The organism is Caenispirillum salinarum AK4 (genome assembly GCF_000315795.1).
Classification (GTDB): domain Bacteria; phylum Pseudomonadota; class Alphaproteobacteria; order Rhodospirillales; family Rhodospirillaceae; genus Caenispirillum; species Caenispirillum salinarum.
This window is the reverse complement of sequence record NZ_ANHY01000003.1, coordinates 112,669-169,811: the sequence shown is the minus strand read 5'-3', so window position 1 is coordinate 169,811 and position 57,143 is coordinate 112,669. Positions and strand designations below refer to the sequence as shown.

Genomic DNA, 57,143 nt, shown 5'->3' with positions numbered 1-57,143 from the left:
CTCCAACCCCGAACTCGCCACCTTCATCGACACGCTGAAGAAGACCGGCGGCACCGCCCACCTCATGGGCCTCCTCAGCCCCGGCGGCGTGCACAGCCACCAGGACCACATGGTCGCGCTCGCCAAGGCCTGTTCCGAGGCCGGCGTGCCGGTACGGGTCCACGCCTTCATGGACGGCCGCGACACCCCGCCGCAATCGGGCAAGGACTTCCTGGCGAAGTTCCTCAAGGACATCGAGGGCCTGAACAACGTGGCCGTCGCCACCGTCGCCGGGCGCTACTTCGCCATGGACCGCGACAACCGCTGGGACCGTGTGCAGAAGGCCTATGACGCCATCGTCGACGGCACCGGCGCCTCGCACCCCGACGCGCTGGACCTGGTGGGCTCCTCCTACGCCGACGGCAAGACCGACGAGTTCATCGTGCCGGCCATCGTCGGCGACTATGCCGGGGCGAAGGACGGCGACGGCGTGCTGTTCGCCAACTTCCGTGCCGACCGCGCCCGCGAGATCACCCAGGCGCTCTTGGACAAAGACTTCGACGGCTGGGCGCGCAGCCGCGTTGTCGACTTCGCCGCCGCCGCCGGCATGACGGAATACTCCAAGGCCCACACCAAGTGGCTGACGGCCCTGTTCCCGCCCGAGACCCTGACGGGCATCCTGGGCCAGGTGATCGCCGACGCCGGCCTCAAGCAGCTGCGCATTGCCGAGACGGAAAAATACGCCCATGTCACCTTCTTCCTGAACGGCGGCGAGGAAACGGTCTACCCCGGCGAGGAACGCATCCTGGTCCCCAGCCCCAAGGTCGCCACGTACGACCTGCAGCCGGAAATGAGCGCGCCCGAGGTCACCGACAAGCTGGTCGAGGCCATCGAGGGCGGCACCTTCGACCTGATCGTGGTGAACTTCGCCAACGGCGACATGGTCGGCCACACCGGCATGCTGGACGCCGCCATCAAGGCCGCGGAAACCGTCGACATCTCCCTCGGCCGCCTGGAAGAGGCGCTGAAGAAGGCCGGCGGCACCATGATCGTCACCGCCGACCACGGCAACGCCGAGATGATGCGTGACCCCGAGACCGGCGCGCCTCACACCGCCCACACCGTCGGCAAGGTGGACGCCGTTCTGGTCAACGCGCCTGAGGGTGTGGACAGCCTGTCCGACGGCCGCCTGGCCGACCTGGCGCCGACCGTCCTGGCGCTCATGGGCCGGCCGCAGCCCGCCGAGATGACCGGCCACTCCCTCATCGGCCGCCCCGGCAAGGCCGCCGCCGCCGAGTAACCCGCCGCGCCCGGCCGCCCGGCGCGGCCGGCCGCCGTTCCTGTTCCTGTGGGAGGGCCCGTGCCCCTGCTCCCGCGCCTCACCCGCCCGGCGCTCGGCGCCACTCTCGCCGTCCTGATGCTGTTCGGGGGCGGCGGCGGGTGGCATGTGCCGGCGGCGCGGGCGGCGCAGGACGGGCCGCTCCTGCCGCCGCCGCCGGACACCGACGAGACCCGCACCCAGGAAGAACTGGAACAGATCCGCCGCAAGCTCGAGGAAAGCCGGGCACAGGAACAAACCCTCTCCCGCAGGGCGCAGAGCCTGAATGCCGAGGTGCGGTCGCTGCGCGACCGCCTGGTCGCCGCCGCCGCCAAGGTGCAGGACTACGAGGAAAGCCTGTCCTACCTGGAAACCCGGCTGCGCGACCTCCAGCGCGAGGAGACGGGCCTGCGTGAAGGCCTGGCGGAGCGGCGCGAGCAGATGGCCAAGGTGCTGACCGCCCTGCAACGGCTGTCGTGGCGCCCCAAGGAAACGCTGCTCATGCAGCCGGCACCGCCGGAGGACACCGTGCGCTCGGCCCTGCTGCTGCGGTCGGCCGTGCCGGCCCTGGCCGGCGAGGCCGAAGCCCTGCGCGCCGACCTGGTGGCGCTTGAGGAGGTGGAGACGGCCATCGCCGCCCAGCGCGACGAGATCGCCAGCCTGGGTTCGGAGTTCGAGGCCGAGCACGTCCGCCTTCAGGCCCTGGTGGCGGAAAAGGCCCGGCTCATGGAGAACACCTCGCAACGCTCCGAAAAGGCCGCCCGCCAGGCCCGCGACCTGGCGGAAGAGGCCGAGAGCATGAAGGAGTTCCTGGCGACGCTGGCCGAGGAACGCCGCAAGCGCGAGGCGGAACTGGCGCGCCAGCGGGACCTGGCCCTGGCCCGCCAACTGGCCGCCCTGGCCGGCCCCAAGCCGGCGACGCCCGACGAACGCCGCGTCGCCATGCCCGCCGCCAAGCCGCAGCCGCCGCAGACGACGCGCACCGCCGCGGCCAGCGGCGGCGTGGTGCCGCCTCCGCCGCGCCCGGCCGCGCCCGAGCAGACCGCATCACGCCCGGCGGCCGCCGAGATCAAGCCGGTGGCCCTGCGGCCGCTGGAAAGCATGCGCGGCGCCATGCCCCTGCCGGCGCGCGGGCGCATCATCACCAGCTTCGGCGACGAACTGACGCCGGGCAATTCCTCGCGCGGGATGGTGGTGGAAACCCGCGCCGGCGCCACCGTGGTGGCTCCTGCCGACGGCGTGGTGGCGTTTTCCGGCCCCTTCCGCGGCTACGGGCATCTCTTGATCCTTGAACACGCCGACGGCTATCATACATTGCTCTCAGGGATGGCGCGCATCGACGCGCAGGTGGGGCAGCGCCTGCTGGCGGGAGAGCCCGTCGGTTTGATGGACCGGGCTGAAACCCCGTCTCTTTATGTAGAACTCCGCCGCGACGGCCAGCCGATCAACCCCATGCCCTGGCTCACGGCGAACAAAGGCAAAATCAGCGGATGAAGCGTAAACTAGCGATTGCGGCGACCGCCCTGGCCTTCCTCTCGGTCGGCGTGCCCACGCCGCAGGCCGCGGAAACGCCGGACAACACCGAGGAAACCTATCGCCTGCTGGACCTGTTCGGCGACGTGTTCGAGCGCGTGCGCCGCGACTATGTGGAAGAGGTCGGCGACCAGGAACTGATCGAGGCGGCCATCAACGGCATGCTGACGGACCTGGACCCCCACTCCAGCTACCTGAACGCCGACAACTTCAAGGACATGCAGGTCCAGACGCGCGGCGAGTTCGGCGGCCTGGGCATCGAGGTCACCATGGAGAACGGCCTGATCAAGGTCGTTTCGCCCATCGACGACACGCCGGCCTTCCGCGCCGGCCTGCAGCCCGGCGACCTGATCACCCACATCGGCGAGGAAGAGGTCATCGGCCTGTCGCTGCAGGACGCCGTCGACAAGATGCGCGGCCCCGTCGACACCGACCTGACCCTGACAATTCGCCGCGACGACCAGGAGCCGTTCGAGGTCACCCTGACGCGCGCCATCATCGAGATCCGCTCGGTCCGGTCGCGCCGCGAGGGCGACATCGGCTACCTGCGCGTGACCTCGTTCAGCAACAAGACCTACGACACGCTGGAAGAGGCCATCGACGAGCTGAAGGAGGAAATCGGCCCCGAAAACGTCAAGGGCTGGGTCCTCGACCTGCGCAACAACCCGGGCGGCCTGCTCGACCAGGCGGTGGCGGTCTCCGACGCCTTCCTGGAAAGCGGCGAGATCGTCTCCACCCGCGCCCGCGATGCCGACGAAACGCAGCGGTTCAACGCCCGCGAGGGCGACCTGACCGATGGCAAGCCCATCGTGGTGCTCATCAACGACGGGTCCGCCTCGGCGTCCGAGATCGTCGCCGGCGCGCTGCAGGACCACCGCCGCGCCATCGTGCTGGGCACCAAGAGCTTCGGCAAGGGCTCGGTGCAGACCATCGTCCCGCTGCCGGGCCACGGCGCCATGCGGCTGACCACGGCGCGCTACTACACGCCGTCGGGCCGCTCCATCCAGGCGCTGGGGATCGAGCCGGACATTCGCGTCAAGCAGGCGGTGATCGAGGAAATCGACCGCGCCTTCCCGCGCCGCAGCGAAGCCAGCCTGCGCGGCGCGCTGGACCTGCCGCAGGACGCGGAGGACGAACCCGCGCCCGAACATGGCGCCCAGGGCGAGACCGATGCCGAGGACCAGGCCGCCGACGCTGATGGCGAGGGCGAGGACCGTCCCGAGGACTACCAGCTCACCCGGGCGCTGGACCTGCTGCGCGGTCTGGCGCTGTACGACGGGCGCCAGGGCTGACTTCGCCCTGCTAACAGGCTAAGATGCGAGACCGGCGCGGGGCTTGACGGCCGCCGCGCCGGTCGAGCGAAAGGACCCTGCCCATGGCTCTCAACCTCAAGAGCCTCTTCAGCCGCAAGAAAAAGACTGACGCCGAGGACGGTGAGGAACCGTTCTTCACCGGCGCCACGCTTGGGCCGGGGCTGGATGACGGTCTGGCCCACGACGATGCCGGTGCGCCCGACGGCGACGCCGGCGACGGTGCGGCCGACCAGCCGCGCGATTTTGCCGACATTCTGGAAGACGAAGACTGGGGCGACGGCCTGGAGGATGACGACGACGTCCTCGGGCACGGCGCCCGCAAGCGCAAGCGCCTGGCCATGCTGGCCGGTGTCGGCGTGGTCGCGGCACTGGTCGCCGGCGGCGCGGCGTGGTGGATGCTCACGGGCGACGAGGCCGCCGAGGGTCCGCGCATGGCCGAGGCCGGAACGCCGGCCCCGGAGCCGACCGCGCCCATCGGCTCGGGCAGCAAGGTCAGCCTTCCCATGCCCGCCGCTCCGGGCCTGGATGACGTGCGCGAGAGCGGCGCCCAGGACGGCGCCCAGAGCGCCGACGCCGGCGCGACGACCGACACGGGCGCGGTGCTTGACCCGACCGCCGCCACCGACAAATCCATCGCCCGCCGTCCCTGGCTCGCCGAGGATGGCGGGTCCGCCCCCGCGCGCGAGGCCGACGAGGGCGCGCCTCAGGGGCAGACCGCAGAGGCCCCGGCAGAGGGCGGCGATGCCGATGCGGCCGACGCCACCGCCGAAACCGCCGCCGCCGGCGATCAGCCCGCGGAGAACCAGGGCGAGGCTGCTTCCGCCGCAGAAGACACCGCTCCCGCCGCCGAGGCTCCCGGCGAGACGCAGACGGCGGCCGCCCCCGCCACGGCGCAGCCGCCGGCGCCGGCCGAGATCGACGAACCGCGCATCCCCGACACGCGCGACGCCCGTCCCACGCCGTCCTACGACGAACTGCCCGCCGTGCCCGAGGACGAGATGGAGCCCCTGCGCGACGCTCCCGTCGCCGCGCTGACGCGCGAAACGCCGGCCGGCCCCATGCCCATTCCCGCACCGGACGGCCGCAAGGCGTGGAGCACCTACGCCAAGCCGTTCGAAGCGCCGCCGGGCACGCCGCGCGTCGCCATCGTGGTCACCGATTTGGGCATGCGCCCGGCCGCCACCACGGCCGCCATCGACAAGCTTCCGCCGGGCGTGACCCTCGCCTTCAGCCCCTACGGCTTCGAGCTGCCGGAAAGCATGTCGCAGGCGCGCGAGGCCGGGCACGAGGTGATGCTGACCCTGCCCATGGAGGGCCGCGGCTTTCCGGCCAACGATCCGGGACCGCTGGGGCTCAACACCCTGCTGCCCGTCAACGACAACCTGATCCGCCTGAACACGCTGCTGACCAAGGGCATCGGCTACACCGGCCTGATCGGCCGCGACGGCGCCGCGCTGACCGCCAACACGGAGATCATGGCGCCGGTGCTGGAAGCCATTGGCCGCGCCGGGCTTCTGTACGTGCAGCCGGCTTCGGGCGTGCAGCTGGCCAGCGCCTCCGGCCCGGCCGGCGTCGCCCCGCCGACGGCGCGGGTGGACCTCAAGCTGGACGAGCGCCTGTTCCGCGGCGCCATCGACGCCCGCCTCAAGGCCCTGGAAACGATTGCCCGCGAGCGCGGCAGCGCCGTCGCGGTGATCGAGCCGACGCCGCTGGGCTACACCGCCGTGCGCGAGTGGTTGCAGACCCTGCCGCAAAAGGGGCTGGCGCTGGCGCCGGTCTCTGCCGTCGTCCGGCCCTGAGCCGCCCGCCTCCGCCCTCCTCCACCTCCTCTGCTCCGCAAACCGGAAAGGCCGCCATGACTGCTACCGCCGCCGACAAGGACACCCTGCCCTACCGCAAATGCGCCGGCGTCATGCTGATGAACGACCGGGGCGAGGTGTTCGTCGGCCGCCGCAAGGACACGCCGGACGCCTGGCAGATGCCCCAGGGGGGCATCGACAAGGGCGAGGACGCGCGGACGGCGGCGCTGCGCGAAATGCACGAGGAGATCGGCACCGACAAGGGCGAGATCGTGGCGGAAACCGACGGCTGGCTGCGCTACGACCTGCCCGACCACCTGATCGGCAAGGTCTGGAAGGGCAAGTACCGGGGGCAGGAGCAGAAGTGGTTCCTGGTGCGCTTCACGGGCACCGACGCCGACATCGACATCGCCACCGATCATCCTGAATTCGACGCCTGGAAATGGGCGCCGGTCGATGACCTGCCCGCGATGATCGTCGCGTTCAAGCGCCCCATCTACGAACAACTGGTGGCGGAACTGGGCCCGCTGGTGCGCCGGGACTGAGGCCTTTGCGCAACAGGTCGCGGCATTTTCGGGAATATCATACTTTTGGCATAGGCCCGGCCGATTGACGGAACGCCCGCGCGCCGTATCATCCTTTCGTGTGATGGCCGTCACGACGGGGATCGGGCGTGCGGCCGTCGCGTGATCGACGGGCGCCGCGGTCGTGCGGCGCCAGCGGCCGGACCCCGTGCGGGGACGGAGGAACGGTCCGGCCCGACCGGTGAAGACGGCAGGACGCGCGCAGCGCGCGCCCGCGCCGCGGCACCGGCCTGCCAGAGAGACCGCATGACCAGTACCCGACACGCTTCCCTTTCGCGCCACCACCGCGTCGGCCTGTTCGTCCTGGCCGGCACCGTCGCCGCCCTCTACGGCGCTGTCGCCGTGGCCGTGCTGGCGCCGGAGACGCCCGGACGCCCCGCCGGCGGCGTGCTGTCGACCGGGCTTTCGAGCCCCGTTCCGGCACTCCGCTACGACGTGGTCAGCACCAGGCCCGGCGGCAGCGCCTCCCATGGCAGCGAAACCCGGATCATCCGCCCCGCCGTCATGAGCCGCCTGCTGTTCGGCGCCCCCTCGACCCGCGACGCCATTGCCGGTCTGCCCGAGGCACCGCACGTGGAGGCGCCCTCGGTGGCGGAAGCCCGGGCGCTTTACGACGATCTGGGCTATCGCCTGGCCCACGTGGCCGACGGGCGCATGGGCGTGCCGCGCGTCTATCTGGCCGCCGTGCCCGAGGACCTGGCGAGCCTGCGCGATGTGGACGCGCGCAAGAGCGTCTTTCTGCGGACCGTTCTGCCGCTGGTGCTGCGGGTGAACGAGGAGATCGCGGCCGACCGCGCCCGCGTGGAGCGCATCGAGGCCCACCGCCGCGCCGGCGGCGGCATCGGCCCCGAGGACGAGGCCTGGCTCGCCGACCGCGCTGCCTGGTACAAGCTGGAGACGGTGGACATCCCCGCCCTGCTCGCGCGCATGGACGTCCTGCCGCCGTCTCTGGCACTGGCCCAGGCGGCGGAGGAAAGCGGCTGGGGCACCTCGCGCTTCGCCCGCGAGGGTAACGCGCTGTTCGGCCAGTGGACCACCGATCCCGGCGTGAAGGGCCTCGTGCCGCTCGCCCGCGCCGACGACGCCACCCACCGCGTCCGCGCCTTCGACCGTCTGCTGGACGCGGTGCGCGCCTATGCCCGGAACCTGAACACCCATCCCGCCTATGCCGAACTGCGCGCCGCCCGCCGCGCCGCCCGCGCCGCCGGCGAGCCCGTCGACGGCGAGGCGCTGGCGGCGACGCTGCACAGCTATTCCGAACGGGGGCAGGACTATGTGGACACGCTGCTTCTGATCATGCGCGCGAACAAGCTGGCGACGCTGGACCGCGTGCGGCTGGGCACGCAGGTCGCCCGCGGCTCCTGAGGCCGCGGCCGCGGCCGAGGCACTTTCCCGGAACGCCGTTAACCGCCTTTGTCGGCTGAAAAATTGCCGGGAAATTTTCGTGCGATGAGGTGTTGCATAAGGGACGGGGTCTTTATATAGTGCCGGCCTTCCAGGCGGGGAGAACGCAGTGTTCTTTCCAGCCCCTCAAGTGCGGAGGGATGGCCGAGCGGTCGAAGGCGCACGCCTGGAAAGTGTGTATACCCTAACCGGGTATCGAGGGTTCGAATCCCTCTCCCTCCGCCACTCTCCCCCTTCCCATAGTCCCGCGACGCCTCCGACAGACGGGGGGTGGCCGGCCGAGGGACCCGAAAGCGGTGCCGTGCGTTGACAGAACGCCGTCCGGCCGTCGAAGCTTGCCGCGCTGCAGTCCCTTTCCCTGCACTGTGATCCGCCCGTTGCACACGCCCCGCTCCATTCTGCTCGCGCTGTCGACCACGGTGACCCTGGCAACGCTGTTCGCCTGGGCCGTGTTCGCCATCGCCGACTACGACAGCACCCTGGCCTCCAGCCTGCGCGAGAACGCCATCATCGCCGACCTGCTGCAGGAACACGCCCACCGCACCATCGAGGCCAGCGACCTGGTGCTGCGGCAACTGGAGGCCGCGGTGGAAGGCGGCGGCGGTCTTGCGTTGGGCGACTCGCCCGAGGCGGTGCACGAGCGTCTGGTCGCCATGGCCGACCTGCTGCCGCAGGTGGGCTCGCTGTGGATCATTGGACCGGACGGTGCGGTCATCAATTCCTCTGTCGCGCCGGGCCCCATGGGCGGCCGCTACGACGACCGGCGCTACTTCCAGGTGCAGCGCGAGGCGCCGGGCGCCGGCACCTTCATCGGTGAGCTTCTGGAAGGCCGGCAGACGGGGCTCGACTTCTTCGCCATCTCGCGCCGCATCGACGACCTGGGCGGCGGCTTCGGCGGCATCGTCGTGGCCGCCATCCATACAAGCTACTTCCAGCAGTTCTATGCCGGGGTCGCCATGCCGCCGGGTTCCACCCTCGCCATCCTGCGCGATGACGGGGCGCTTCTGGTCCGCGAGCCGCTCGCGGCGGGCAGTTACGGTGCCCGCTTCCCGGCTGTGATGCGCGGGCTGACGCCGCAAAGCCCGCGCGTCGTCTCGCGTGTCGCCTCGCCGGTGGACGGTCGGGACCGCCTTGTTGCGCGGCGGCTGGTGAAGGACTACCCGCTGGTTGCGCTGGTTTCGCGAAAGGTGGAGGCGGTCCTGGCGCCCTTCTGGCAGCGCCAGGTGCGGACCGGCGCCGTGGTGGCGGTGCTGATCCTGACCGTCGCTGCGCTGACGGCGCTCGGGCTGCGGGCCCTGGAGGGCGAGCGCCGGCTGAAGGAGGCCCTTGCCGCCGCCAACATCAGCCTGGAAGACCGCGTGCGCCAGCGCACCGCCGAACTCGAGCAGGCCCTGGCCGACAAGAACCTGCTGCTCAGCGAGGTCTACCACCGGGTCAAGAACAACCTGCAGATGATCGAATCCTTGCTGGCACTGCAGTCCCGCACCCTGACCGACGACCGCGCGCGCGACGCCTTCCGCACCGCGCGGCGCCGGATCAACGCGCTGGGTCTGGTGCACCAGCAATTGCTGGGTGCCGGCGACCTGGCGACCGTGCGGCTCGACGCCTTTCTGAACGAGTTGTGCGCCAACCTGGCGGCGGGTGCCGGAGCGGAGCGGCGGGGCCTGAAGGTCGTGGTCGACGTGGCGCCGCTGCCGGCCGACCTGGACCGCGCCATCCCCCTCGGACTGCTGGTGAACGAGTTGTTGTCCAATGCGTTGCTTCATGGCTACCGCGATGGATCACCGGGTACCATCACCGTCCGTGGCGAGCACCTGACGGATACGGAGGCCGTTCGCCTGGTGGTGCGCGACGACGGCGACGGCACCTCCTCGCCGGACGCCGCGGCGGCAGAGGAGGATGTTCCGCGCAGCGGCATGCGGATCGTTCGGGCGCTGGCGGCCCAACTGGGCGGGGAGCTGACGGTCCGAAGCGAACCGCAAGGAACGGAGGTGACCGTGATCATACCATGGCCGGAGGCGGAGCATGGCTGACCGCCCGTACCGCGTCTTCATCGTGGACGATGACTTCCTGATCGTGGAATACCTGCGCGACGCGGTGGAAGACCTGGGCCTGACGGTGGCCGGCACGGCGGCCACGGCCGACGATGCCACCCGCCTGACCCTGGAGACCCGGCCCGATATCGTTTTGATGGACGTTCGCCTGCGCGGAAACGGAGACGGCGTGGACGCCGCACGCAGCATCCACGCGGAGTTGGACGTCCCGATCATCTTCATCACCGGCAGCAATGAGCCTCAGACCCTGGAGCGCATCAACCAGGACTGTCCGAGGGCGGTCCTGATCAAGCCCATCACGCCCGACCAGCTCCACACCGTATTGCGTGATACGCTGGATTAGGGTCATGACATCGCTTCGGCGAACGGAAAAAGGGGAGGCACCCGTCAGGGCGCCTCCCCTTTTTCTCTTTACGACCGCCGGCCTCAGGCGCGCAGGGCGCCGCCCGTGGCTTTTTCGACCGCCTTGACAACCGCGCCCTGGACCTTCTCCAGGTCCTCGTCGGTCAGCGTGCGCTCAGTCGGTTGCAGCGTCACCGACAGGGCGATGGACTTCCTGCCCTCGCCCACGGTCTCGCCCTCGTAGACGTCGAAGACGCGGACGTCGGTGATGAGCTTGCGGTCCGCACCCTTCGCCGCGCGCACCAGCTTTTCCGCCGGCACGTCCGCGTCCACCACGAAGGCGAAGTCGCGCTCCAGCGGCTGATAGGGCGACGGGCGCAGCAGCGGGCGGGTGCGCCCGGACTGCTTGGCCTTGGCCTTGGGCTGCGGGATCGCCTCAAGGAACACCTCGAAGCCCACCATCTGGCCCTTCACGTCCAGGCCTTTGAGCACGCGCGGGTGCAACTCGCCGAAGTTGGCCAGCACGTTGGGGCCCAGGCGCAGCACGCCCGAGCGGCCGGGATGGTACCAGCCCGGCGCGTCGGTGGTGACCTGAAGGTTGTCCACCGGGCAGCCCGCCGCCGCCAGGGCGGCGATGGCGTCGGCCTTGGCGTCGAAGGCGTCCCAGGCGCGCGGCGGCGCCTGCCAGTGGCGCGGGCCGGTCTTGCCGGCGCGGACACCGGCGGCCACCGTGCGCTGGCCCTCGGCGGTCTCGTCCTGGTAGTCGCCGCCGACCTCGAACAGGCAGACGTCGGGGAAGCCGCGCGCCGCGTTCTTGCCCGCCGCCTGGATCAGGTTCGGCAGGATGGACGGGCGCATGGCGTCCAGGTCGCTGGAGATGGGGTTGGACAGCACCAGCGCCTCGTTGGCGAAGCCGAACAGGGCCGCGTGCTCCTTGGCCATGAATGACCAGGTGACCGTCTCCATCATGCCCCTTGTGGCCAGCGTGCGGCGGGCGGCGTCGCGCTGGATCTGGCGCGGCGTCAGCACCACCGGCGGCATGGGCGCGCGCGGCAGCGGCACGGCGGGGATGTTGTCGTAGCCGTGGATGCGCACGACCTCCTCCACCACGTCGTGCTCTTCGGCCACGTCAAGGCGCCACGACGGCGGCACGACCGCCAGAACGCCGTCTTCCGTGCGCTCCACCTGGAAGGACAGGGCCTCCAGAATCTCCACGATGCGGTCGACCGGCAGGTCCACGCCGCCCAGCTCCGTCACGCGGGACGGGCGAAGCGTGATGGCGCCGGTGCCCGACGGTGGCGCCCCGGCGGACACCAGTTCGGACGGCTCGCCGCCGCAGAACTCCAGAATCAGCTTCGTCGCCAGTTCCGCGCCCCAGACGGCGGAGGCCGGGTCCACGCCGCGCTCGAAGCGGTAGCGGGCGTCGCTGTCGATGGCGAGGCGTCGGCCCGTGGTGGCGATGATGGTGGGGTCGAACAGGGCGGATTCGATGAAGACGTCCGTCGTCTCCTCGGTCGCGCCGGTGTCCTCGCCGCCCATGATGCCGCCCAGGCCGAGCGCCCTGGCGTCATCGGCGATGACGACCATCTGCTCGTCCAGCTCGTAGGTCTTCTCGTTCAGGGCCTCCAGCGTCTCGCCGGCCTTGCCCCAGCGCGCCTGGACGTTGCCCTGAAGCCTCGCGGCATCGAAGACGTGCAGCGGGCGGCCGCGATCCACCGTGACGTAGTTGGTGATGTCCACCAGCGCCGAGATCGGGCGCAGGCCGACGGCCTCCAGCCGCTTCTTCAGCCACTCGGGGCTTTCGCCGTTCTTCACGCCGCGCACATAGCGGCCGACGAACATGTGGCAGCCCTCCGGCCGGTCGCCGAAGTTGAGCGACACGGTGACGGGGCTCGGGTAGGTGCCGTTGACGGCCTCCTGCCCCAGGGGCTTGAGCGTCCCCAGGCCGGCGGCGGCCAGGTCGCGGGCGACGCCGCGCACGCCCAGGCAGTCCATGCGGTTGGGCGTGATGGCGATCTCGATCACCGGGTCGGCGTCCATCACATCCGTCAGCGGCGCGCCGACGGGGGCGTCCTCCGGCAGTTCGATGATGCCGGAGTGATCGTCGCCCAGGCCCAGCTCGCGCGAGGAGCACATCATGCCGTTGCTCTCGACGCCCCTGATCTTGCCGGGCTTGAGCACATCGCCGGTGGCCGGAATGACCGCGCCCGGCAGCGCCAGCGCGACCTTCAGGCCCTGGCGCGCGTTAGGCGCGCCGCAGACGATCTGCAGCGTTTCGCTGCCCGTGTCGACCTTGCACAGCTTCAGGCGGTCGGCATCGGGGTGCTGCCCGGCCTCGACCACATGGCCGACGATGAAGGGCGCCAGGTCCTTGGCGGGATCGTGGACCTCCTCCACCTCCAGGCCGATGGCGGTCAGCGTCTCGGAAATGGCGTCCAGGCTGGCGGTGGTGTCCAGGTGGTCCTTCAGCCAGGAAAGGGTGAACTTCATCGGGTCAGGCCTCCGGTCACGCTGGGCACGTCAAGCGCGGCGAAGCCGTAATGGCGCAGCCAGCGCAGATCGCTCTCGAAGAAGGTGCGAAGGTCGGGGATGCCGTACTTCAGCATGGCGATGCGCTCGATCCCCATGCCGAAGGCGAAGCCCTGGTACTCCGTCGGGTCGATGCCGCAGGCCTTCAGCACGTTCGGGTGCACCATGCCGCAGCCGAGAATCTCCAGCCAGTCGTCGCCTTCGCCGATGCGCAGCTCGCCGCCCTTGCGGGAACAGCCGATGTCCATCTCCGCGCTCGGTTCCGTGAAGGGGAAGAAGCTGGGACGGAAGCGGGTCGGCAGTTCGTCCAGTTCGAAATAGGTCTTCACGAACTCGATCAGGCAGCCCTTCAGGTGGCCCATGTGGGTCGCCTTGTCGATGACCAGCCCCTCCACCTGGTGGAACATGGGCGTGTGGGTCATGTCGTAGTCGCAGCGGTACGTCCGGCCGGGCGCGATGATGCGGATGGGCGGCTTCTGGCTGGTCATGGTGTGCACCTGCACCGTGGAGGTGTGGGTGCGCAGCATCAGCCGGTCGCCATCTTCCCGCTCGGGGAAGAAGAAGGTGTCGTGCATCTGGCGCGCCGGATGGTCCGGCGGGAAGTTGAGCGCCGTGAAGTTGTGGAAGTCGTCGTCGATGTCCGGCCCTTCCGCCACCTCGAAGCCCATCTGTCCGAAGATCGCCGTCAGTTCCGCGATGGTCTGGCTGATGGGGTGCAGGGTGCCGGTGGTTTCCGGGCGCGGGGGCAGGGAGACGTCGATGCGCTCGCGCTCCAGGCGCACGGTCAGTTCGGCGTCTTCCAGGGCGGCGCGCTTGGTCTCGATGGCGGCGGCCACGTCGTCCTTCAGCGCGTTCAGCGCCTGGCCAGTCTCGCGGCGTTCGTCCGGGCTCATCTTGCCCAGGCCCTTCATCATGTCGGTGATGCGGCCCTTCTTGCCCAGCGCCGAGACGCGCACGCTTTCCAGTGCCTCGCGGTCGGCCGCGCCGTCGACGGCGGCCAGCAACTCGGCCCGCAAGTCCTCCACGTTGCTCATGATGTATCCTTCGGTTCCGGTTGTGCCGGAGGCGCGAGGCGCGCCGCCCGGCCGCTGCTGCCCTTGCATACGACATGAAAAAGGGGCTGCCAAGAGCGGCAGCCCCTTTCTCGCATCATCCACGCCGTACTCCGGCGCTGGTGCGCTGCACCCCCAAGCCCGCGGAGTCGTGAGACGTGCGCTTGCGCACACTGCGGGCCGCCGCTCCTGCGGCGTGAGCCAAGCGCGCGGTCAGCGCGCGCCCGGCGCCTGAGGGCGTCGTGTTGATCGGCACGATCAACACGACAGATCAATCAGCCCAGGGCTTCCTCGGCCTGCTTGACCAGCGACGCAAAGGCGTCCGGCTCGCGCACGGCGAGGTCGGCGAGCACCTTGCGGTCCAGTTCGATGCCGGCCTTGCTCAGGCCGTTCATGAACTTGCTGTAGGTCAGGCCGTGGGCGCGCGCGCCGGCGTTGATGCGCTGAATCCACAGGCTGCGGAAGTCGCGCTTCTTGTTGCGGCGGTCGCGGTAGGCGTACTGAAGGCCCTTTTCGACCTTCTCGATGGCGACGCGGAAATTGGTGCTGTTGCGGCCGCGGTAACCCTTGGCGAGCTTCAGAACCTTCTTGTGACGGGCGTGCGACGTGACGCCGCGCTTGACACGGGACATGGTCTATACCTCCGACCGGCGTTACGCGTAGGGCAGGAACTTCTTGACGATTTCGGCATCGGCCTTGCACAGGATCATCGTGCCACGGGCCTGACGCTTCATCTTCGTCGGCTTGTTGCGCAGCATGTGGCGCTTGTAGGCCACGTTGGCGCGCACCTTGCCGGTGCCGGTCGTGCGGAAGCGCTTCTTGGCAGCGCTCTTGCTCTTCAGCTTGGGCATTTCGGTCCTCTGAGCTAGGGGTCCAGAACGCGGAGCGGGTGGGCATGCCCTCGGCCCTGTCTCCCGGCGTCGGCCCTGGGGCCTCGCGCGCGGGGGAGCCTCGCCTCGCCGCTCCTTTAACGAAGGGCGTGGTTATAGGGCCTAATGCGACCGAACGCAAGGGCCGTGACTCATGGACGCTGAACAGGGCTTCCTCATGCGGCCGAGGGCTGTATCATGCTGTCGAGTCGCGCCACCTGCCCCAAGGGAGACCGCATGCCGTCCCGCGCCCTGAAGCTCTCCGCCTCCGTCCTTCTCCTGCCGCTGGCGCTGGGCGCCTGTGCCGCCGGCTCCCTCAAGGAGCCCGCCGCCGGTTCCGGCGCGACCGCCGCCGGCCTGCTGGATGCCACCGCACCGCGCTACCAGGCCGACGACACATGGTCCTACCGCGCCGCCACAGGGGATGAGGTGGTGGAAAAGGTGATCGCCGTGCGCGACGACGGCACGGTCCTGTGGGCCGCCACCGACGGCCGCCGCTGGGAGGCCGTCGCCAACCCGCTGCTGCCGCCACTGCGCACGTTGCCCGAGGCCGGGCCGCGGCTGGCCAACACCTTCACGCCGCCGGCGGCCGAATTGGACCTGTTCCCGCTGACGCCGGGCAAGACGGCCGCATTCACCACACAGACCGCCGCCGAGCAGGACGGGCGCGTCGAGAAGACCACGGAAAGCCAGTGCCAGGTGCGCGGCCCGCGCGAAGTGACGGTGCCCGCCGGCACCTTTGAGACGGTGGAGGTCTTCTGCCGCCACGGCGGACGGTTCGAGACGCTCTATTACGCGCCGAAGGTCCGCAACACCGTGATGGAACTGCGCGACGTCGACGGCCGGATGGAAAAGAAGGAACTGGTCGCCTACCGCCCCTCCGCCACCCCGGCCCCGGCAGAGGCCGTGCCGGAGGCTGCGCCCATGCCCGGCGACCCGGCGCCGCAGGCGGCCGCGGTGGAGGCCGAGGCCCTGGACACCCCGCAGGCGCAGGCACAGCCCCAGCCCCAGCCCGCTCAAGCCGATCCCTCGCAGACGGCCGCCCGCCCGGCCGATGCGCCGGGCTGGACCCTCCAGCTTGCCGCCCTGTCCTCGCGAGAGGCTGCCGACAAGGCCTGGGCCCAGTGGCAGACCGCGGTGCAGCGCGCGGTTCCCGGGGCCGAGGCCGCCATCGCGCAGGGAAACGGCCTGTGGCGCCTGACCACCGGCCGCTTCGAGACCCGCACCGACGCCGCCGCGGCCTGCGCCAAGCTCAAGGCCGACGACGTGCAGTGTTTCCCGAAGGAACTGTAAGGACGCAGCGATGAGGCGCGCGGGGCCGCCGCTCCGCGCCTGCTTCAAGGCAATACCGGGCGAAACCTGAAAACCGCCCACTCGACGCCCGGCGCGGCCGACCGGCCGCCGCGCCTTGTGGCGCGTGGGGCTGCGTGCGACATGTACGCAGCGTTGATGACTTCAATCGTCGGCGCGTCCGGCGCACCCGCCGCCGTGCGGTCAGGCGCACGCCGTTTCGGCTTCCGGCTCCGCCGCGACCGCCCGTTCCACCCGGTCCCGCCCCGCCCCCTTGGCGCGGTACAGCGCGTCGTCGGCCTGTTTCACCACGGCGTCCTGATCATCCCGCGCGCCGGCCAGCGCAACCCCCAGGCTGGCGGTGGTCGAGACGCTCCGGTCGCCGCAGGGAATGGAGGCTCCGGCGATGCGCCGGCGGATGTCCTCGGCCAGATGCAGGGCGCTCTCGGCATCGTGGTCGGGCGCCAGGATGAGGAACTCCTCGCCGCCCCAGCGGCACAGCCGGTCCGCCGGACCCAGCGCGTTGCGGATGATGTCCGCCACGCCGGCGATCACCCGGTCGCCGACCTGATGGCCGTGGGTGTCGTTGATCGCCTTGAAGTGGTCGATGTCGAGCAGCATCACCGCCATCCGGGTACCGCGCCGGGCGACGGCGCGGGCGGAGTCGTCGTAGACGTGGTCGAACACCTGTCGGTTGATGGCGCCGGTCAGCTTGTCGGTCGATGCCATTTCCTCCAGCCGGCGCTGGTAGCCGCGCAGGGTCCAGTGGGCCAGCGCCAGGACGACGGCGGTGATGACGGCGCACAGCAGCAGGGTCAGCAGCAGCGTGTTGTCCAGGCGGTCCTGCGCCGGATCGCCCCGCTGCACCACAAGCAGGTGCCAGCCGAACTCGGGCACCAGCCGGGTGTTGACGTAGACCGGCTCGCCGTCCTCGGCTTCAAGGGTGAAGGAGGTCGACGGGCTGGTGAGGATCTTGGTCGCCACCCCCCGAAGCGCGGGCCAGTCCTGCAGGCGGGTCGGCCCCTCGAAGCTGTCGGCGTGCAGGGTCACCTCGCCGGTCTCGTTGACGAACAGCACGTCGCGGCCGTAGCGCGCCCGGTAGGTCTCCAGCATCGCCTTGACCTTGTCCATGGACAGGCCGACACCGGTGATGCCGAGCAGCCGGCCGGAAAAGTCGCGGACCTTGTGGTTGATGAAGATGGTCAGGCGCGTGCGGTCGGCAGTGTCCCAGTCGACATTGACCTCGAATTCCGGCGGTGTGCCGCGGGTGGCGAAATACCAGGCGTCGGCCGGCTCGTCCGGCGAGACCTGCCGCAGGAGGCCGTCGGCATGGTAGTAGTGCCGCGTCCGGTCCGAGACGAAGAAGCTGGAGACCGTGCCGTTGCGCTCCTTGATCTCGGCCAGGAAGCGGACCATGCGCTCGGACTCGACCTCGCCCTCGATGGCCCAGTCGCGGACGAAGGTGTCGTGCGCCATCTGGGCCGATATCAGGATCGGCCGCAGAAGATCCTGCTGGATCTCGGAATAGATGTTGTCGCTGGTCAGCGGCAGCGTGGTTTCCGCCAGTTGTTGCGACAGCGAGTCCCGCGCCACCCAATAGCTGACCAGGCTGGTCAGCAGAAACCCCGCCACCAAAAGCCCCGTCAGCAGAACAACGAAACGTGTCTTTCGGGGTGTCACCGCGGGCTCGTCTTTCTGCGAAACAGGCTAGTTCCACAGTGGTAGACCACGCCAACCGGATTGGCAAGAACGGTCGGCCGCGCTTCGGCTGCGACAGCGGCGCGTCAAGCCGTCACAGCCGCTGGCGCAGGAACCGTTCCACCGCACCGCTGACGGCGTCGTCCTCGAAGGTGGGGGAGACGTCCAGCAGCAGGCCGATATGGCCGGTACCGGCCACCCGCTCCACCGTCACCGGCACGCCGGCGGCACGCAGAGCCTCGGCAAAGTTGGTGGTGTGCTCGGGCTTGACGGTGGTGTCGTCGGTGCCGTGCAGCAGCAGCGCCGGCGGATCGGCGGCGTCCACGTCGTCCAGGGGTTCGGTCGTCGCCGGGTCCGTTTCATGGCCGAAGATGGTGCGGGAAACCTCCACCGTGTAGGGGTGGATGTCGTAGGGGCCGGCCAGGCCGACGAAGGCATCCAGCGCGTCCGGGTCGCCGCCGGCCTGCCTGATCCAGGTGTCGTCATAGCCCAACATGGCCGCGTTATAGGCACCGGCGGAATGGCCCATCAGCGCCATGCGGCCGGGATCGCCCCCATACTCCGCCACGTGCGTCTGCGTCCATGCGACGGCCCTGGCGTTGTCGCGCAGGAAGGCGGGGAAGACGACCTCGGGATGCACGCGGTAGTCGGGGATCACCACCAGGAAGCCGGCGCGGGCCAGTTGTGCGCCGATGAATTCGTAGCCGGCACGGTCGCCGTCTTCCCAGGCGCCGCCGTAGATCCAGACGACGACGGGAAATGGCCCGTCTCCCGGTGGCTTGTGAATGTCCAGCAGGCCCCGCGGCCCGTCGGCATAGCGCAGGCCGGTGCGGGAGACATGGCCGTCGTCGCTGACGGTGGCGTTCAGCAGGTCCAGCCCGGAACAGGCGGACAGCGGCAGGGCGACGGCGGAAACGGCGAGGAGACGGCGGAACATCATGCCCCCTCTACGCGCGAACGGGCGCGGCGGATGGCCGCCGCGCCCGCATGCAAGATGCATAAAGCCTGATCAGGCGCCGCGCAGGCGGCTCAGTTCCTTGGGCTGGGTGGTGTCGGTGTCGTTGCGGTCGGCCAGCGGCAGGAAATAGTCGCCGGTGAAGCAGGCGTCACAGTAGGTGCGTTCCTTCTCCGACCCGCGCTCCGCCTCGCCGACGGCGCGGTAGAGGCCGTCCAGCGAAATGAACGCCAGGCTGTCCACGCCCAGAAGCTTTTCCATCTCGGCGATGGAGTGCTGCGCGGCCAGCAGGCCCTCGCGCTCCGGTGTGTCGATGCCGAAGAAGCAGGGCCAGGTGGTCGGCGGCGAGGAGATGCGCATGTGCACCTCCGTCGCGCCGGCCTGGCGGACCATCTGCACGATCTTGGTCGACGTGGTGCCGCGCACGATACTGTCGTCCACCAGCACCACCCGCTTGCCCTCCAGGAAGGCGCGGTTGGCGTTGTGCTTGCGCTTGACGCCCAGGTCGCGGGTGCGCTGGGTCGGCTGGATGAAGGTGCGGCCCACGTAGTGGTTGCGGATGATGCCGAACTCGAACGGAATGCCCGATTCCGCCGAATAGCCCAGCGCCGCCGGCACGCCCGAGTCCGGCACCGGCACGATGACGTCGGCGGGAACGTTGCTCTCGCGCGCCAGTTCCTCGCCGATGCGCTTGCGGGCGTGGTAGACGGATGTGCCTTCCACCGAGGAGTCCGGGCGGGCGAAGTAAATGTATTCGAAGATGCAGAAGCGGCGCTGCGTGGGCACGAAGGGCTTCACGCTGCGCACGCCGTCGTGGTCGATGACCACCAGCTCGCCGGGCTCCACGTCACGCACGTATTCGGCGCCGATGATGTCCAGCGCGCAGGTCTCCGACGCCAGGATGTGAGCGCCTTCCAGGTAGCCGAGCACCAGCGGGCGGATGCCGTGCGGGTCGCGCACGCCGTACATGGCCGTCGCGGTCAGGGCGACCAGCGAGTACGCGCCTTCCACCTTGCGCAGGGCGTCGACCACGCGGTCCTCCACGCTCAGGAAGTCCGAGCGCGCGACCAGCTGCATGATGACCTCGGTGTCGGAGGTCGACGAGAAGATGCAGCCCTTCTGCACCAGCTGGCGGCGCAGGGTGACGGCATTGGTCAGGTTGCCGTTGTGGCACAGCGCCAGGCCGCCGAAGGCCAGGTCGGCGTAGAACGGCTGGACGTTGCGCAGCGCCTTGTCGCCCGAGGTGGAATACCGGTTGTGGCCGATCGCCATGGGGCCGGCCAGGCGGTTCATCACCTCTTCGGACTTGAAGTTTTCCGACACGTGACCGAGGCCGCGGTGGGAATGAAAGCTTTCCCCGTCGCAAGAGACGATGCCGGCCGCCTCCTGCCCGCGGTGCTGCAGGGCGTGCAGGCCCAGCACCGTGTGGCTGGCCGCGTCCGGGTCGTTGAAGATGCCGACGACGCCGCATTCCTCCTTGGGCTTGTCGTCGTCATCCTCGTCGGGCAGGTGGGCGGCACCAAGGGCGAAAGGATTGGTGGTCAGCATCGAAGACCGAAGCTCCTGTCTTCAGGTAAGGCACCCCCACCGGGGGCGCGAACACGTTACTGCGCCGTCTCGAACAGGCGGTCCAGGGACTGGCGCTCGTCCTGGCCGTATCCCACGCCCTCGTCGTCGGCCGGAACCGCCGGGGGCTCGGAGGCCGGCGTCGGCGCCGGCTTGGAGCGGGGCGTCGGCGCAGGCTCGGGCGCGCGCGCCGGCGCGGGGTCCGGCGCCGGCTGGCTCTGCACCCGCGTCTCCTGCCGGGGCTGCGGCGCGGGCGCCGGAGCCGGCTGACGAACCGGCGCGGCCGGCTCCGTCTGGCGGGCCGGCTCGGCTTCCTGCCCCTGCACGCGCGGCTGGATCAGCGTGTCCAGATTGCGTTTCAACTCGATGGCGTCCTCGGCCGTCTTGCGGCTTGTGTCGGCGGCCTGACCGATGCCCAGTTCCTCGGGCACGGCTTCCTGGATCATGCCGGCGGTGCGCTGGATGAGCGGCAGGCCGCGCGCCTCGCGGATCCAGTCGGGGTGATCAACCGGCGGGATCATCCAGGCGAGCAGGATATAGGCCAGTCCGACCAGGAACGCACCCCGCGCCAGCCCGAAAAGTACGCCGAGCGAGCGATCCACCGATCCCAGCGAACTGTCCTGCACCTTGCGCGCAATGCCGCGCGTCAGGATCGACAGGACCAGCAGCGTGACCAGAAAGATGGCGACGGCGGCGGCGGCGTCGGCGGCCCACGTGACGGGAATGAGCTGGCGCACCTCCGCCTGCACCACGGGCAGGCCGTACAGCGCCGCCAGGCCCGCGCCCACCCAGGCGGCGATGCCAAGGGTTTCGTGCACGAATCCGCGGAAGAAGGCGAGAACCGCCGACAGCAGCAGTACCACCAGGACGATCAGGTCCAGCACGTTGAGCGGAAGCGCGTCCATCCAGTCTCCGAAGGCCCGCTCCTGCGCGGGACCGTGTTGCCGATTTTACTCCGCCGAATCGTCCCGCCGCGGCACCGGCGGGAACATGGCGACCAGGTCCTGGAGATGGCCGATCTCGCGAACCTGCAACCCTTCGATCACCGGCGCCGGCCGCATCTTGCCGCCGGAGCCGGGCTTGGGCTGGCGGCGCGGCACCAGGGCGTCGCCGAAGCCCAGCTTGGCGGCCTCCTTCAGCCGCACCTCGGCCTGCGCCACGGCGCGGACCTCGCCGGACAGGCCGATCTCGCCGAACACGGCCATGTCGGCCGAAACCGGCTGGTCGGTGGCCGAGGACAGCAGCGCCGCCGCGACCGCCAGATCGGCGGCGGGCTCACCCACGCGCAAGCCGCCGGCGACGTTCAAATACACGTCGTTGCCGCCCAGGGCAAGGCCGCACCGGGCTTCCAGCACCGCCAGCACCATGGCGAGGCGGCCGGTGTCCCACCCGACCACCGCCCGGCGCGGCGTGGAAAAGCCGCTGGGGGCCACCAGCGCCTGGATCTCCACCAGCACGGGGCGCGAGCCCTCCATGCCCGCGAAGACGCAGGAGCCCGACACATTGCCCCGCCGCTCCGCCAGGAACAGGGCGGACGGGTTGAGGACTTCGGCCAGCCCGCGTTCCGTCATCTCGAAGACGCCGATCTCGTCGGTGGCGCCGAAGCGGTTCTTGACCGCGCGCAGGATGCGGAACTGGTGGCCGCGCTCGCCCTCGAAGTAGAGCACCGTGTCGACCATGTGCTCCATGACGCGCGGGCCGGCGATGGTGCCTTCCTTGGTCACGTGGCCCACCAGGAACAGCGCGAACCCCTTGCGCTTGGCGAGCCGGATCAGTTCGTGCGAGCAGGCGCGGACCTGGCTGACGGTGCCCGGCGCGCTGTCGAGGGTATCCAGGAACATGGTCTGGATGGAGTCGATGACCGCCACCTCCGGCGGGTCCGCCTCCAGCGTCGCCACGATATCGCGGACGCTCGTGGCGGCGGCCAGTTCCACCGGGCTGTCGTCCAGGCCGAGGCGCGCTGCGCGCAGGCGGACCTGATCGATTGCCTCTTCGCCCGAGATGTAGACGCAGCGCATCGCGCGGGCGAGGGCTGCGGTCGCCTGGAGCAGCAGGGTGGACTTGCCGATGCCCGGATCGCCGCCCACCAGCAGCGCCGAGCCGGGCACGAGGCCGCCGCCGCAGACGCGATCCAGCTCGCCGATGTGGGTCTGGCGGCGGGGCGGCGTGGTGGCCTCGCCGCGCAGGGGCACGAAGTCCAGCTTCCGCCCGCCGCGCCCGCCGCTGGCGGTTTTCGGCTGGGCCTCGGGGGCGGCTTCTTCCTCGATGGTGTTCCACTCGCCGCAGCCCTCGCACCGGCCCTGCCACTTGGAGTGGATGGACCCGCAGGCTTGGCAGACGAACTGGGACTTGGGTTTGGGCAACGGAACCTCTTACGGGTTTCTTCGGCAGCCGGGCCTCAGCCCCGCAGCTCCATCTGGATCGGCCCCTCGGCGCGGCCGTTGACGAACTGGTCGACGAAGTCGTTGCCGCTGGCGTCCACGGCCTCGGCGTCGCCGACCCAGATGATCTTGCCGTGGTAGATCATGGCGATACGGTCGGCGATCTTCCGCGCCGAAGCCATGTCGTGGGTGATCGACAACGTCGTCGCGCCCAGGTCCTCGCGGCAGGCGACGATCAGGTCGTTGATGACGTCGGCCATGATGGGGTCCAGGCCCGTCGTCGGCTCGTCGAAGAAGATGATCTCCGGCTCCGCCGCAATGGCGCGGGCGAGGCCCACGCGCTTCTGCATGCCGCCAGAAAGCTCCGCCGGGAACAGGTCGGCCACATCCGCCTTCAGGCCGACGGCGCGCAGCTTTTCCACCGCGATCTCACGGGCATCCTTGCGCGGCATCTTGTCTCCGTGGATCAGGCGGAAGGCCACGTTCTCCCACACGGGCAGGCTGTCGAACAGCGCGGCGCTCTGGAACAGCATGCCGAACTTGTGCAGCAGCCGGTCGCGCTCCTTTCCGCTGGCGCCGGCCGTTTCCTCGCCGTCGATGCGGATGGAGCCGGTGTCGGGGTGCAGCAGGCCCAGGACGCATTTCAGCAGCACCGACTTTCCGGTGCCCGAGCCGCCGATGATGACGACGCTTTCGCCCTTGCCGACGTCCAGGTCGACGCCGTCCAGCACGCGCTTGGGGCCGAAGCTTTTCTCGACGCCGCGGATGCGGATCTTGGGGTCGCTGTCGCTGGCGGTCATGGCATCCGTCGTCATCGGCTGAAGAACAGTTCGGTGATGATGTAGTTGGACGTCAGGATCAGGATCGACGCCCCCACCACCGCGTTGCGGGTCGCCTGGCCGACGCCCTGGGCGCCGCCGCGGCTCATGTAGCCGTTGTAGCAGCCGATCAGCGCGATCAGAAAGCCGAAGACCGCCGCCTTCACCAGGCCCGACGCCACGTCCATGACCTCCAGGTAGTCCAGCGTGCGGCGGATGTAGCTGCCGGCGTTGAAGCCCAGCTTGTAGGTGCCCACCAGATAGCCGCCGAACACGCCGATGATGTCGGCCACCAGCACCAGCACCGGCAGCATGAGCGTCGCCGCCCACAGGCGTGGCGCCACCAGGTACTTGTAGGGGTTGGTTTCCAGCGTCGTCAGGGCGTCGATCTGTTCGGTCACACGCATGGTGCCGATTTCGGCGGCCATGGAAGCGCCGATGCGCCCGGCGACCATGAGGCCCGCCAGCACCGGCCCCAGCTCGCGCGTCATGGACAGCACGACCACGGTCGCCACCGCGCCCTCGGCCGAGAAGCGGGCGAAGCCGGTGTGGCTCTGCAGCGCCAGCACCATGCCCGAGAAGATGGCCGTCAGCCCCACCACCGGCAGGGAGTAATAGCCGATCTCGATCATCTGGCGTCCGACGTTGCGCAGGAAGAACGGCGGCCGGAAACAGTGCGAGACGGCGGTGACGGTAAAGATGCTCAGGCGCCCCGCGTGCCGCAGGAAGGCCAGGACCATGCGGCCGATCAGAGCCAGGAAGTTGACGTTTCTCATGCCGCCGCGCCCTCCGGCCCGCCTGTGTAGACGCGCTGGTAGCGCGACCCCAGCTGCGTGAGGATTTCATAGCCGATGGTGCCGGCGTCGGCGGCGACCTCGTCGATGGGGATAAGGGGTCCGATCAGGTCGATCATGGCGCCGGGACGGGCCTCGTGCTCGGGGACGGCCGAAACGTCGAACAGGGTCAGATCCATGGACACCCGACCGACCACCGGCACCCGCCAGGCGCCCAGGGCGCCATGGCCGCGATTGCTCAATGCTCTCGGATACCCGTCCGCATAGCCCACGCCGACCGTGGCCACGCGGGACCCTGCCCCCATGACGTGCGAGGCACCATAGCCGACGCTCTCGGGACCGTCAATTTTCCGTACCTGTAGTATGGGCGCCGACAGCCGCACCACCGTGTGCATGGGATTGGGCCGCCCCGGCGTGGGATTGACGCCGTAGAGCGCGACCCCCGGCCGGCCCAGGTCGAAGAACGAATCGGCGCCCAGGAACAGGCCCGAGGAATTGGCATAGGACCCGCGCGCCCCCGGCAGCCGGTCGCGCAACCGGCGGAACAGGGCGTTCTGCTCGGCGTTCAGCGCATGCGCCGGCATGTCGGCGCAGGCCAGGTGCGTGACCACCACCGCCGGGTCCACATCGGACACGGCATCGTTGTCGTCCAGAAACGCCTCGGCCTCCGCCACCGTCAGGCCGAGGCGCCGCATGCCGGTGTCGAAGTGCACCGCCGGGCGCGGCATCCGCGCGCGCATTGCCTGCGGCAGGCGGCGGTACTCGGCGATCTGCTCGGGCGTCGACAGCACCGGGGCCAGTTCGTGCTCGGCGAAAACCTCCGCCGTGCCCGGCAGCAGGCCGCACAGCACGTAGACCGGCACCGCCCCGCCCAGAACGGCGCGCAGGCGCACGCCTTCATCGATCTGGGCGACGAAGAAGGTGCGGCAGCCGGCGGCGTGCAGGGTGCAGGCCACGGGCGCAAGACCCAGGCCGTAGCCGTCCCCCTTGACCACGCCGGCGCATTCGCCCCCGGCCTCGGCCATGCGGGCGTTCAGCAGGCGCCAGTTGGCGGCCAGGGCGTCCAGGTCGATGGTCAACACCGCGCAGGCGGTGCAGGCGCTGCTCATGGGGGCTCCGCAGTGGGTCGCAGGGGCGTCGTGCTCGGCGGACTGTACGGTGCGCCGCCGCGTCCGCCAAGCCTTTAGAGTTACGCCCTGGCATGTCGGCCCTGCGCCGGTTTGACGTGCGAAGCGATGCGGTCCTCAGGTAATGTGGGGATATCGACGTCGGTGCCGTTTCCAGGAGCGTACCATGCCACTCGACACCCGCCGCCCCAGCACCACCACTTGGCACTCCTTGAAGGCCTCCGAGGCCCTGGAGCGCCTGGGCAGTTCCCCCCACGGACTGGGCGCTGCCGAGGCCGAGGCGCGGCTGAAGGAGGCGGGTCCCAACCGGCTGCCCGAAGCAGAGCGGCGGCCGGCGTGGAAGCGTTTCGCGGTGCAATTCAACAACGTGCTCATCATCGTCCTGCTGGTCGCCGGCGTGGTCACGCTGGCACTGGGCCATTACGTGGACAGCGGCGTGATTTTCGGCGTGGTGCTGGTCAACGCGCTGATCGGCTACATCCAGGAAGGCAAGGCGGAAAAGGCGCTGGAGAGCATCAAGGGCATGCTCTCGCCCGAGGCCGTCGTGCTGCGCGACGGCCGCCGCACCCGGGTGAAGGCCGAGACCATCGTGCCCGGCGACGTGGTGGTGATCGAACCCGGCGACCGCATCCCCGCCGACCTGCGGATCATCAAGGCCCGTGGCCTGCGCGTGCAGGAGGCCGCCCTGACCGGCGAAAGCGTGCCGGTGGACAAGACGGCCGCGCCCGCCCCTCTGACCGCGCCGCTGGCCGAGCGAGTGTCGCTGGCCTTCGCCGGCACCACCGCCGTGCAGGGCCATGCGCAGGGCGTCGTGTTCGGCACCGCCCTGCACACGGAAATCGGCCGCATCTCGGAAATGCTGAGCCGGGTGGAAACGCTGGACACGCCGCTGCTGCGCCAGCTCGCCCACTTCGGCCGCATGCTGACGGCGGCCATCCTGGGACTGGCGGCGGTGGCCTTCCTGGTGGGCACGGTGCTGCGCGGCTACAGCATGGAGGACATGTTCCTGGCCGTGGTCGGCCTGGCCGTCGCGGCGATTCCCGAGGGGCTGCCGGCGATCGTCACCATCACGCTGGCCATCGGCGTCAAGCGCATGGCCGGTCGCAACGCCATCATCCGCCGCCTGCCGGCGGTGGAGACGCTGGGGTCGGTGTCGGTCATCTGCTCGGACAAGACCGGGACGCTGACCCGCAACGAGATGACCACCCGCGCCTATGCCCTGGCCGACGGCGCGGTGGAGGTCGCGGGCACGGGCTACGCCCCCGTGGGCACCTTCCAGCGCGACGGTACGGCGTTCGACCCGCTGGACGATCCGCTGCTCGCCCGCGTGCTGGTGGCGGGTGCCGTCTGCGCCGACGCGCTGGTCGAGGAAACCGGCGCCGGCGGCTGGACCGTCACCGGCGACCCGACGGAAGGCGCGCTGGTGGTCGCCGCCGGCAAGGCGGGGCTGGACCCCGAGACCCTGCGACGCGAACACCGCCGGCTGGACGCCATTCCCTTCGAGTCCGAACGCGCCTACATGGCGACGCTGGATGCCGACCCCGACGGCGGCCGTCCCAACATCCACGTCAAGGGCGCGCCCGAGGTCATCCTGCGGCTCTGCGGCACGGAGGCCACCGCCGAAGGCGAGCGCCCCATAGACCGCGATGCCTGGCACGCCCGCGCCGGCGACCTGTCGTCGCGGGGGATGCGGGTGCTGGCCCTGGCCGAACGCCCCGGTGCGCCGTCGGACACCCACCTGGACGAGGCCCATGTGGCCGAGAACCTGACGCTTCTGGGGCTGGTCGGCCTGATCGACCCGCCGCGCGAGGAAGCCATGCAGGCCGTCGCCCGCTGTCTGTCGGCAGGCATCCGGGTGAAGATGATCACCGGCGACCACGCCATGACGGCCCGCGCCATCGGCACCGCGCTGGGACTGCCGGGCGCCGGCGAGGCCATGACGGGCGCGGACATCGACGCGACCAGCGACGAGGACCTGCGCCGGCGCGTGCGCGAAGTGGACGTCTTCGCCCGCGCCACCCCGGAACACAAGCTGCGGCTGGTCACGGCGCTGCAGCACGACGGGTCCATCTGCGCCATGACCGGCGACGGCGTGAACGACGCCCCGGCGCTCAAGCGGGCCGACGTGGGCGTCGCCATGGGCGTGCAGGGCACCGACGCGGCCAAGGAGGCGGCGGAAATGGTGCTCGCCGACGACAATTTCGCCTCCATCGCCGCGGCGGTGGAGGAAGGGCGGACCGTCTACGACAACATCAAGAAGGCCATCACCTTCATCCTGCCCACCAACGGCGGCCAGGCCATGACCATCCTGGCGGCCATCGCGCTGGGAACCATGCTGCCCATCACGCCGGTGCAGATCCTGTGGGTGAACATGATCACCGCCGTCACCCTGGCGCTCGCGCTGGCCTTCGAGCCGCCGGAGAAAGGCGTGATGGCCCGCCGCCCGCGTCCATCCGGCGCGCCGATTCTGTCGGGCTTCCTGATGTGGCGCGTGGCCTTCGTCTCGGCCCTGCTGCTGGTGGCGGTCTTCGGGCTGTTCCTGTGGCAGGTGAAGGGTGAGGGCGCCGATCCGGCAACCGCACGCACCGTGGCGGTCAACATGCTGGTGGCCGGCGAGATCGCCTATCTGTTCAGCAGCCGCTACCTGACGGCCAGCGCGTTCTCGTGGGACTGCTTCGCCGGCTCACGCGCCGCGCTGATCGCGGTGGCGCTGGTGGTGGTGGCGCAAGCAGCCTTCACCTACTGGCCGCCCATGGCGTTCCTGTTCGGCACCGCGCCGCTGACGGGCGAGCACTGGGCCGCCATCGCCGGCTGTGCCGTGCTGGTGTTCCTGGCCGTGGAGGCCGAGAAGGCCGTGGTCCGGCGGCGGGAGCAGTAGCCCGCCGCCCCGGGGCTCCCGCGGGGGTTGTTGCCGGTGCGTGCCCGGCGGCTTATCCTTGAGGCAGGCAGTTGAGAAGGGCGCTTGAGCCATGCGTATCGTAATCGACGACGCGGAGGCCGTCGCGGCGCTGGAGCGCCTGCAGGCGGAAACGGGCCGCGACGCCAACACCATCGTCCGCGACCTCCTGCGCGACCGCATGAGCCGGCCGTCGGGAACGGTCCACTTGAGCATTCAAGAGCGTGAGGCGCGACTGCAGGATCTTTTGCAGTCGGCGGACACGCCGCTTCCCCAGCCGCGGCATATGACGGAAGCGGAAAAGGCGGAGAGGACGAGGCGCATCCGCGCCATTCAGAAGCAGGTTCGCGAGCGGCTCGGCGGTGAGACGTTCGATCATGCCGACGTGGTGGGCTACGACGAGAACGGCCTGCCGACATGATTCTCGACACCTCGGCCATCGTCGCCATTCTTCTTGAAGAAGACGGGTACGATCACTTCGATAGGGCGATCATGGAGTCGCCGCGCAACGAAATTTCGGCCGGAACGATGCTGGAACTTCATGTCGTGGCGACAAGAAAGGCGATCGATGCGGCGCTCCAGGCGTTTGTCGACGCGACTCCCCTCGTCGTTGTTCCTGTCGCCGGACCGGCACTGGAGTGGGCGATCCACGGGTTCCACACCTATGGCAAGTCGCGCCATCCCGCCGCCCTCAACTTGGGCGACTGCTTCGCCTACGGCCTTGCCAAGGCGCTGGACGAGCCGCTGCTGTTCAAGGGCGACGACTTCAGCCGCACCGACGTCATGCCGGCCCTCGCCTGAGCCGCCGTTGCCGGGCCGGGACGGACACTTTATCCTGTAGAGCGAACGATCAGTGCGAGGATTACACCATGGGCGTCGTCATCGAGAGCAAGGAAGCCGAAACGCTGCTGGCGGAACTCCGCGCCGCCACGGGCAAGGGCAACGACGAGATCATCCTCACCCTCCTGCGCGAGGCTGCCCAATCGCGCCGCCCGGATGCGGCGACGGTGGAGGAGCGGCGGCGGAGGCTCCATGAAATAATCGATCGCGCCGCCGCCAAGGCCCGGCCGTATCGCCATCTCGACCATGACGCGGTAATCGGCTACGACGAATACGGGCTGCCCTCGTGATCGTGGACACCTCGGCCTTGATCGCCGATCTTGAGGCCGTGATCGCGTTGCCCCCCATCCACATCGAACCGCTGACGGCCGAGATCGTCGACCACGCCTTTCACGGCTTTCGCACCTACGGCAAGGGCAACCATCCCGCCCGCCTGAACTTCGGCGACTGTTTCGCCTATGGCCTCGCCAAGGCGCTCGGCGAGCCGCTGCTGTTCAAGGGCGACGACTTCGGCCGCACCGACATCACGCCGGCCGTGGCCTGAGCCGCCGCCCCCTTCATCACTCGTCGTCGTCGGCGTACTGGTCGGCGTTCACCAGGTTGCCGAACTTGGTGTACTGGCTGTCGAAGAACAGGCGCACCGAGCCGATGGGGCCGTGGCGCTGCTTGCCGATGATCACCTCACCCACGTTGGTCGCCTTCTCCAGCCGCTCCTGCCATTGGGTGTAGCGCTCCCCGAACCGCGCCTCGTCCTCCTCGGGCTTGCGGCCGGGCTCGGCGCGGGCGAGGTAGTATTCCTCGCGGTACACGAACATCACCACGTCGGCGTCCTGCTCGATGGAGCCGGATTCGCGAAGGTCGGCCAGCTGCGGCTTCTTGTCGTCACGCTGCTCCACCGCACGCGACAGCTGCGACAGCGCCATCACCGGCACGTCCATCTCCTTCGCAAGCGCCTTCAGGCCTCGGGTGATGGCCGAGACCTCCTGCACGCGGTTCTCGGAACTCTTCCCCCCGCCGCCCGACAGCAGCTGAAGATAGTCGATGATGATGAGGCCCAGGCCCTGCCCGCCGTTCTGGCGCGCGAGCCGGCGGCAGCGGGTGCGCAGTGCGGAGACGGTCAGGGCCGGCGTGTCGTCGATGTAGAGCGGCAGGTTCTGAAGCTCCTGGCTCACCTGGATCATGCGCTGGAAGTCCGCGTCGTCCAGGTCGCCGGTGCGCAGCTTGTGGCTGGAGATTTCCGCCTGCTCTGCGAGGATACGGCTCGCCAGCTGCTCGGCCGACATTTCCAGCGAGAAGAAGGCCACGCGCGCGCCTTCCTCCACCTTGCGGATGCCGTTGTCGTCAATGGTTTCCTTGTAGGCCTTGGCGGCATTGAAGGCGATGTTGGTCGCCAGCGACGTCTTGCCCATGGAGGGGCGCCCGGCCAGGATCAGAAGGTCCGACGGGTGCAGGCCGCCCAGCTTGCGGTCCATGTCGATGAGGCCCGTGGTCACGCCGGCCAGCGTGCCGGCGCGGCGGTGGGCGTTCTGGGCCATCTCGATGGCGCCGGCCAGCGCGTCCGAGAACTGCTGGAAGCCCTGGTCCATGTCGCCGGTGGTGGCGAGGTCGTAAAGCTGCTGCTCGGCCGATTCGATATGGTCGCGGGCCGACGAATCGAAGTCCACCGTATAGGCGTTGTTGACCAGGTCCTCGCCCAGGTCGATCAACTGGCGGCGCAGGTAGAGGTCGTAGATCTGGCGGCCGTAGTCGCCGGCGTTGATGATGGTGACCACGCTGTTGACCAGCGTCGTCAGGTACTCCATCCCGCCGACCTCGGAGACCGCCGCGTCCCGCTCCAGGTACGTCTTCAGGGTGACCGGCGTGACCATGTGACCGGCTTCCAGCAGCCGGCCGCAGGCGCGGTAGATGGACGCGTGGGCCGGATGCGCGAAATGCTCCGCCAGAAGGTATTCCGACACCTTTTCATAGGCGCGGTTGTTCACCAGGATGGCGCCGAGAAGCGCCTGTTCCGCCTCGTAGTTGTGGGGCGGCACGCGCGCGGGCACGCCCTCGGCGGGGGCGTCGGCGCCGCCGGGAATCGGCGTCAGATGGAGAGTCGATGTGCTCATGGGCGCAAGTCTACCAGATCACCGGCCTCTGGCCGCGCGTCTTCAGCCTGTGGATAACGAGGATAACGCGGATATCTGAATCCGGCCGATTTTTTGGCATCGGCATGGCAGGACGATGATGACGCGGAAGCCCGATTCGGCTAAAGTCCGGGTTGAGAGAGAGCATCCAAAAGATCGAGGGAGTAGGGATCATGCGGCGCGTGCTGGCGACGCTGTGCCTCGTGGCCGTGTGCGGCCTTCTTCTGGCGGTCCGCCCGGCGTCCGCCGGCGAGGCCAAGGCGGCGGTGAACCCGACGGCGGACTTCATCGACAAGATCGTCGTCGACAAGTCCGCCCGGCAGATGTCCGTTCTGCGCGAGGGGCGGGTGGTGAAATCCTGGCCCATCGCGCTCGGCTTCGCGCCCGAGGGGCACAAGACCCAGGAAGGCGACGGCAAGACGCCCGAGGGCTGGTACGTCATCGACTATCGCAATCCCGACAGCGACTACTATCTGTCGCTGCGCATCAGCTACCCCAACGACGGCGACCGCACCCAGGCGGAATCGCGGGGGGTGAGCCCCGGCGGGCAGATCTACATCCACGGCCAGCCGTCGACCATGAAAAGCTTCCTGCGCGCCAAGCGCATGAAGGACTGGACGGCGGGCTGCATCGCGGTGTCCGACGAGGCCATGGACGAGCTGTGGCAGCTGGTCCAGCTGGGCACGCCGATCGAAATTCATCCCTGACACACGGGGGACTTCCGTCCCCCGATACCCCTGATCGGGAAGCACAGCTTCCCGAACCCTTCATACGCGCCGATGATCGAAATCATCGCCGCGGCGTTCATGCGGCACGCAGCCTCACGCGCCATAAGGCGCGGCGGCCAGTCGGCCTTGCCGGGCGACGAGTGTACGATTTCAGGTGTCGCCCGGTATCAGTTTTCTGAAAGCTGGAGCCGGGGCACAGGCCTGCCAACATGCAAGGCCCCAACAGACCGAGAGCGCGAGAGGCCGCGCCTCTCGCACAGCGGGGTTTCGGGCGGCCGCCCCAAGCGCGCCAGCGCTCTACAGGCTATCCACCACCACCTGCACGAAATCCTCGCCATAGCGCGAGAGCTTCCCCCGGCCCACACCTTCAATATCCGCCAGCTCGTCCAGGTCCGTCGGCTTGGCGCGGGCGATGGCGATCAGCGTCGCGTCGTGGAAGATGACGTAGGGCGGCACGCCCTGGGCGCGGGCCAGTTCCATGCGCTTGCCGCGCAGCGCCTGGAACAGCGCGTCGTCGGCGGGATCGGTCAGTTGCACCCGTTCCCGCTTTTCCGAGCGGCGACGGCCCGCCTCCTTGCGCTCCTTGCGCAGGATGACGGTCTGCTCGCCCTTCAGGATCGGCCGCGCGGTATCGGGGATCAGCACCAGCGCGCCATGGGCCTCGGCATCGGCGCGGATGTAGCCGTAGGCGATCATCTGGCGGAAGACCGTGCGCCACTGCTCCTTGGAAAACTCCTTCCCGATGCCGAACACGCTCAAGGCGTCGTGGCCGAGCTGTCGCATGCGGTCGGTCATGTTGCCCAGCAGCACGTCGATGACGTGCCCGGCGCCGAACCGCTGGCCGGTGCGGTAACAGGCCGACAGCGCCTTCTGCACGGGCACGGTGGCGTCATAGGTTTCCGGCGGGTCCAGGCAGGTGTCGCAGTTGCCGCAGGGCTCGCAGGTGTCGCCGAAGTACTCCAGCAGCACCTGGCGGCGGCAGCGGGCCGTCTCGGCGAAGCCCAGCAGCGACTCCACCTTGCGGCGCTCGATCATCTTCTGGGCGTCGGCGGCGTCGGACTGGTCGATCATCTGGAACAGCCGTGCCGCGTCCTGCATGCCGAAGACCATCCAGGCGTTGGACGGCAGGCCGTCGCGCCCCGCACGCCCGGTTTCCTGGTAATAGGCCTCCAGGCTTTTCGGCAGGTCCAGGTGGGCGACGAAGCGCACGTCGGGCTTGTCGATGCCCATGCCGAACGCGATGGTCGCCACCACCGTCAGCCCCTCTTCCTTGAGGAACCGGTCCTGGTTGGCGAAGCGGACCTCTTTCGGCAGGCCGGCATGATAGGGCAGCGCAGGCACGCCCTCGTCGTTCAGCCATGCGGCGATGTCGTCCACCTTCGCCCGCGACATGCAGTAGACGATGCCGCTTTCGCCGCTGTGCTCGCGCTTGATGAAGGACAGAAGCTGGGTTTTCGCGTTGGTCTTGGCGCGGACGTGATAGCGGATGTTGGGCCGGTCGAAGCCGGCGACGAACTCCCGGCCGTTCTCCAGCGCCAGCCGCTCGACGATCTCGCGCCGCGTCGGGCCGTCGGCGGTGGCGGTCAGCGCAACCCGCGGCACATGCGGGAAGCGCTCGTGCAGGGTGCGCAGTTGCAGGTATTCGGGGCGGAAATCGTGGCCCCACTGGCTGACGCAATGGGCCTCGTCGATGGCGAACAGGGCCAGGTCGGTGTGGGCGAGGTTGTTGAGGCAGCCCTCCCCCATCAGGCGCTCCGGCGCGACGTAGACGAGGTCCAGTTCGCCGGCGCGCATCTGGCGCTCCACCTCCTGCTGCTCGGGCCACGGCAGGGTGGAGTTGAGCGCGGCGGCCTTGACGCCCAGTTGCCGCAGGGCCTCCACCTGGTCCTGCATGAGGGCGATCAGCGGGCTGACGACGATGGCAACCCCCGGCCGCACCAGGCCCGGAATCTGGTAGCACAGGCTCTTGCCGCCGCCGGTGGGCATGATGACCAGCGCGTCGCCGCCGTCGACCACGTGCTCGATCACCTCCCCCTGCATGCCGCGGAAGGAGTCGTAGCCGAAGACGCTGCGCAGGACTGTCTGAGGATCAAGGCGCATGGCCGGGGTTATACAGGTCCGGCCGGGACGGCGGAAGGGCAATCCGGCGCTGCTCGGCGGTAGAGACGCCCAAGGTTGAACCCCCGCCGCCTTCGTGCTGTCATCGCCGCTCATCGGCCGCGCAACCAGGAGAACACAGTCCCATGACGGCGGAGCCGCAGACCCTGCTCAAGGTCATCTCGCCCATCGACGGCTCGGTCTATGTGGAGCGGCCGTTGGCGGCGGATGACGATATCGCCCACGCGCTGACCAACGCCCGTCTGGCCGCCGACCGCTGGCAGCGTCAGGCCGTCACCGACCGCGTCGCCGTCTGTGCCAAGCTTCTGGACCGCCTGAAGGCCGGCAAGGGCCGTATCGCCCAGAGCCTCGCCTGGCAGGTGGGCACGCCGGTGACCCAGGCCGAGGCCGAGGTGGCCGAGGCCGAGGACCTGGTGCGCACCATGATGGGGCTGGGTCCCAGCGTGCTGTCCGACATCCACGCGCCGGAGGAGCCGGGCACCGAACGCCTCGTGCGCCGGGTGCCGCGCGGGGTGGTGTTCGTCACCCTGCCGTGGAGCCAGCCCTGGCTGACGGCGCTGTGCCTGATCGCGCCTGCGCTGATCGCGGGCAACGCCGTCATCATCCGCCCGGCCCCGCAGGCGCCGCTGCCCGCCGAGATCATCGTCAAGGCGCTGACCGAGGCCGGACTGCCGGACGGCGTCGCCCGCGCCCTGCATCTGTCCGAGGCCGATGCCGCCCGTGTCGCCGGAGCGGTGGAGGTGGACATGCTGCTGCACGCCGGCGAGCCGGAAATGACCCGCTGGCTGGTCGCCGCCGCCGCGACGCGCCAGCGGCCGGTGGAGATCATCGGCCCCGCCGCCGATGCCGCCTACGTCCGCCGCGACGCCAAGCTGGAACCCGCCGCCGAGGCCCTGGCCCGCGCCGCCTTCGCCGACGCCGGCCGCGGGTTCGGCGCACCGCGGCGGCTCTATGTCCATGCCGAGGTGCACGACCGCCTCGCCACCCTGCTGGCCGGCCACGCCGCCGAGGCCGTGCTGGGCGATCCGCTGGATGCGGCCACGACGCTCGGCCCCCTGCCCCGCCGCGAGGATGCGACGCTGTTCCGCAACCGGCTGGAGCAGGCGGAAATGCAAGGCGCGCGGGACATGGTGGAAGGCGGCTTCTTCCCCGCCGACGACGGATCGGGGCTGTACTGCCGCCCCCGCGTGCTGACGGAGGCCATCCAGTCCATGGACATCGTCCGCGAGCCCACGCCCGGCCCGCTGGTCGCACTGGTGCGAGTGTCGTCGGACGAGGAGGCCGCGGCGCTGATCAACGACGGCCCCGCCCCGCGCGCGGCCTCGCTGTGGACCCAGGACCTGACCGAGGCTCACCGCATGGCCGCCAACCTGCGCGTCGGCGTGGTGACGCAGAACCTGGTGGGCGGCCTGGACGGCAACCTGGTGTGGACCGGCGTCAAGGGCGCGGGCGACGGCGTCATGCTCTCCCGCGCCTTCTACGAGCGGGTGACGCGGCCCATGACGCTCAACTTCCAGCATACGGCCTGAGGCGGCCATGACCGCCGTGCGGGTGGCGACGGTCGACGACGCGGCGGCGGTGACGGCGCTGCTGGAGGCCTGCTATCCCACCCTCATGACGCCGCACTACGACCCGGCGGTGATGGCGCGGGCCCTGCCGCTGATGTGCCGCGCCAACCCCTCCCTGCTGGCCTCGAGCACCTTCTATATCGCCATGAGCACGGAGGGCACGACGCTTGGCTGCGGTGGCTGGACGCTGGCACGTCCGGGCGCGCCGGACGATCCGGTGGACCCGACACTCGGCCACATCCGCCACTTCGCCACCCATCCCGATGCGGTGCGCCGGGGCGTGGCGCGGGCGATCTTCGCCCGCTGCGCTGCCGACGCGCGGGCGGCAGGGGTGGCGCGGTTCGAGTGCTTTTCGGCGCTGGGAGCGGAGCCGTTCTATGCCGCCATGGGCTTCCGCGCGGTCGGGCCGATGGCGGTCGCCATGGGACCGGACCTGCGGTTTCCCAGCACGCGGATGGTAATGGACCTGGCATGACACGGCGGCCCGCCCGGGCGCGCCAGCGCTCCCGTCACTCCGCCGCCGCCGTGCGCTCCGCCTGGCCGCCCCAGATCGGCGCCAGATAGCCCAGGAACTCGTCGGCCACCTGGTCCCACGAGAACCGGCACGCATGGTCGCGGCAGCGGCGCGGGTCAATGTCCAGGGCCGCGACGGCGGCGGCGCGGAGGTCCGTGTCCAGCACGCCGGCGCCGCTGTCGCCCAGCACGTCGGTCGGTCCGGTGACGGGGAACGCTGCCACCGGCACGCCGCAGGCCAGCGCCTCCAGCATCACCAGCCCGAAGGTGTCGGTGCGCGAGGGGAAAACGAAGACGTCGCCGGCGTTGTAGCAGGCGGCCAGTTCCGCGTCTCCGTTGGCGATGTGGAACAGCGTGTCGGGGAAGCGCCTGATGTAGTCGGCGCGGCTTGGCCCGTCGCCGACAACCACCTTGCTGCCGGGCAGGTCCAGCGACAGGAAGGCCGGCAGGTTCTTGTCCACGGTCACCCGGCCGACGTAGAGGAAGATTGGCCGCGGCAGGTCGGGCCACATGGCCGCCTTGTCGCCGGGGCGGAAGATGTCGACGTCCACCCCGTGGCTCCAGGGCACGACGTTGCCGTAGCCTTCCGCCGTCAGCTCCCGCAGGACCGAGGGCGACGGCGCCAGCACCGCACGGCTGGGGGCATGGAAGCGCCTGATCCAGGCTTGCGCCCAGGACAGTGGCACCGGCGTTCGCGCGTTGACGTACTCGGGAAACTTGGTGTGGTAGGCGGTGGTGAAGGGCAGCCCGCGCCTAAGGCAGTAGCGCCGCGCCTGCTGGCCCAGCGGCCCCTCGGTGGGTATGTGGATGGCGTCGGGGCGGAACCCGTCCAGTTGCCGCGTCACGCCCCGGCGCGAGAACAGGGCGAGGCGGATCTCCGTGTAGGTGGGCATGGGCACGTTGAGGAACTGATCGGGGCTGATGACCAGAACCTCGTGCCCGCGCGCCACCAGCGTGTCGCGCAGGGTTCCCAGCACCCGCACCACGCCGTTGCGCTGCGGATACCAGGCGTCGGTCACGATGGCGATGCGCAAAAGTTGCTCCTCCCCCGCCGATTCTGCCGGACAGTCATGGGCGGGGGAGGAAGCCTGGTCCAGTGAAGGCTTCGTGACGATCGGGCCGCGGCGGGCTTCGTCAGGTCGGCTCCGGGTCGGGCACCGGGCTGGGCGTCGGCGGCGGCTCGACGGGATGGGGCGCGTCGCCGCCGCCATGGCCGCCGCGGAACCGGTCCATCAGCACATGAGCGGGCGGGGCCGTGCCGTCCTTGCCCTCGCCGAAGTACAGCGTGCGGTGCGGGAACGGGATCTCGATGCCCAGCTCGTCGAACCGCTTCTTGAGACGGCGGTTGAACTCGCGGCCGACAAACCACTGCTGGATGGGCTTGGTCTTGATGCGCGTCTTCACGATCACCGCGCTGTCGGCGAACTTGTCGACGCCCAGCACCTCCAGCGGCTCCAGGATTTGCGGGCCGTATTCGGGGTCGGCGCGCAGGTCCTCGACCACCTCCTTGCAGACCTCCACGACCTGATCGGTGTCCTCGCGGTAGGCCACGCCCATGTCGATGACGTAGTAGCTGAAGTCCTTGGTCAGGTTGGAGATCTTGTCGACCGAGGAGAACGGCAGCGTGTGCACGGTGCCCGCCAGGTCGCGCAGGCGCACCGAGCGCACGGTCATCCCCTCCACCAGCCCGGCATGGCCGCCGACCGAAATCACGTCGCCGACCGAGAAAGTGTTCTCGAACAGGATGAAGGCACCGGTGATGACGTCCTGCACCAGCTTCTGGGCGCCGAAGCCGACGGCCAGACCGATGACGCCGGCACCGGCGATCAGCGGGGCGATGTTCACGCCCAGTTCCGACAGGATCACCATGCTGACGACGACGATCATCACCACCAGCAGGATGTTGCGCGCCAGCGGCAGCAGGGTCTTGGCCCGCGCCGAACGCTCAATGACGTTGCCCTCCCTGTCGGTGGTACTCAGGTAGCGCTCGATGGAGGACGACGCCAGCTCCCAGACCAGGATGCTGACCACCAGCACCACCAGAATGGTCACCAGCGCACCGATGAAGGCGCCGCCGGCATCGGTGGTGAGGGCCTCCACCACCGCCACGCCCCAGGCCTGGGCGATGGCCGCGGCGGCGAGCAGGAAGACCAGAACGCGCACCGCCGTGTGCACCACCGGCAGGTAGCGGTTGACGCGGCGCTCGATGTCGGGGAAACGGTCCTTGACGTCCTGGCTGACCTCGAACAGTCGCGCCAGACCGGTCGACAGCAGCGTCACCAACCCGGTCGCCAGCAGCACGATGACCACCGTCAGCACCGTGCCGCGCAGGATGTACTGGAAGCCGCCTTCGACCTCCAGCGCCCAGACGGCATAGGACGCCAGCACATACAGCGCCGCCAGAACGTGCCAGACGTCGGCGAAGCGGTCGCGCAGCACGCGGCCGACGGTGCCGCCGGGACGCAGGGGCTTGCGGCGCTTCGGGCGCCGGACGGTCTGGCGGTCTCTGGCGCGGGCGGCGGCAGCCTCGCGGGTGGCGGCGGCGTCGCCGGCCAGCCCCGGTGTGGCGGGATCGGCGTCGTTGGCGGCGACGGGCTGGTCGGGATCGGCCAGCGGACGTGCCGGTGGCACGTCGCCGCCGCGGTCGCCCTGGGTGGTCTCGGGCTCGTCCTCTTCCAGCGGCGCCTCGTGCACCACCATGCGGCGCTCGCGGATCCAGGCCGCGACGGGCTGCTTGGACTGCATGATGACGATGATGATCAGCAACGCCATCACGAAGCCGACCAGCCGCGTCACCAACTGGTAGGCTCCGTCGGGCAGGCCGAAGGTCAGCGCGGCCTCGGCCCCGAAGAAGCCGATGACCCCCACCAGCGCCAGACGCCGGGTCCAGATGTGCAGGTAGTGCGCCGTCTCGTCGCCCACCGCCAGCCACCGCAGCGAACGGTTGGAGGGCTGCAGCAGCAGGTCGGAGGCGATCATGATGCCCTGGACCGCCGCGACGGCCGTCAGGATCACCAGCGCCACCACGCGCGAGCCCGGCGCCAGGTCCAGGACCGGCATGACCCCGTAGCCCGTCGCCAGCAGCGCGCCCACCGGCGCGGCCCGCATGAGCAGCAGGCCCAGCGTGATGAAAATGCGCTCGTACCACTTGGGCTCGCGCTGGCGGCCGTGCAAACGGTTACGCGGCTTGGCCAGCAGGCGGCGGACGATCCAGAACGCCGCCAGCGCCGCCACCACCAGGGCGGCGACGCGCAGCACGCCCCGCACGGCAGCGGCCCGCAGTTCGGGCTCGGTGACGCGGGCGACGGTCCAGTCCCACAGGGCGGGCAGGTTTTCCGCCGCCCGGCCCAGGTCGACCATCTCGCGCGTTGCCGTGCCCATGGCGTCGGACACGTCTCCCAGCAGACGCGCACCGATGGAGGACACGACCCCCGGCCCCTCCTCGGCCGGGCGCGTCGCCTCGATCAGCGCCTTGAGGCGGGTGACCAGTTCCTGGCGCTGGGCCTCGTCTTCCAGGGTCGCGACCAGCGCCTCCAGGTCCTGGACGGTCTGCTCGGACACGTCCGCCGGCGCGGCCGCGCCGGCCTCCTGCGCCTGCGCCTGCTGCGCCCGGTCCAGCGGCGCGGACAGGGCCAGCAGAAGCCCCAGAAGGGCAGCGGCAAAGGGACGGAAAAGGCGGGAAAGAACGGGGCGGCCAGGATCGGCCGCGCGGGCTTGTGCGGTCACCGGCTTCATGGCAAGAGGGAGCACCTGTCGTTGTTCGGCCTCGAAACGCACGAAAATGCGCGCCCGATGCCGTTCATCTCACCATACTTGCCGAAAAACACAATGCGGAGCCGTCAGACATGGACGTGACCATATATCACAACCCGCGGTGCTCCAAGTCACGCCAGACGCTGGCGCTGCTGCAGGAGAACGGCGTGGAGCCCAACGTGGTGGCCTACCTGGAAACCCCGCCGACCGCAGCCGACCTGCGCAAGATCCTGGACCTGCTGGGCATCCCGGCCCGCGAGCTGCTGCGCAAGAAAGAGGCGAAGGAAGCGGGGCTCGACGACCCGGCGCTGACGGAAGCCGAGATCATCGCCGGCATGGTCACCCACCCCAAGGTGATCGAGCGGCCCATCGTGGTGGTGGATGATGCGAAGGCCGCCCTCGGCCGCCCGCCCGAGTCGGTGCTGCCGCTGATCGGGAAGTAATACCGGACGACACCGGAAATCGCGCACTCGTCGTCCGGCAAGGCCGACTGGCCGCCGCGCCTTACGGCGCGTGAGCCTGCGTGGCGAATGAACGCAGCCTCGATGATCAATCATCGAGGCGTATAAAAGTAGGAAAAAGGGCGCGGGGGAACCCGACGCGGGCCCCTCGCGCTCCCCGCGTTCAGTGGGGTCAGCCCTTCACGCCGCAGGCGACGTTGTCGATCAGCCGCGTCTTGCCGAGGAACGCCGCCGCCAGCACGCGGGCGGGGCGGGTGACCGTGTCCACCGGCTCCAGCGTCTCGGCGTCGCGGACTTCCAGGTAGTCCACCGCCGCGAAGCCCTTGCGGCCCAACTCGCCCATGCCCCAGGCGCAGGCCTGGCCGACGTCGACGCCTTCGTCGATGTCGTCGGCGATCTGCTTCAAGGTCTTGTAAAGGTGGTTGGCGACGGCGCGCTCGTCGTCGGTCAGGTAGGCGTTGCGCGACGACATGGCCAGACCGTCCATTTCGCGCACGATGGGCGCACCCTCGATGGATACCGGCACGTTCAGGTCCGTCGCCATGCGGCGGATGACGGCCAGCTGCTGCCAGTCCTTCTCACCGAAGATCGCCACGTCGGGCAGCGCCTGCAGCAGCAGCTTGCACACCACCGTCGCCACGCCGTCGAAATGGCCGGGCCGGGCATCGCCGCACAGGCCCGACGACACGCCGGAGACGCTGATAGTGGTGGCGAAGCCGGCGGGATACATTTCCTCGACCGTCGGGGCATAGACCAGATGGCCGCCGGCCATGCCGATCTTGAAACGGTCCTGCTCCAACTGGCGCGGGTAGCGTCCGAAATCCTCGTTGGGGCCGAACTGGGTGGGATTGACGAAGACCGACACCACCACCCTGTCCGCCAGCATCTTGGCGCGGCGGATCAACGACATGTGGCCCTCGTGCAGCGCCCCCATGGTGGGCACCAGGGCCACCCGGAGGCCCTCACCGCGCCAGGCCTGCACCTGGGCGCGCAGGTCCGCCACAGTTGACACGGTATGCGGACCGCGCGCGTGCCGGCCGGCGCCGGAGGTGGCCTCGGTGGTCATCGCCCTCAGCCCTCCTTCACGTCGCGCAGCTTGGGCATGCCGAAGCAGTGCTCCGGGCCCGGGAACCGGCGGGCGCGCACGTCCGCGGCGTACTTGCCCGCCGCCTCGGAAATCTGCTCGTTCAACTGCGCGTACTTCTTGACGAACTTGGGCGTGAAGTCGCTGAACAGGCCCATGACGTCCTCCGTCACCAGCACCTGCCCGTCGCAGGTGGCGGACGCGCCGATGCCGATGGTGGGGCAGCCGACAGCCTCCGTCACCTCGCGCGCCACACCTTCCCAGGTGCCTTCCACGACCAGCGAGAACGCGCCGGCCTCCGCGATCGCCTTGGCATCGGCCAGGATCTGTTTCGCTTCCGCCTCGGTGCGGCCCTGCGCCCGGAAACCGCCGGTGGCGTGCACCATCTGCGGCTTGAGGCCGACGTGACCCATCACCGGCACCCCGCGCTGGGTGAGGAAGCGCACCGTCTCGGCCATTTCCGCGCCGCCCTCCAGCTTGACGGCGGCGGCGCCCGTCTCCTTGAGGATGCGCGCAGCGTTGCGGTAGGCCTGCGCCGGGCTTTCACCGTAGGAGCCGAAGGGCAGGTCGACGATGACCATCGCCTTGCGCGAGCCCCGCATGACCGCCTGACCGTGATTGATCATCATGTCGACGGTCACGCCCAGGGTCGTGTCCATGCCGTAGACCACCATGCCCAGGCTGTCGCCGACCAGCAGCATGTCCACATGCTCATCCAGCACCTGCGCCATGGGCGCGGTGTAGCAGGTGAGCACGACAAGCGGGTCCTTGCCCTTGCAGGCGGCGACATCACGCACGGTGACGCGCTTCAGGCTGGTCTGCGCGCTCAAGGAACGTCCTCCTGTTGATCTGGCACGGGTCGGCGGCGCGGGTTGGGCGACGTTTTACAACACGCGCGCCCGTCGACAAAGGGAAACGCCGGTCAACCCTTCTTGTGGCCCTGCTCCGGCGGCTGCGCACGGTCCGTTTCGGCCGGCGGCGGCGGGGCCATGTCGTCTTCCTCGAACAGGATGCGGTTGGCGGCCCCGTCCAGGTCCTCGAACTGCCCCGACTTCAGCGCCCACAGGAAGGTCCCCAGGCCGACCAGGCCCAGGAGCAGGGCGATGGGGATGAGCATCAGGAGACTGTCCATGGAACCCTCTGTGTCTGCGGCGGACCGAGTCGCTGGCCCGGACCTGGAGCCCCAGGTGCGGCCGCGCCTGATCGGAAACTAGTGCGTCACCGCCCCTTGCGCGAGAGGCGCAGGGCGTTGGTGATCACCACAACCGACGACGACGACATGGCCAGCGCGGCGATCAGCGGCGTCACGAAGCCGCCGACGGCGAGCGGTATGGTGAAGACATTGTAAAGCAGGGCCAGGCCGAAATTCTGCTTCACAAGACGGTCGGCGCGCCGGGCCGTGTCCAGCACCTCCAGCACCGGACCCAGGCGCTGGCCCTGGAAGACCACGTCGGCGGCGGTCTGGCTGACGTCCACTGCGGTCGAAGGCGAAACGGACGCATCCGCCGCCGCCAGGGCCGGCGCGTCGTTGAGACCGTCGCCGACCATCAGCACGCGCGCGCCCTCGTCCCGCAGCGCCTCCAGCCGGGCGCACTTGTCCGCCGGCGTGCAGGCGGCGCGCCAGGTCGCGATCCCCAGCGCCTCGGCCACGGATCGCACGGCGGGCTCGCGGTCGCCGGACAGCAGCTCCAGGCGGTAGCCACGGCGCGCCAGGTCCGCCACCACCGCGGCGGCATCCGGGCGCGGTGCATCGACGAACAGGAAGGGCACCGGCGCGACACCCGGGCGGGCCAGCCACAACTCCGGTCCCGGCGCCGCATCGGCCGACGTCGCCCAGGCGGTGGCGCCGTCGACTCCGCAGAAGACGCGGCTGCCCAGCCGCACCTCGCCGCCCGCGGTGGAAAGCCGCAGGCCGCGGCCCGGCACTTCCTCCACGCCGTCGGCCACCGGCGCGTCGGACCGGGCCGCCAGCGCCCGCGCCAGCGGATGGCGGGAGGCTGCGGCCAGGCTCGCCGCAAGGTCCAGGTCGGCGCGGGTCCAGGCCGCTCCCTCCGTCAGCAGGTCGGGATGGCCGAGCGTCAGGGTGCCGGTCTTGTCGAAGACGATGGTGTCGCACCCGTTCAACCGCTCCAGCGCCGTGGCGGTCTTGATCAGGATGCCGCCGCGCAGCAGCCGCCCCGACGCGATGACCTGCACCACGGGCACGGCCAGCGCCAGCGCGCACGGGCAGGTGATGATCAGCACAGCGATGGCGGTCAGCAGGCTCTGCTGCCACGGCGCGCCCACGCCCAGGTACCAGCCGAGGAAGGTTCCCAGCGCCGCCAGGTGCACCACCGGCGCGTACCAGCGCGCCACGCGGTCGGCCAGCGCCACGTATTTGGCGCGACCCTGCTCGGCCACTTCCATCATGCGGACGATTTCGGCCAGCAGGGTGCGCTCGCCGACGGCGTCCACGATCAGCCGCAGCGGGCCCGACAGGTTGACGGTGCCGGCGAAGGCGCGGTCGCCGGGCGCGACGCTCTGGGGCACCGTCTCGCCGGTGATCAGGCTGGTGTCCAGGTCGGAGCGGCCGTCCGTCACGGTGCCGTCGACGCCCACGCGCTCGCCGGCGGCGACCAGGATGGCCATGCCCGGGGCCACCTTGGCCGGCGGCAGAAGGCGGCGCGTGCCGTCGGCCTCCAGCACCGTGACCGAGCCGGACCCCAGGGCCAGAAGGTGCTCGGCGGCCGACCGCGCCCGGCCTCGCGCCCGGTGGTCCAGGTAGCGGCCCACCAGCAGGAAGAACAGCAGCATCACCGAGGCGTCGAAGTAGGCGTGCTCGGCGCTGTTGATGACCTGCACGAGGCTCATGCCCGTCGCCAGCAGCACGCCGAGCGAGATGGGCACGTCCATGTTGGTGCGCCGGGCCCGCAGCGCCGTCAAAGCGGAGCGGAAGAACGGCCGCCCGGCATACAACACCGCCGGCACGGCGATCAGCGCCGACAGCCAGTGCATCAGGTCGCGGGTGGCCCAGGTCATTTCCGCGCCGGACCACACGCTGACGGAAAACAGCATGACGTTGCCGGCCGCGAAGCCGGCCACGGCCATGGCGCGCAGAAGCTCGCGGTCGGCCTTGGCGCCCTCGCGGCCGAGCGCCTCGGGATCGTAGGGGACGAGGCGGTAGCCCACCTGAAGCACCGGCTCGATCAGGCCGTTAGGGCTGTCGGAGCCCGTCTCCGCCGGGTCCCAGCGCAGGGTGAGGCGGCGCGTGGTCATGTTCACGCGCGCGTTGCGCACGCCCGGCTGGCGGTTCAGCACGGTCTCGATCAGCCACACGCAGGCGGCGCAGTGCAGCCCCTCCACCATCAGGTGCAGGGTCCGGGTGCCGTCGTCCTCGACATGGACATGGGCCGAGAAGTCGGTGGCGAGCGCCTCGTCCTCGGGCTTGAGCGGCCGTGCATCGGGGTCGATGCAGCGCTTGCGGTAATAGGACTCGAGGCCCATGCCGTTGATGAGGCCAAAGGCGGCCTGACATCCGCGGCAGCAGAAATCCGGTCCCGCCGGCGAACGCGGCGGGACCGGCGTACCGCAGTGCCTGCATTCGGCGAGCTGGCCGGTCATGACGGTCATGGTCCAGAAAACGAAGGCGAACGCCGCCGGGCCGGACGCCGGGGGCGCCGGCCGGCGGCGCCGGTGCTCGTCACTTCACGAAGATGCGGTCGTGCAGGCGGAAGGTGTCGTCACCCTTGCGCGCCAGCACGCGAACTTCCCACTGGCCGGGCTCGGGCAGGACGATCTTCGTACCGTAGCGGCCAGTGTCGCGGCGGGTCAGGCGGACCTCCTGATCCATGCCGGCCTTCGTGGGCCGGCGGATTTCTGCAAAGACCTCCAGGCCCTCCAGCCCCTCGCCGTCGGGGCCGGTGGCGGAGATCATCAGGTCCGCCGGGTAGTCGCCCGGACGGTCCTTGGTCGTCTGCTCGGCCCGGAGCCCCACCGTCCACCCCAGGGCCTTCTGGGCCTCGGCCTCGGCCAGGGTCTGGTTGTACAGCCGGCCCTTTTCGTAGGCGTTGCGGGTTTCCAGCCCGTTGAAGGTGCTGGTGGCGAAATAGGCCAGCGCCCCGTTCACCCCGACGACCACCATGAAGGCGGCGACGAAGATATAGGGATACCACCAGCCGCTGGGCCGGGGCGTGTTGCCGGTCATGCTCATGTCGAAACGATGCTCCTGCCTCTCGAGCCAGGCCCCGTCGGGGCGCGCATCAGCGCGCCCCGGGACCGGCGAAGAGCGTATCATACTCCATGACCTCACCGCTCGCCTGATTGGTCAGGACGAACTCCAGTTCGGTCGAGGAGCCCTCCAGCGCCGCCGGCGGCGCCGTGACGTAGATGCGGAACGTGCCCACAGAATCGCCCTTCACCGGCAGCTGCACCGAGTCTACGGGCCCGTCGGTGTAGCCGACCACGTCCAGCGTCGCCCCCTCGATGCCCTGGGTGTCCAGCGTATAGGTCTGGTCGCCCGGCTGCATGTTGAGCACCTTGAAGGTGTAGCCGTTGCGGATCTGGCCGTCGGACAGCGGCACGTACAGCGGGCTGCGCTCGTGCAGCACGTTGATCTCGGTGGTCGCGCGGGTGGACAGGCCGTATACCATGACCGCGGTCACGATCACCATCAGCACCGCATAGATGATGGTGCGGGCGCGGACGAAGCGGTACTTGGTCGGCTCGCCCCTGGCGCGGGCCACCTGGTTGTTGGTGCTGTCGTAGGTGATCAGGCCGCGCGGCAGGTTGAAGCGGTCCATGATCTGGTTGCAGGCATCGATGCACAGGCCGCAGCCGATGCACGCCAGCTGGCTGCCGTTGCGGATGTCGATGCCGGTGGGGCACACCTGGACGCACATGGTGCAGTCCACGCAATGGCCGCGGTCCTGGAAGGACTCGCCCTTCTTGGCGAAACCGCGGGGCTCGCCGCGCCACTTCTCGTAGGTGACGACCAGGCTGTCCTCGTCGAACATGGCGGCCTGGAAGCGCGGCCACGGGCACATGTAGATGCACACCTGCTCGCGCGCCCAGCCGGCCAGCAGGAAGGTCACGCCGGCGATCATGGCCAGGAAGCCGTAGATGCCCAGCGAGGCACTGCCGGTGGCGATCTCGACCGAGGTTTCCCACGCCGGATTGAAGTAGATCATCCAGGTCCAGGCAGTCGCGATGGAGATGGCGGCCCAGATGGTGATCTTGAGCGTCTTGATGCCGAACTTGCGCGCGGTCATCCGGCTCTTGTCGAACTTCATGCGCTTGTTGCGGTCGCCCTCAAGCTTCTTTTCCACCCACACGAACAGGTCGGTGAACACCGTTTGAATGCAGGTGAAGCCGCACCACACGCGGCCCAGAAGCGCGGTGACGAAGAACAGGCCGATGGACCCCAGGATCAGCACGCCGGTCAGGTAGTAGACCTCCTGCGGCCAGATCTCGACCCAGAAGAAATAGCCGCGGCGGCCGGCCAGGTCCATGAGGATGGCTTGGTCGGGCGTGTCGCCCGCACGGTCCCAGGGAATCCAGGGACCGATGAAATAGATGCCAAGAAGCACGATCATGGCGATCCATTTCAGATTCCGGAACGTCCCCTGAATCGCGCGCGGGTATATCTTCTCGTACGCCGCGTACAGCGAGGACTTCTGCGTTTCTTCCGGCTTCTTGCCCGACGGACGGGAAGGCTTGCGCGCCTTCTCCGCAACCTCGTTCGCTACCGCCATGGTATCGCGACCTCTCTCTCAAGACTGCGCCGCTTGGCCCCACACCAGTCGGCGACCATAGGGATAATCCGGGCAGGCCACACCGGCAACCGGATCAACCGCATGTCGGCCATGCACGCGCGCGCGGTACGCGGCGGCCGGACCGGCTGCGATGTGTCGTATGCGGTGTGGCTGTGCTCGACCGTCTCCCCTGCCGGCGGCCCGCGGGTGCGGGCCCACGGTTCGACGCCCCTTGGCATCTCCCGCCGCGGCACGGAAGCCGGTGCTTCTTCATGCCACCGATCGTACGGCGGTTGAAATGACATCGGTCAATGGACCGCGTCCGAAACGCCGCTGCGGCGGGGAAACCGACCCGTTCGGGCGGGCGACTTCGGGACCCTAAATGCGCCTGTATAAGCGATTCGTCAAGGACCTAAAGGTCTACTCGTGCTAGGGCCATGGCGGCCGCGGCAACCATGCGGCCCACGCTTGCCCCGCCTGTGCTGCCGCGGCGGCGCGGGCGGGCGTTGAAAAGACGCAGGGCCCGACTGCCGAGGCAATCGGGCCCTGCGCCCAAAGCAACCGGAAGATCAGGCTTACTGACCGCCGCCCAGCGAGTGGACGTAAACGGTCACCTGCTTGATCTCCTCCTCGTCGAGGCGGCCGCCCCAGGCCGGCATGACGCCGTGCTTGGGCTCGTAGATCTGAGCCTCCACGGCATCCCGGTCGCCGGAGTACAGCCACAGCTGGTTGTTGAGCGGCGGCGCGCCCAGAACCTGCTGGCCCTCACCCTCGAAGCCGTGGCACGCCGCGCACTGCTCTTCGTAGAGGGTGGCACCCTCGGTGCCCTGCTCGGGGTTGCCCGACGCCAGCGACACGACGTAGTCGGTGACCGCGTCGATCTCGGAGTCGCTCAGGATCTCCATGGCGCCGAAGGCCGGCATCTCGGACAGGCGCGTGTCCGCGTCCTGATCCCAGCGGATGCCGTGCTGCAGGGTGGTGTAGATCTCGTCCAGCGTGCCGCCCCAGATCCACTCGTCATCGGCGAGGGTGGGATAGCCGAACTGGCCGGCGCCACCCGACTGGTGGCACGGCGCGCAGTTTTCCTTGAACACCACCTGGCCACCCGCCATGGCGTAGTTGCGCAGGTTGGTGTCGGCCACGATCTCGTCCAGGGACGAGGTCTTGATGGCCTCCAGCTTGTCGGCGTGCTCGGCGCGCGCCGCCACCAGGTCGGTCTCCAGCTCGGCACGGGAGCTGTAGCCCAGAAGGCCGCCGGTGGCGCTGTTGGTCAGCGGAATCGCCGGGTAGGCGAAGACGTAGCCGATCGAGAAGATCACCGTCGCCCAGAACACGTACACCCACCACTTGGGCAGCGGCGTGTTCAGCTCGCGGATGCCGTCCCATTCGTGGCCAGTGGTATGCTGGCCGGTAATGGCGTCCTTTTCAGGGGTTCCCGCCATTTCACTGCTCCTTGTCGTCATCTTCCCGGAAGATGATGTTCTTGTCGTCCTCGAACCGGCCCTTGTTCTTGGGACGGAAGGCGAAGAACACCACCCCCAGGAAGAGAATCATCAGCCATAGGCCCCAGAACTGGCGCAGGAAGTCGCTCAGGTTATGCAGGTCTTCCAGCATCAGATCCTTGCCTTACCGATACGCGTTGGCTTCGCCGGCATCGAACTCGGAGAAGTCGACCAGGGTGCCCAGCATCTGCAGGTAGGCCACCAGGGCGTCCATTTCCGTGATCATGTCGGGGTTGCCGTCGAGGTCGCCGCCCACGGCCTTGGGATAGGCCTCCGTCACCGCGTCCAGATCACCGTTGGCCTGGGCTTCCAGGTGCGCGACGGCGTTCTCGATCTGGTCATCGGTGTAGGGGACGCCCACGATGCGCAGGGTACGCAGGTGGTCGGCCATGTCGTCGTACTCGAGCGGCGTTTCGATCAGGTGCGGGTAGCCCGGCATGATCGATTCCGGCACGACCGACCGCGGGTCGATCATGTGACGGGTGTGCCACTCGTTGGAGTACTTGCCGCCCACGCGCGCCAGGTCGGGACCGGTGCGCTTGGAGCCCCACTGGAACGGGTGGTCGTACTTCGACTCCGCGGCCAGCGAGTAATGACCGTACCGCTCCACCTCGTCGCGGAACGGACGGATCATCTGGCTGTGACAGTTGTAGCAGCCTTCACGGATGTAGATGTTGCGGCCCTGCAGCTCCAGCGGGCTGTAGGGGCGGACACCGTCCACCTTCTCGATCGTGTTCTGGATCGAGAACAGCGGAACGATCTCCACGATGCCGCCGATGATGATCGTCAGGAAGATGCCCAGCGTCAGAAGCAGGACGTTCTTCTCGATCTTCTCGTGTTGCTTGATCAGAGACATGTCAGCCTACCCCTTACTGCTGGGCGCCGGCGACGGCTTCCGGCGCCTCGTAGGGACGCTCGGTGCGCACGTCACCCTTGATGGTGCGGTACATGTTGTAGGCCATGATCAGGCCGCCAATCACGAACAGCAGACCGCCGAAGGCGCGGATCACGTAGTAGGGGTGCATGGCCTCCACGGTCTCGATGAACGAGTACTGCAGGAAGCCCAGCTCATCATAGGCGCGCCACATCAGGCCCTGCATGATGCCCGAGATCCACATCGCGGTGATGTAGAGCACGATGCCGATGGTGGCGATCCAGAAGTGATAGCTGACCAGGCGCATGCTGTAGAGCTGCGAGCGCTTCCACAGGACCGGGAACAGGTAGTACATCGCGCCGAAGGACACGAAGGCCACCCAGCCCAGGGCACCCGAGTGCACGTGGCCGACGGTCCAGTCGGTGTAGTGCGACAGCGAGTTCACCGCCTTCACCGACATCATCGGACCTTCGAAGGTCGACATGCCGTAGAACGCGACCGAGGTCACCAGGAAGCGCATGACCGGGTCGGTGCGCAGCTTTTCCCAGGCACCCGACAGGGTCATGATGCCGTTGATCATGCCGCCCCACGAGGGCATCCACAGCATCACCGAGAACACCATGCCCAGCGTCTGCGTCCAGTCGGGCAGCGCGGTGTAGTGCAGGTGGTGCGGACCGGCCCAGATGTACAGGAAGATCAGGGCCCAGAAGTGCACGATCGACAGGCGGTAGGAATAAACCGGACGCTCGGCGCGCTTGGGAATGAAGTAGTACATCATGCCCAGGAAGCCGGCGGTCAGGAAGAAGCCCACCGCGTTGTGACCGTACCACCACTGCGTCATGGCGTCCTGGACGCCCGAGTACAGGGTGTAGGACTTGGCGCCGAAGAAGCTGACCGGCACGGCGAGGCCGTTGCCCAGGTGCAGCATGGCCACCGTGACGATGAACGCCAGCAGGAACCAGTTGGCCACGTAGATGTGCGGCTCGCGACGCTTGATCAGCGTGCCGACGAACGTGGTCAGGTAGGCGACCCAAACGACGGTCAGCCACAGATCGACGAACCACTCCGGCTCGGCGTATTCCTTGCCCTGGGTGATGCCGAGCACGTAGCCCAGCGCCGCCATGACGATGAACGCCTGGTAGCCCCAGAAGACGAAGTTGCCGAGCGCGGCGCCGCCGTACAGGCCGGTGCGGCAGGTGCGCTGCACGATATAAAGCGACGAGCCGATCAGGATGTTGCCGCCGAAGGCGAAAATCACCGCCGACGTGTGGACCGGGCGCAGACGCCCGAAGGTCGTCCACTCAAGATCGAAGTTCAGAGCCGGGAAGGCCAACTGCCAGGCGATGAAATCGCCCGCCAGAAAGCCCACCACGCCCCAGAACATCGCCGCAATGACGAAGTTGCGGATGACACCTTCATTGTAAGGCGTCGCCGCGGACTGGGCGTTGGACGCCGTGGTCGCTTGGGTCATGACCCCTCCTTGATCGACCAGAACATTCTTCCCCATCCGGTGCGGATGGCACGCGGCACGAGATCGGCCGGAACCCCTGCCTCCGAGGAGGCTCCCCTTCGGGTTTCCGCGTCACCCGCGCCGGTCGGCGTGTTTCCGACCGTTGCCCCGCCGCCCGCGATCTGCAAAAACATCACGCACGACGGGGTCCGGCCTTTTGACAGCCGGACTTTCATCTATAGCAAATGCCACAAATTTTCCAGCCAAAAGACGGCCTCTGCCGCAATCCTGCCGCGATCATGCGGGCGGCGTTGCACGCGGGCCCGCCGTCGCCCCGGCTCAGCTTCTGTCCAGGACGCCCCATGACCGATACCCTGCCCACCGTCGACACCCCGGAAAGCCGCCCGCACCTGCGCATCCAGAAGGGGCGAGCCCGCCGCCTGCGCCAGGGCGGGCCGTGGCTGTTCTCCAACGAGGTGGAGATGACCGCCGAGGCCAAGGCCCTGCCGCCTGGCACGCTGGTGACCGTGGTCGATGCCGGCGACGAGCGCCTGGGCGTCGCCACCTTCAACCCGCACTCCCTGATCTGCGCCCGGCTGCTCGACCGCGACTGGCGCGCGACCGTCGACACCGGGCTGATCAAGCGGCGACTCGCCGCTGCCGCCGCCCTGCGCGACAGGCTCTACGGCACGCCCCACTACCGCCTGGTTCATTCCGAGGCCGACGGCCTGCCGGGGCTGATTGTCGACCGCTACGGCGACGTCTTCTCGGTCCAGGCCAACACGGCCGGGATGGACCGCCTGACGCCGCTGGTGGTCGAGGCGCTGACGGAGGCCTTCGCACCCTCCGCCGTGGTTCTGCGCAACGACACGCCGGCCCGGGCGCTCGAAACCCTGCCGCAGGAGCAGACGGTGGCGCTCGGCGCCGTCGAGGGACCGGTGGCCCTGACCGAGAACGGCGTCACCTATCTGGCTGATGTCACTACGGGACAGAAGACCGGCTGGTTTTACGACCAGCGGCCCAACCGCGCCTTTGTCGCGAACCTGGCGAAGGATCGCCGCTGCATCGACGTCTATTCCTATGCCGGGGGCTTCGGCCTGGCCTGCGCCGCCGCGGGCGCGGCCGAGGTGACGCTGGTGGACCGCGCCGAGCGTCCGCTGGCGCTTGCGGCCGAGGCGGCGGCGCGCAACGGCTTCGCCGACCGCGTGAAGACCACCCAGGCCGAGGCCTTCGGCGAGATGCAGCGCCTGGCCGCCGCCGGAGAGCGGTTCGGCGTCGTCGTCTGCGATCCGCCCGCCTTCGCCAAATCCAAGCGCGATCAGGCGCAGGCCGCCAAGGGCTACCGCAAGATGGCGCGCCTGGGCGCGGGCCTGGTCGAGCCGGGCGGCGTGATCCTGTGCGGATCGTGCAGCCACCACATGCCGCTCGACCGTTTCCAGGAGGAAGTCACCCGCGGGCTGCACCAGGCCGGGCGCGACGGCCGCCTGCTGCACACGGGCTTCGCCGGCGCCGACCACCCCGTGCACCCGGCCCTGCCGGAAAGCGCCTACCTGAAGACGCTCACCTTCCAACTGGACTGAGGACCGGCGGCTGCGGCCGGACGTCAGAGGCGCGGCAGGCCATCCCAGCGGTAACGCACCTCGCGCAGGCGCTTGCCGCCGATGGTGTCGTGCTGGGTGCGGTCAGGGACGCCGCCGAGGTGTGCATAGAAGGCGCGCGCCGGGCGGTTGTCGGCCAGCACCCAGACGAACAGCCGCGCCATGCCGTCCGCCGCCAGCCGCTTCACCGCCGCCGCCATGAGCGCCCGGCCGAGCCCGCGACCCCGGCGGTCCGGCCGCAGGTAGAGGCCGCCGACCTCGCCGTCGCCGGGGCCGGCGTCGCCGTCCCGCAACGCGCCGCCCTGCACGAAGCCCACCACCGGTCCGCCGCGCCCGCCGTCGCGCGCCACGAGCGTCCAGCCGGCCTCGGCCGCGAGAATGCGACGCCACTGGGCGGTGCGCTGGACCTCGGACAGACTGTCGAGGACGACCTGCGGCACGATGCCGGCATAGGCCGCGCGCCACGCCGCCACATGCACGGCGGCGATGGCGGGAGCATCCTGGGGCTGGGCGGGCGCGATGAAAACCATCGCATTCCCATACCACCGCCGCACCGCCGCCGCGAAAAGGAAAACGGGGAGGCCGGTCTGACGCCGGTCTCTCCCCGTTCGTGAAGCCCCATGCCCTACTTGCCCGGCACCCGCCGATGGCTGCGGATGCTATTCGTGCAAGGCACGGTCAGGAGGATGCAGATGCCGTGCCAACCGCCCGGGCGCTGGTGGCGCTGCTCTTTCCTTGAGCACACGCCAAGACATGCCTATATTTTGAGCGCGGATTGAGGCAACTGCCTTCACTGCGGGCAGCCGTGGCCGACGCACCATCATCCGCAACCTTGTACTGCGGAAGAACGTTGTTCAGGTTCAGAGGGGGTCCGCGCCGCCGGGATTATCGCGACGTGCCACGTCGGCGCGGCCCTCCGCCGTGCAACACTCGCGCCCCCAGCGGAAGGACGCCGCCCTGACGGACCAGACCTTGCCAGCAGCCGATCCCGCCTCGCCCCAGCCCATGAGCCAATCGCCCGCCGCCGCGCCGCGCCTCCTGGACCGGCCGGGCGTCGCATGGCGCGTGGAGACGGCGGACCGCGCGGCCTTGCTGGTGGACGCGGCCGCCTACTTCCGCGAGCTGCGCCGGGCCCTGCTCAGGGCGGAGCGCCAGGTGCTGCTGGTGGGATGGGACGTGGACGGCCGCACCGATGTGGTCGGTCCCGAAGGCGGTCCCGAGCCCGGCGACGACGCCCCCCGCCTGCTGCGCGAGTTGCTCACGTGGCTGGTGGAGCATCGGCCCGACCTTAACGTCCACGTGCTGCTGTGGGACTACACGCTTCTCTATGCGCTCGACCGCGAGCCCCTGCCCACCGTCACGCTCGGCTGGACGACGCCGGACCGCGTCCACCTGCACCTGGACGACAGCCTGCCCATGGAGGCCAGCCACCACGAGAAGGTTGTGGTGATCGACGACGCCCTGGCCTTCTGCGGCGGCATGGACGTGACCATTCGCCGCTGGGACACGCCGGAACACCGCCTGGACGACCCGCGCCGGCGCGACCCGGGCGGCGAGGCCTATCCGCCCGTGCATGATGCCGCCCTCATGGTGGACGGCGCCGCGGCACGGGCACTGGGCGATCTGGCGCGGGAACGCTGGCACCACGCCACCGGCCGGCGGCTGCATCCGGTTCCGCGCACCGCCGGGCGGCGGCTGTGGCCGGACGACCTGCCGCCGCGCCTGCGATCCGTCTCCGTGGGCATCAGCCGCACCCGACCCGCCGGCAAGCGGTGGGACGCCGTGCGCGAGGTCTGCGACCTGTACTGCGCCGCCATCGAAGGCGCCGAACGCACGCTCTATATCGAAAACCAGTACCTGACGGCCGATTGCGTCGCCGATGCCCTGGTCCGCCGCCTGCGCGAGACCCCGGATCTGGAAGTGGTCATGGTCGGCCCGCGCACCGCCATGGACTGGCTGGAGGAAACCACCATGGGCGTCGGCCGCGCCACCTTCATGGCGCGTCTGGCGGAAACCGGCGCCGGCGACCGCATCCGCCTGCTCGCGCCCGTCATCCGCGACGACGCCGGCGAAAGCCACGACGTCAAGGTGCACAGCAAGCTGATGATCGTCGACGACCGCGTCATGACCATCGGCAGCGCCAACCTGGCCAACCGCTCCATGGGCCTCGACACCGAAACCAACACCACCGTCGAAGCCACGCGGCAGGAGGACCGCGACGCGCTGGCGCGCTGGCGCGACGGCCTGCTGGCCGAACACCTGGGCTGCCCGCGCGAGGCCGTCGCCGGCGCGCTGGTCGAATCCGGCGGGTCGCTGGTGAAGGCCGTCGACGCGCTGACGGAGCGCAACCCGGCGCGGACCCTGGTTCCCGTGGACGCCAGCCTGGCCGAACCCAACGAGGGCGTGGCCCTGCTCAACCGCATCGGCGACCCGGAAGAACCCATCGACCTGGATCGCTTCCTGGCCGAGCAGGTGCCCGAGCCGCCCGTCGGGCCGTCGCGCAAGCCCCTGTCGCGGCATCTGTGGACCGGCTTTTTCATCGTTGCCGTCATCGCCGCCGTCGTCGCTCTGTGGGAGCTGACGCCGCTGCGGGAAGGGCTGGACCCCCGCGTCTTCTACGACAAGGCGGTCGCCCTGCGCGGTCTGCCGTGGACTCCGCTGGCCGTTCTGGGCGGATACGTTGCCCTCGGACTGGCGGCCTTTCCCATCACCGTGCTGATCACCGTGACCGCCATGGTCTTCGGGCCGGTGATGGGGTTCGTCTACGCCAGTTCGGGCGCCATCCTGTCGGCGGTGATCAGCTTCGGCCTGGGTCACCTGCTGGGCAAGCGGCTGGTGCGCCGCTACGCCGGCGCCACCGTCAACCGCCTGAGCGAGGCACTGGGCCGGCGCGGCATCGTGGCGGTGGTGTTCCTGCGGGTGGCGCCCGTGGCGCCGTTTCTCATCATCAATCTGGTTTCGGGCGCCAGCCATGTGCGCTTTCGCGACTATATCCTGGGGACGCTGCTCGGCATGCTGCCGGGGATCGCGGTGATGACCCTGCTGGGGTCGAGCATCATGGGCCTGATCCAGGATCCGACGCCGGCGCGCATCATCGTGCTGGTGGGGTGCCTGGTGCTGTGGTTCCTGGTCAGCGTCGGACTTCAGCGGCTGGTCTCGCGCCGCCAGAAGGCCCGCGACCGGGCCGGACGCGGATAGCGGACAGGAGAACGGAAAGCCGCCATGCGCCTGCGCGTCGCCACCTACAACATCCATTCCTGCATCGGCAACGACCGGGGCTACGATCCCGCGCGCATCGCCGAGGTGATCCTGGAGACGGGCGCCGACGTGGTGGGGCTGCAGGAGGTCGCCGCCAAGCCCGACCTGGACGGGGTGCCCGACCAGTTCTCCTATCTGGCCGAAGCGACGGGCATGACGGCCATCGCCGGGCCCAACGTGATCCTGCGGGAGAGCCGCTTCGGCAACGTGCTGCTGACCCGGTGGCCGGCGCTGGGCGTGCGCCGCGTCGACCTGTCCATCGCGCCCTACGAGCCGCGCGGCGCCGTGGTCGCCGACCTGTCGGTGCACGGACAGCGGCTGCGCGTCATCACCACCCATCTGGGCCTGAGGGTCTGGGAACGGGCGCGCCAGCATGCCACACTGGGCGACCTGATGGCCGCGCGCGGCGATGCGCCGGCCGTCATCATGGGCGACTTCAACAGCTGGTGGCCCGACATCGCGGCGCTGCGGCACCTGGGGCCGCGTTTCGGCTGCCGCCTGTCGCCCGCCAGCTTTCCGGCGCACCTGCCGTTCCTGGCGCTGGACCGGATCTGGACGGTGCCGGACACCTTCGCCGGGCCGGTGCGCGCCCACAAATCGCCCCTCGCACGCCAGGCCTCCGATCACCTGCCGGTGGTGGCGGACCTGGACCTGCCCGATCCCACCCCCTCGCGCGTTGAAGAGGACGAGGCCGACACCGCCGTGACCATCGCAAGCCGCCGGACCATCGAGGCATGACAACCGAGCGCCCGCAGGACAGCCGCCCCGCCGCCATCGGCGCCCACGAGCCGCCGCGCCCGGCCTCGCCGCCGTTCGCCGCGGCGTCGCCGGCTGCGGACGAGCGGGGGCCGCGGGACGACACTGGCCACCACGGCCCGGCTGCCGCCGCCGCGGCGCTGGAGGAGGATCATGCCGGCCGCCGCGGGCGCCTCAAGCTGTTCCTGGGCGTAGCGCCGGGCGCCGCGACCGTGCCGACGGTGCTGGCGGCCCACATCGACACCATCCACCGCCTGCGCCGCGAGGCGCCCGACCGCGCCCAACGGCCGGTCATCGGTCTTCTCATGCCCGGCGACCTGCGCGACCTGCCGGCGGAAATCCAGGACAGCGACGCGATGATCGTGCGCTGCGACAATCCCGACGACCTGCTGCGCCACGACCCCGACGTGGTGGTCATCAAGGGCCTGCGCGGCATCAACCGCCAGATCGCCCGGCTGGACACCGGCGCAAGCTCGCCCATCGA

At 69.6% G+C, this 57,143-nt stretch carries 49 protein-coding genes and 1 tRNA gene (2 of these 50 only partly in view); 23 read left to right on the top strand and 27 right to left on the bottom strand.

Annotation, left to right across the window (positions count from 1 at the left end):
- The 9 genes from gpmI to C882_RS02150 all read left to right on the top strand — a co-directional run.
- Positions 1-1,279 carry the 3' portion of a 2,3-bisphosphoglycerate-independent phosphoglycerate mutase gene (gene gpmI / locus C882_RS02190; protein ID WP_009538897.1) on the top strand. 296 nt of this gene lie to the left of the window's left edge, so the window shows 1,279 of its 1,575 coding nt (coding positions 297-1,575); its start codon lies beyond the left edge, outside the window; the stop codon is at positions 1,277-1,279.
- 60 nt (positions 1,280-1,339) lie between these two features.
- Complete coding sequence (locus tag C882_RS02185; RefSeq protein ID WP_009538896.1) at positions 1,340-2,791, top strand: murein hydrolase activator EnvC family protein; 1,452 nt, start codon at positions 1,340-1,342, stop codon at positions 2,789-2,791.
- The gene (locus C882_RS02180; RefSeq protein WP_009538895.1) at positions 2,788-4,122 is read left to right on the top strand and encodes a S41 family peptidase; all 1,335 of its coding nucleotides are present in this window, start codon (positions 2,788-2,790) and stop codon (positions 4,120-4,122) included. The genes C882_RS02185 and C882_RS02180 overlap by 4 nt, the downstream gene beginning before the upstream one ends.
- 83 nt (positions 4,123-4,205) lie before the next feature.
- Positions 4,206-5,942, top strand: a complete 1,737-nt coding sequence (locus C882_RS22830; RefSeq protein ID WP_009538894.1) for a divergent polysaccharide deacetylase family protein — start codon at positions 4,206-4,208, stop codon at positions 5,940-5,942.
- Positions 5,943-5,998: 56 nt separating this feature from the next.
- Entirely contained in the window at positions 5,999-6,487 is a 489-nt protein-coding gene (locus C882_RS02170; protein ID WP_009538893.1) for an RNA pyrophosphohydrolase, read from the top strand.
- A 285-nt stretch (positions 6,488-6,772) separates the two neighbouring features.
- Positions 6,773-7,891, top strand: a complete 1,119-nt coding sequence (locus C882_RS02165; RefSeq protein ID WP_009538892.1) for a glucosaminidase domain-containing protein — start codon at positions 6,773-6,775, stop codon at positions 7,889-7,891.
- Between the two features lie 173 nt (positions 7,892-8,064).
- Positions 8,065-8,155: transfer RNA gene (locus tag C882_RS02160), tRNA-Ser, on the top strand.
- Between the two features lie 152 nt (positions 8,156-8,307).
- Entirely contained in the window at positions 8,308-9,963 is a 1,656-nt protein-coding gene (locus C882_RS22825; protein WP_051999936.1) for a sensor histidine kinase, read from the top strand.
- Positions 9,956-10,327 carry a response regulator gene (locus C882_RS02150; RefSeq protein ID WP_009538890.1) on the top strand — a complete coding sequence of 124 codons (372 nt, stop codon included), beginning with the start codon at positions 9,956-9,958 and terminating at the stop codon, positions 10,325-10,327. The genes C882_RS22825 and C882_RS02150 overlap by 8 nt, the downstream gene beginning before the upstream one ends.
- A gap of 83 nt (positions 10,328-10,410) precedes the next feature.
- Here C882_RS02150 and pheT read toward each other — a convergent pair whose 3' ends face one another.
- From pheT to rpmI, 4 genes are all read right to left on the bottom strand, one after another.
- Positions 10,411-12,816, bottom strand: a complete 2,406-nt coding sequence (gene pheT / locus C882_RS02145; RefSeq protein ID WP_009538889.1) for a phenylalanine--tRNA ligase subunit beta — start codon at positions 12,814-12,816, stop codon at positions 10,411-10,413.
- Entirely contained in the window at positions 12,813-13,889 is a 1,077-nt protein-coding gene (gene pheS, locus C882_RS02140) for a phenylalanine--tRNA ligase subunit alpha (RefSeq protein ID WP_009538888.1), read from the bottom strand. Before pheS ends, pheT begins: the two co-directional genes overlap by 4 nt.
- 293 nt (positions 13,890-14,182) lie before the next feature.
- The gene (rplT, locus tag C882_RS02135; RefSeq protein WP_009538887.1) at positions 14,183-14,539 is read right to left on the bottom strand and encodes a 50S ribosomal protein L20; all 357 of its coding nucleotides are present in this window, start codon (positions 14,537-14,539) and stop codon (positions 14,183-14,185) included.
- Between the two features lie 21 nt (positions 14,540-14,560).
- Entirely contained in the window at positions 14,561-14,758 is a 198-nt protein-coding gene (rpmI, locus tag C882_RS02130) for a 50S ribosomal protein L35 (RefSeq protein WP_009538886.1), read from the bottom strand.
- A gap of 255 nt (positions 14,759-15,013) precedes the next feature.
- On the opposite strand from rpmI, the gene C882_RS02125 reads away from it, so the two are divergent.
- Positions 15,014-16,069 carry an SPOR domain-containing protein gene (locus C882_RS02125; protein ID WP_009538885.1) on the top strand — a complete coding sequence of 352 codons (1,056 nt, stop codon included), beginning with the start codon at positions 15,014-15,016 and terminating at the stop codon, positions 16,067-16,069.
- A 201-nt stretch (positions 16,070-16,270) separates the two neighbouring features.
- Here the strand turns inward: C882_RS02125 and C882_RS02120 are convergent, their stop codons facing one another.
- The 8 genes from C882_RS02120 to alr form a co-directional block, all read right to left on the bottom strand.
- On the bottom strand, positions 16,271-17,746 hold the full coding sequence (locus tag C882_RS02120) for a sensor domain-containing diguanylate cyclase (RefSeq protein WP_051999934.1): 1,476 nt from the start codon (positions 17,744-17,746) through the stop codon (positions 16,271-16,273).
- Between the two features lie 112 nt (positions 17,747-17,858).
- Positions 17,859-18,704 (bottom strand): alpha/beta hydrolase, encoded by an 846-nt coding sequence (locus C882_RS02115; RefSeq protein ID WP_009538883.1) that lies wholly within the window; start codon positions 18,702-18,704, stop codon positions 17,859-17,861.
- A 69-nt stretch (positions 18,705-18,773) separates the two neighbouring features.
- Positions 18,774-20,267 (bottom strand): amidophosphoribosyltransferase, encoded by a 1,494-nt coding sequence (gene purF / locus C882_RS02110; protein ID WP_009538882.1) that lies wholly within the window; start codon positions 20,265-20,267, stop codon positions 18,774-18,776.
- 56 nt (positions 20,268-20,323) lie between these two features.
- The gene (locus C882_RS22820; protein ID WP_009538881.1) at positions 20,324-21,190 is read right to left on the bottom strand and encodes a CvpA family protein; all 867 of its coding nucleotides are present in this window, start codon (positions 21,188-21,190) and stop codon (positions 20,324-20,326) included.
- Positions 21,191-21,235: 45 nt separating this feature from the next.
- Positions 21,236-22,648: a DNA repair protein RadA gene (gene radA / locus C882_RS02100; RefSeq protein ID WP_009538880.1), complete on the bottom strand. Its 1,413-nt coding sequence runs from the start codon at positions 22,646-22,648 to the stop codon at positions 21,236-21,238.
- 35 nt (positions 22,649-22,683) lie between these two features.
- Positions 22,684-23,466, bottom strand: coding sequence for an ABC transporter ATP-binding protein (locus tag C882_RS02095; protein ID WP_043643312.1), 783 nt, complete (start codon positions 23,464-23,466; stop codon positions 22,684-22,686).
- Positions 23,467-23,477: 11 nt separating this feature from the next.
- Positions 23,478-24,260: an MlaE family ABC transporter permease gene (locus C882_RS02090; RefSeq protein ID WP_009538878.1), complete on the bottom strand. Its 783-nt coding sequence runs from the start codon at positions 24,258-24,260 to the stop codon at positions 23,478-23,480.
- Positions 24,257-25,387, bottom strand: a complete 1,131-nt coding sequence (gene alr, locus C882_RS02085; RefSeq protein ID WP_009538877.1) for an alanine racemase — start codon at positions 25,385-25,387, stop codon at positions 24,257-24,259. The genes C882_RS02090 and alr overlap by 4 nt, the downstream gene beginning before the upstream one ends.
- A gap of 184 nt (positions 25,388-25,571) precedes the next feature.
- Here alr and C882_RS02080 point away from each other — a divergent pair, with 184 nt between their 5' ends.
- The 5 genes from C882_RS02080 to C882_RS25775 all read left to right on the top strand — a co-directional run bounded on the left by C882_RS02080 (position 25,572) and on the right by C882_RS25775 (position 29,685).
- Entirely contained in the window at positions 25,572-28,283 is a 2,712-nt protein-coding gene (locus C882_RS02080) for a cation-translocating P-type ATPase (protein WP_009538876.1), read from the top strand.
- A 91-nt stretch (positions 28,284-28,374) separates the two neighbouring features.
- Positions 28,375-28,722, top strand: a complete 348-nt coding sequence (locus C882_RS02075) for a hypothetical protein (RefSeq protein WP_009538875.1) — start codon at positions 28,375-28,377, stop codon at positions 28,720-28,722.
- The gene (locus C882_RS02070) at positions 28,719-29,102 is read left to right on the top strand and encodes a type II toxin-antitoxin system VapC family toxin (RefSeq protein ID WP_009538874.1); all 384 of its coding nucleotides are present in this window, start codon (positions 28,719-28,721) and stop codon (positions 29,100-29,102) included. The genes C882_RS02075 and C882_RS02070 overlap by 4 nt, the downstream gene beginning before the upstream one ends.
- Positions 29,103-29,170: 68 nt before the next feature.
- Positions 29,171-29,431 (top strand): type II toxin-antitoxin system VapB family antitoxin, encoded by a 261-nt coding sequence (locus C882_RS02065; protein ID WP_009538873.1) that lies wholly within the window; start codon positions 29,171-29,173, stop codon positions 29,429-29,431.
- A 17-nt stretch (positions 29,432-29,448) separates the two neighbouring features.
- Positions 29,449-29,685, top strand: a complete 237-nt coding sequence (locus C882_RS25775) for a type II toxin-antitoxin system VapC family toxin (protein WP_407637665.1) — start codon at positions 29,449-29,451, stop codon at positions 29,683-29,685.
- 16 nt (positions 29,686-29,701) lie between these two features.
- On the opposite strand, the gene C882_RS02055 is transcribed toward C882_RS25775, so the two are convergent.
- Positions 29,702-31,249: a replicative DNA helicase gene (locus C882_RS02055; protein WP_009538871.1), complete on the bottom strand. Its 1,548-nt coding sequence runs from the start codon at positions 31,247-31,249 to the stop codon at positions 29,702-29,704.
- 191 nt (positions 31,250-31,440) lie between these two features.
- Between C882_RS02055 and C882_RS02050 the strand changes: the two genes are divergently transcribed.
- Positions 31,441-31,974: a L,D-transpeptidase family protein gene (locus tag C882_RS02050; RefSeq protein WP_009538870.1), complete on the top strand. Its 534-nt coding sequence runs from the start codon at positions 31,441-31,443 to the stop codon at positions 31,972-31,974.
- Between the two features lie 318 nt (positions 31,975-32,292).
- Here C882_RS02050 and recQ read toward each other — a convergent pair whose 3' ends face one another.
- Positions 32,293-34,095, bottom strand: a complete 1,803-nt coding sequence (gene recQ / locus C882_RS02045; RefSeq protein WP_009538869.1) for a DNA helicase RecQ — start codon at positions 34,093-34,095, stop codon at positions 32,293-32,295.
- 143 nt (positions 34,096-34,238) lie between these two features.
- On the opposite strand from recQ, the gene C882_RS02040 reads away from it, so the two are divergent.
- Complete coding sequence (locus tag C882_RS02040; RefSeq protein ID WP_009538868.1) at positions 34,239-35,642, top strand: aldehyde dehydrogenase family protein; 1,404 nt, start codon at positions 34,239-34,241, stop codon at positions 35,640-35,642.
- A gap of 7 nt (positions 35,643-35,649) precedes the next feature.
- Positions 35,650-36,156, top strand: coding sequence for a GNAT family N-acetyltransferase (locus tag C882_RS02035; protein ID WP_009538867.1), 507 nt, complete (start codon positions 35,650-35,652; stop codon positions 36,154-36,156).
- A gap of 34 nt (positions 36,157-36,190) precedes the next feature.
- Here C882_RS02035 and C882_RS02030 read toward each other — a convergent pair whose 3' ends face one another.
- Both C882_RS02030 and C882_RS22815 read right to left on the bottom strand, forming a co-directional pair.
- Complete coding sequence (locus C882_RS02030; RefSeq protein ID WP_009538866.1) at positions 36,191-37,228, bottom strand: glycosyltransferase family 4 protein; 1,038 nt, start codon at positions 37,226-37,228, stop codon at positions 36,191-36,193.
- Positions 37,229-37,328: 100 nt separating this feature from the next.
- Positions 37,329-39,929 carry a mechanosensitive ion channel family protein gene (locus C882_RS22815; RefSeq protein WP_009538865.1) on the bottom strand — a complete coding sequence of 867 codons (2,601 nt, stop codon included), beginning with the start codon at positions 39,927-39,929 and terminating at the stop codon, positions 37,329-37,331.
- Between the two features lie 110 nt (positions 39,930-40,039).
- Between C882_RS22815 and arsC the strand changes: the two genes are divergently transcribed.
- Positions 40,040-40,390 carry an arsenate reductase (glutaredoxin) gene (gene arsC, locus C882_RS02020; protein ID WP_009538864.1) on the top strand — a complete coding sequence of 117 codons (351 nt, stop codon included), beginning with the start codon at positions 40,040-40,042 and terminating at the stop codon, positions 40,388-40,390.
- A 190-nt stretch (positions 40,391-40,580) separates the two neighbouring features.
- On the opposite strand, the gene panC is transcribed toward arsC, so the two are convergent.
- The 10 genes from panC to ccoN all read right to left on the bottom strand — a co-directional run bounded on the left by panC (position 40,581) and on the right by ccoN (position 51,068).
- Complete coding sequence (panC, locus tag C882_RS02015; RefSeq protein WP_009538863.1) at positions 40,581-41,474, bottom strand: pantoate--beta-alanine ligase; 894 nt, start codon at positions 41,472-41,474, stop codon at positions 40,581-40,583.
- Between the two features lie 5 nt (positions 41,475-41,479).
- A complete protein-coding gene (gene panB / locus C882_RS02010; protein WP_009538862.1) occupies positions 41,480-42,322 on the bottom strand; it encodes a 3-methyl-2-oxobutanoate hydroxymethyltransferase in 843 nt (280 codons plus the stop codon).
- 92 nt (positions 42,323-42,414) lie between these two features.
- Positions 42,415-42,624 carry a cbb3-type cytochrome oxidase assembly protein CcoS gene (gene ccoS, locus C882_RS02005; protein WP_009538861.1) on the bottom strand — a complete coding sequence of 70 codons (210 nt, stop codon included), beginning with the start codon at positions 42,622-42,624 and terminating at the stop codon, positions 42,415-42,417.
- Between the two features lie 86 nt (positions 42,625-42,710).
- On the bottom strand, positions 42,711-45,101 hold the full coding sequence (locus C882_RS02000; RefSeq protein WP_009538860.1) for a heavy metal translocating P-type ATPase: 2,391 nt from the start codon (positions 45,099-45,101) through the stop codon (positions 42,711-42,713).
- 70 nt (positions 45,102-45,171) lie between these two features.
- Positions 45,172-45,681, bottom strand: coding sequence for a FixH family protein (locus C882_RS01995; RefSeq protein WP_009538859.1), 510 nt, complete (start codon positions 45,679-45,681; stop codon positions 45,172-45,174).
- Positions 45,682-45,730: 49 nt separating this feature from the next.
- Entirely contained in the window at positions 45,731-47,221 is a 1,491-nt protein-coding gene (ccoG, locus tag C882_RS01990) for a cytochrome c oxidase accessory protein CcoG (protein WP_009538858.1), read from the bottom strand.
- Between the two features lie 575 nt (positions 47,222-47,796).
- Complete coding sequence (gene ccoP, locus C882_RS01985) at positions 47,797-48,663, bottom strand: cytochrome-c oxidase, cbb3-type subunit III (RefSeq protein ID WP_009538856.1); 867 nt, start codon at positions 48,661-48,663, stop codon at positions 47,797-47,799.
- 1 nt (position 48,664) lies between these two features.
- Complete coding sequence (locus C882_RS23780; protein ID WP_009538855.1) at positions 48,665-48,835, bottom strand: cbb3-type cytochrome oxidase subunit 3; 171 nt, start codon at positions 48,833-48,835, stop codon at positions 48,665-48,667.
- 12 nt (positions 48,836-48,847) lie between these two features.
- Positions 48,848-49,579: a cytochrome-c oxidase, cbb3-type subunit II gene (gene ccoO / locus C882_RS01980; RefSeq protein ID WP_009538854.1), complete on the bottom strand. Its 732-nt coding sequence runs from the start codon at positions 49,577-49,579 to the stop codon at positions 48,848-48,850.
- 13 nt (positions 49,580-49,592) lie between these two features.
- Positions 49,593-51,068: a cytochrome-c oxidase, cbb3-type subunit I gene (gene ccoN / locus C882_RS01975; protein ID WP_009538853.1), complete on the bottom strand. Its 1,476-nt coding sequence runs from the start codon at positions 51,066-51,068 to the stop codon at positions 49,593-49,595.
- A 341-nt stretch (positions 51,069-51,409) separates the two neighbouring features.
- Here ccoN and C882_RS01970 point away from each other — a divergent pair, with 341 nt between their 5' ends.
- Positions 51,410-52,627 carry a class I SAM-dependent rRNA methyltransferase gene (locus tag C882_RS01970; RefSeq protein WP_009538851.1) on the top strand — a complete coding sequence of 406 codons (1,218 nt, stop codon included), beginning with the start codon at positions 51,410-51,412 and terminating at the stop codon, positions 52,625-52,627.
- 23 nt (positions 52,628-52,650) lie between these two features.
- On the opposite strand, the gene C882_RS01965 is transcribed toward C882_RS01970, so the two are convergent.
- Positions 52,651-53,175 (bottom strand): GNAT family N-acetyltransferase, encoded by a 525-nt coding sequence (locus C882_RS01965; RefSeq protein WP_009538850.1) that lies wholly within the window; start codon positions 53,173-53,175, stop codon positions 52,651-52,653.
- A 475-nt stretch (positions 53,176-53,650) separates the two neighbouring features.
- Here C882_RS01965 and C882_RS01960 point away from each other — a divergent pair, with 475 nt between their 5' ends.
- The 3 genes in view from C882_RS01960 to C882_RS01950 are tightly spaced (at most 24 nt apart) and all read left to right on the top strand, a layout consistent with a single transcriptional unit that may run on beyond the window.
- Positions 53,651-55,843: a VTT domain-containing protein gene (locus C882_RS01960; protein WP_043643053.1), complete on the top strand. Its 2,193-nt coding sequence runs from the start codon at positions 53,651-53,653 to the stop codon at positions 55,841-55,843.
- A gap of 24 nt (positions 55,844-55,867) precedes the next feature.
- Positions 55,868-56,641: an endonuclease/exonuclease/phosphatase family protein gene (locus tag C882_RS01955; protein WP_009538847.1), complete on the top strand. Its 774-nt coding sequence runs from the start codon at positions 55,868-55,870 to the stop codon at positions 56,639-56,641.
- Positions 56,638-57,143, top strand: the 5' end (the start) of a protein-coding gene (locus C882_RS01950; protein WP_009538846.1) for an ATP-binding protein. Its footprint extends 2,392 nt past the window's final position; the window shows 506 of its 2,898 coding nt (coding positions 1-506); its start codon is at positions 56,638-56,640; its stop codon lies beyond the right edge, outside the window. The genes C882_RS01955 and C882_RS01950 overlap by 4 nt, the downstream gene beginning before the upstream one ends.

What these genes read in the sequence shown, in the direction of transcription:
- C882_RS02180 (WP_009538895.1), top strand. Translation starts at nt 2,788, where the DNA reads ATGAAGCGTAAACTAGCGATTGCGGCGACCGCCCTGGCCTTCCTCTCG.
- C882_RS22830 (WP_009538894.1), top strand. Translation starts at nt 4,206, where the DNA reads ATGGCTCTCAACCTCAAGAGCCTCTTCAGCCGCAAGAAAAAGACTGAC.
- C882_RS02170 (WP_009538893.1), top strand. Translation starts at nt 5,999, where the DNA reads ATGACTGCTACCGCCGCCGACAAGGACACCCTGCCCTACCGCAAATGC.
- C882_RS02165 (WP_009538892.1), top strand. Translation starts at nt 6,773, where the DNA reads ATGACCAGTACCCGACACGCTTCCCTTTCGCGCCACCACCGCGTCGGC.
- C882_RS02150 (WP_009538890.1), top strand. Translation starts at nt 9,956, where the DNA reads ATGGCTGACCGCCCGTACCGCGTCTTCATCGTGGACGATGACTTCCTG.
- pheT (WP_009538889.1), bottom strand. Translation starts at nt 12,816, where the DNA reads ATGAAGTTCACCCTTTCCTGGCTGAAGGACCACCTGGACACCACCGCC.
- pheS (WP_009538888.1), bottom strand. Translation starts at nt 13,889, where the DNA reads ATGAGCAACGTGGAGGACTTGCGGGCCGAGTTGCTGGCCGCCGTCGAC.
- rplT (WP_009538887.1), bottom strand. Translation starts at nt 14,539, where the DNA reads ATGTCCCGTGTCAAGCGCGGCGTCACGTCGCACGCCCGTCACAAGAAG.
- rpmI (WP_009538886.1), bottom strand. Translation starts at nt 14,758, where the DNA reads ATGCCCAAGCTGAAGAGCAAGAGCGCTGCCAAGAAGCGCTTCCGCACG.
- C882_RS02125 (WP_009538885.1), top strand. Translation starts at nt 15,014, where the DNA reads ATGCCGTCCCGCGCCCTGAAGCTCTCCGCCTCCGTCCTTCTCCTGCCG.
- C882_RS02115 (WP_009538883.1), bottom strand. Translation starts at nt 18,704, where the DNA reads ATGATGTTCCGCCGTCTCCTCGCCGTTTCCGCCGTCGCCCTGCCGCTG.
- purF (WP_009538882.1), bottom strand. Translation starts at nt 20,267, where the DNA reads ATGCTGACCACCAATCCTTTCGCCCTTGGTGCCGCCCACCTGCCCGAC.
- C882_RS22820 (WP_009538881.1), bottom strand. Translation starts at nt 21,190, where the DNA reads ATGGACGCGCTTCCGCTCAACGTGCTGGACCTGATCGTCCTGGTGGTA.
- C882_RS02095 (WP_043643312.1), bottom strand. Translation starts at nt 23,466, where the DNA reads ATGACCGCCAGCGACAGCGACCCCAAGATCCGCATCCGCGGCGTCGAG.
- C882_RS02090 (WP_009538878.1), bottom strand. Translation starts at nt 24,260, where the DNA reads ATGAGAAACGTCAACTTCCTGGCTCTGATCGGCCGCATGGTCCTGGCC.
- alr (WP_009538877.1), bottom strand. Translation starts at nt 25,387, where the DNA reads ATGAGCAGCGCCTGCACCGCCTGCGCGGTGTTGACCATCGACCTGGAC.
- C882_RS02080 (WP_009538876.1), top strand. Translation starts at nt 25,572, where the DNA reads ATGCCACTCGACACCCGCCGCCCCAGCACCACCACTTGGCACTCCTTG.
- C882_RS02075 (WP_009538875.1), top strand. Translation starts at nt 28,375, where the DNA reads ATGCGTATCGTAATCGACGACGCGGAGGCCGTCGCGGCGCTGGAGCGC.
- C882_RS02070 (WP_009538874.1), top strand. Translation starts at nt 28,719, where the DNA reads ATGATTCTCGACACCTCGGCCATCGTCGCCATTCTTCTTGAAGAAGAC.
- C882_RS02065 (WP_009538873.1), top strand. Translation starts at nt 29,171, where the DNA reads ATGGGCGTCGTCATCGAGAGCAAGGAAGCCGAAACGCTGCTGGCGGAA.
- C882_RS02055 (WP_009538871.1), bottom strand. Translation starts at nt 31,249, where the DNA reads ATGAGCACATCGACTCTCCATCTGACGCCGATTCCCGGCGGCGCCGAC.
- C882_RS02050 (WP_009538870.1), top strand. Translation starts at nt 31,441, where the DNA reads ATGCGGCGCGTGCTGGCGACGCTGTGCCTCGTGGCCGTGTGCGGCCTT.
- recQ (WP_009538869.1), bottom strand. Translation starts at nt 34,095, where the DNA reads ATGCGCCTTGATCCTCAGACAGTCCTGCGCAGCGTCTTCGGCTACGAC.
- C882_RS02040 (WP_009538868.1), top strand. Translation starts at nt 34,239, where the DNA reads ATGACGGCGGAGCCGCAGACCCTGCTCAAGGTCATCTCGCCCATCGAC.
- C882_RS02035 (WP_009538867.1), top strand. Translation starts at nt 35,650, where the DNA reads ATGACCGCCGTGCGGGTGGCGACGGTCGACGACGCGGCGGCGGTGACG.
- C882_RS22815 (WP_009538865.1), bottom strand. Translation starts at nt 39,929, where the DNA reads ATGAAGCCGGTGACCGCACAAGCCCGCGCGGCCGATCCTGGCCGCCCC.
- arsC (WP_009538864.1), top strand. Translation starts at nt 40,040, where the DNA reads ATGGACGTGACCATATATCACAACCCGCGGTGCTCCAAGTCACGCCAG.
- panC (WP_009538863.1), bottom strand. Translation starts at nt 41,474, where the DNA reads ATGACCACCGAGGCCACCTCCGGCGCCGGCCGGCACGCGCGCGGTCCG.
- ccoS (WP_009538861.1), bottom strand. Translation starts at nt 42,624, where the DNA reads ATGGACAGTCTCCTGATGCTCATCCCCATCGCCCTGCTCCTGGGCCTG.
- C882_RS02000 (WP_009538860.1), bottom strand. Translation starts at nt 45,101, where the DNA reads ATGACCGTCATGACCGGCCAGCTCGCCGAATGCAGGCACTGCGGTACG.
- C882_RS01995 (WP_009538859.1), bottom strand. Translation starts at nt 45,681, where the DNA reads ATGAGCATGACCGGCAACACGCCCCGGCCCAGCGGCTGGTGGTATCCC.
- ccoG (WP_009538858.1), bottom strand. Translation starts at nt 47,221, where the DNA reads ATGGCGGTAGCGAACGAGGTTGCGGAGAAGGCGCGCAAGCCTTCCCGT.
- ccoP (WP_009538856.1), bottom strand. Translation starts at nt 48,663, where the DNA reads ATGGCGGGAACCCCTGAAAAGGACGCCATTACCGGCCAGCATACCACT.
- C882_RS23780 (WP_009538855.1), bottom strand. Translation starts at nt 48,835, where the DNA reads ATGCTGGAAGACCTGCATAACCTGAGCGACTTCCTGCGCCAGTTCTGG.
- ccoO (WP_009538854.1), bottom strand. Translation starts at nt 49,579, where the DNA reads ATGTCTCTGATCAAGCAACACGAGAAGATCGAGAAGAACGTCCTGCTT.
- ccoN (WP_009538853.1), bottom strand. Translation starts at nt 51,068, where the DNA reads ATGACCCAAGCGACCACGGCGTCCAACGCCCAGTCCGCGGCGACGCCT.
- C882_RS01970 (WP_009538851.1), top strand. Translation starts at nt 51,410, where the DNA reads ATGACCGATACCCTGCCCACCGTCGACACCCCGGAAAGCCGCCCGCAC.
- C882_RS01965 (WP_009538850.1), bottom strand. Translation starts at nt 53,175, where the DNA reads ATGGTTTTCATCGCGCCCGCCCAGCCCCAGGATGCTCCCGCCATCGCC.
- C882_RS01960 (WP_043643053.1), top strand. Translation starts at nt 53,651, where the DNA reads ATGAGCCAATCGCCCGCCGCCGCGCCGCGCCTCCTGGACCGGCCGGGC.
- C882_RS01955 (WP_009538847.1), top strand. Translation starts at nt 55,868, where the DNA reads ATGCGCCTGCGCGTCGCCACCTACAACATCCATTCCTGCATCGGCAAC.